We start from the raw sequence: 56,148 nt of genomic DNA on the forward strand, positions 1-56,148 counted from the left end.
GCGAAGGCCGCCGCGCCGATGATCGTGACGAAGGTGACCGCCGCGACGAACCAGGCGCGGTGGAAGCGGGGCGTACGGGATGCGCGAGGGGTGCGGGGGGCCGGGCCGTCGGGTGTGCGGGCGGGCGTCTCGGTTGTCTGGGCCATGCCACCGAGCATCCCGGTCCGCCCGCCGCCCGACCATTGGCCCGAACGACAGCTTTCGAACGGATCGGGACACGGAACGGATCGGGACACGGAGGGGTCTGTCCGCGCCCGCCCAGCCGCTACATCCTCGGCAGCGTCCTGATCGGGCGCACCGTCAGCAGCGCGGCCACCACGAGCACCGCGATGCCCGCCCCCGTGAGCAGCACCTCCTCCGTGCCGACCACCGCCGCCACCGGCCCCGACAGGGTGCGGCCGACGCCCATCATCAGGAGCGAGCCGGCCACGTCGTACGCGTGCATCCGGTTCAGGGCCTCCTGCGGCACATGGGTCTGGACGGCCGTGGACCACATCACCAGCCAGAAGGCGAAGGCCGCGCCGCCGATGAACTGGCCCGCGCCGAGCAGTGCCACGGGTGCGCCCAGGCCGAGGAGGGTGAGGTTGACCGGGAGACCGAGGAGCGCGACCGCGCCCGCGGCGAGGGGCATGCGGGGGCGGAGCCGGAGGGCGAGCAGGCCACCGACGGCGCTGCCCGCGCCGTTGACGGCCATGAGCACGCCGTACGTGGCCGAGCCGTGGTCCCCGGTGACCAGGCTCGCGGTGAGCGGCACCATGGGCCCGGCGACGGTCAGCCCGTACACCGTCCAGATGGAGATGACCCCCCAGAGCCAGGTGCGGGACCTGAACTCGCGCCATCCGCCCGCCAGTTCGGCACCGAGGGAGTCGCGCCGCAGGGAGTCGGAGGGAAGCGGGGCGATCCGCATCAGGGCGAGGCAGAGGGCGCTGACGGCGAAGGTCGTGCCGTTGACCGCGAAGGCCGCGCCGGCGTTCCAGAGGGCGACGAGCACACCCGCCACGGCCGGGCCCGCCATGATCATGAGGGCTTCGACGACGCGCAGGACGGCGTTGGCGCGCTGTACGTCGGGGGCGATGCGGGGGATGGTGGAGGCGACGCCCGGCTGGAAGAGGGCCGCGCCGACACCGCTGAGGACGGAGAGGGAGTAGACCGCCCACAGCGGCGGGCTGCCGAGCGTGAAGGAGACGGCGAGGACGGCCGCTCCGGGCAGCCGCAGCAGATCGGCGAGGATCATCATGCGGCGGGCGGTGAACCGGTCGGCGAGGACGCCGCCGAAGAGCACGAAGAGCGCGAAGGCGGCCGTCCAGCCGCCGAGCGCGTAGCCGACGGTCGCGCCGGAGTGGCCGGCGCCGAGGAGTCCGGCGGCGAAGGCGACCGGCATCATGCCCTCGCCGAAGACGGCGACGCCCCGGGCGACGAAGAAGAGCCGGAAGTTACGGTTCCACAGTGCGGGCGGCTCGGCCGGGGCGGGAATCCGCTCGGCGGCCTCAGACTTGTACGTGTTGTCCGTCACGGACAGCTGACCTATCACCCGTGTGGTCTGGACCACCAGTGATTTTCCGACCACCCCCGCAGTTCAGGAGGGAGCACCGCCCGTGCCGTCGCGACCCCACCCGCCCGTGCCGTCCCCGTCCGCGCCCCCCGCGCCGACCGTGCGGTCGCCGCACCGCGTCGCCGTCCTCGCACTGCCCGGCCTGCTCCCCTTCGAACTGGGCATCCCGCACCGCATCTTCGGCCGCGCCCGCGACGCCGAGGGCCGACTGCTGTACGAGATCGTCACCTGCGCCCCGGTCGCCGGCCCCGTCCCCACCGACGCCGACTTCTCCGTGCACGTCGAGCACGGCCCGGAGGCCCTCGCCACCGCCGACACCGTCGTCGTCCCCGCCTCGTACGAGCTCGGCCCGGTCTACGACGAGGGCCGGCTCACCGAGGAGCTGGCCGCCGCCCTCGCCCACATCCGGCCCGGCACCCGGCTCGTCTCCATCTGCACCGGCGGGTACGTGCTCGCCGCCGCCGGATTCCTCGACGGGCGCCCGGCCACCACCCACTGGTCCTCGGCGGAGCACTTCCAGCGGCTCTTCCCGCGGATCCGGGTCGACGCGGACGTCCTGTTCGTCGACGACGGCGACGTCCTCACGTCGGCGGGCGTGGCCGCGGGGATCGATCTGTGCCTGCACATCGTGCGCCGCGACCACGGCACGGCCGTCGCGAACGACGTCGCCCGCAGGACCGTCGTACCGCCGCACCGGGACGGCGGCCAGGCCCAGTACATCGAGCGGCCCCTGCCGGAGGCCGGCACCCACACCACGACGACCGCGCGGGCCTGGGCGCTCGCCCGCCTCCACGAGCCGATCCAGCTGCGGGACCTGGCCGGGAAGGAGGCGATGAGCGTACGGACGTTCACCCGCCGCTTCCGTGACGAGGTCGGCATCAGCCCCGGCCAGTGGCTCACCCGGCAGCGCGTCGAACGCGCCCGCCACCTCCTCGAGTCCACCGACCTGCCCGTCGACCGGATCGCGCAGGAAGCGGGCTTCGGCACGGCCCAGTCGCTGCGGGTGCACCTGATGAGCGCGATCGGGGTGACGCCGACGTCCTACCGGCGCACCTTCCGCACGGCCGCGTCGGGGGCGTCGGCCGTGTCGGCCGCGTCGGGGGCCCCGGAGACCTCGGGGGACGCTTCCTGAGACTTCGGCCGCTCCCCCAGGAGCCGCCACTCCCCCACCGCGCCGACCGCCGTGAGCAGTACGGTCAGACCCACCCCGCAGAGGATCGCCGTCGACGGCGCCACGACCTCGAGCAGGCCGCCCGCCAGGGTGCCGCTCGCCGCGTAACCGGCGCCGACCGCCGCGTACATCACCGAGTACCCGGCGGCGAGCGCGGACGGCGGCAGCAGCTCCCTGAGGGCCAGGTTCCGGGTGAGCATGGCGGGGGCCTGGAGGAGCCCCGCGGCGACCAGGGCCACGGCGATCGCCGCCGTCCACGGCAGGACGGCGACCAGGGCGACGCCCGAGGCCACCGCGAGGACCAGGACGAGCGACTGGACGGCCAGCGGGCCCGGCCAGTTCCCCCGCAGGCCGTACACGAACGCGCCGACGGCCGAGCCGATCGAGAACCCCGCGAGCAGGGGGCCTGCCCAGCCGATGCCGATCCCGCGCTGTTCGAGGAGCGCGGGCAGGATCAGCTCGGCGAGCGCCAGCAGGGTCAGGCTCGCCGCACCCAGGACGTACACCGGCCAGGCCCGCAGCAGCGACCGCCGCAGCGATGTGCCGTCCTCCTTCGCCGTCTGCTGCCAGCCGGACGGCAGCCCCCACAGGCCGGGGACGGACACGGCCATCAGCACCCCCATGAGCAGCAGGGGTACGGCGGGGTCGACGCCGAGCGCGAGACCGGTGGCGAGGGCCGGCGCGGCGGCCCAGATGCCGAAGGTCAGCACGGACTCCATGCTCATCGCCTGGGTGACCGCACGCTCCGGGACGAGGCTGGTGAGCAGGGCCCGCAGCCCGCCGGGCACGGCCGCGGGCCCGGCGCCCGCGAGCAGGGCGAGGACGGCGAGGACGACCGGATGCGCGCCCGGCAGGAGGCCGAGCCCGGTGAACCCGGCCGCCCCCACCGCGAGTCCGGCCACGAGCTGCGGCCGGGCCCGCTCGGCGTTCATCCGCAGGCCGAGGACGGGTGCGGCGACGATCTCCCCGATCACGTACGCGGCGGCGAGCACGGCCCCGAACGAGTACCCGCCGGGCCGCTCCCGCACCAGGAACACGAGCGCGAGCGGCGCCATGGCGACGGGCAGTCGCCCGGCGACGGTGACGGCCGACCAGACGAGGACGGGGCGGGTGGCGAGCTCGCGGTAGGACATGCGCAGGACCGTAACGGCCGTACGCCCCTGATGCCCAGCCCGTTTCGCCCCGCGGTCAGAAGGTGAGCACCCCCCGCGCGACCTTGCCCGCCTCCGCGTCCTCCACCGCCCGCGCGAACTCCTCCACCGGGTAGGTGGTGGTGACGAGTTCGTCGAGGAGGAGGCGGCCCGAGCGGTACAGCTCGGCGTAGAGCGGGATGTCCCGCTGCGGCCGGGAGGAGCCGTACCGGCAGCCCAGGATCGACTTGTCCAGGAACATCGCGGCGGGCAGGAAACCCGCCTCCGCCTTCGGGGCCGTCATGCCGAGGAGGATCGCCTGACCGTGCCGGTCGAGGAGGTCGATGGCGGTCCGGACGAGCCCGGTGTGGCCGACGCACTCGAAGACGTGGTCGGCGCCGGTGGGGAGGATCTCCCGCACCCCGTCGGTGGAGGTCAGGAAGTGGCTCGCGCCGAACTGCCGGGCCACCGTCTCCTTCTCCGGGTTCGTGTCCACGGCCACGATCGTCAGCGCACCCGCGATCCGGGCTCCCTGGAGGACGTTGAGCCCGATGCCGCCGGTGCCGATGACGACGACGGTCTCGCCCCGGCCGACCTTCGCCCGGTTCAGGACGGCGCCGACGCCGGTGAGGACGCCGCAGCCCATGAGGGCGGCGGAGGTGAGCGGGATGTCCTCGGGGATCTTCACCGCCTGGACGGCCTTGACGACGGTCCGCTCGGCGAACGAGGAGTTCGAGGCGAACTGGTAGAGGGGCCGGCCGTCCCGGGAGAACGGCTGCCCGGGCATGCCGATCGCCTTCCGGCACATGGTGGGCCGGCCGCGGTCGCAGTCGGGGCAGGCCCCGCAGTTGGCGAGCGTGGACAGGGCGACGTGGTCGCCGGGGGCGACATGGGTGACGCCGGGCCCGACGGCCTCGACGACGCCGGCGCCCTCGTGGCCGAGGACGACCGGCACGGGGAACGGGATCGTCCCGTCGACGACGGACAGATCGCTGTGGCACAGCCCGGCGGCAGCGATCCCCACCAGCACCTCGCCGGCGCCGGGCGCCCGCACCTCCAGGTCGTCGACGACCCGGACCTGCTTCCCGTCGAACACCACACCTCTCATGAGCGGTTCCCCCTGCTCGCGTCGGAAGCGGCACCCGCGTCGGGACGTGCGTCCGCGCCGGAACCGGCACCCGGATCGGGACGGGCGCTCGCGTCGGAAGCGGCCCCCGCGTTGGGGCGGTCTCCCGCCGCCGCGGCCCGGGCCATCTCCTCCAGGCGGGCCAGCATCGGCATCGGGTCGACCCCCACCGTCCCCGGCAGGAAGTCGGCGATGCGCTCCGGTGTCCACGCGCCGCCCTCCGCGTACCCGGCGCGGAGTTCGCGGGGCTGGGCCCAGACCGCGATCTTGGGTCCGGCGATCGTGTAGACCTGGCCCGTGATCCGCTCCTCCCGGGCCCGCTCGGAGAGCAGGTAGACGACGAGCGCCGCCACGTCCTCGGGTTCGCCGATCTCCTTCAGTTCCATCGGGACGTTCGCCGACATCCGGGTCCGCGCCACCGGCGCCACCGCGTTGGCCGTCACCCCGTACTTGTGGAGGCCGAGCGCCGCCGACCGCACGAGGGAGATGATGCCGCCCTTGGCCGCCGAGTAGTTGGCCTGCGCCACGGAGCCCTGGTGGTTGCCGCTGGTGAAGCCGATCAGCGTGCCGGTGCCCTGCCGCCGCATGACGGCCGACGCCGCCCGGAAGACGGTGAACGTGCCCTTGAGGTGGGTCGCGACGACCGGGTCCCACTCCTCCTCGGACATGTTGAAGAGCATCCGCTCGCGCAGGATGCCCGCCACGCACACGACCCCGTCCAGGCGCCCGTACTCCGCGAGGGCGATGTCGACGACCCGCTGCCCGCCCGCCATCGTCGAGATGTCGTCGGCGACGGCGACCGCCGTACCGCCGCCCGCCTCGATCTCCTTCACGACGGAGAGGGCGATCTCGGAGGTCGGTTCGCCTCCCTCGATCGAGACTCCGTAGTCGTTGACGACGACCTTCGCGCCCTCCGCCGCGCACGCGAGGGCGACGGCGCGGCCGATGCCCCGTCCCGCGCCCGTGACGGCGACGACCTTGCCAGCCAAGAAGTTCCCCACGCCCAGCCCCTTCCCGCAGTTTCTGACGGTCCGTTAGATTCGTTCGTCGTCAGGATTCTACGGTCCGTCAGATACCGGTTCACAAGACCCCGGAGGCCCCCGATGTCTCTGCCCGCCGCATTTCACGAGATCGCCAAGCGCGTCAACAACTGGGGCCGCTGGGGCCAGGACGACGAGATCGGCACGCTCAACCTCGTCACCGACGAGGTCGTACGGGACGCCGTCGCCACCGTCCGCACCGGCCACCGCGTCCCGCTCGCCGTCGACCTCAAGCAGGACGGCGTCCAGACCGGCATGATCCCCGGCCGGGTCAACCCGCTCCACGTCATGGTGCAGATCAACCAGGAGCTCTTCGGCCCCGGCACCGTCGCCACCAGCGACGACGCCGTGACCTTCGGCCTCCAGGCCGGCACCCACTGGGACGCCCTGACGCACGTCTCGCACTCGGGCCGCATCTACAACGGCCGCCCCGCCACCACCATCACCCCGCACGGCCGCTCCGAGTTCAGCGGCATCCACACCGCCCGGCACCTCGTGAGCCGCGGGGTCCTGCTCGACGTCGCGGCGGCCAAGGGCCTCGACCGGCTGCCGGGCGACCACGCCGTCACCCCCGAGGATCTCGACGAGGCGGCCGACTTCGGCGGGGTGACCGTACGGCCGGGGGACATCGTGCTCGTACGGACGGGTCAGATGCAGCTGTACGCGGCCGGGGACCGGCACGGGTACGCGTTCCCGTCGCCGGGGCTTTCGGTCCGTACGCCGGAGTGGTTCCACGCCCGGGACGTCGCGGCCGTCGCCAACGACACCCTCACCTTCGAGATCTTCCCCCCGGAGATCGAGGACCTGTGGCTGCCCGTGCACGCCCTCGACCTGGTCGAGATGGGGATGCTCCAGGGGCAGAACTGGAATCTGGAATCACTGTCCACAGCCTGTGCACAAGAACGGCGCTACGCCTTCCTGCTCTCGGCGATGCCCGAACCCTTCGTGGGCGCCACGGGCACACCGGTGGCACCGGTCGCCGTCCTCTGAGCCGGACCCCCGGACGTTCGACGGGCGGCGGCGCGCTCGCGCGCGCCCCGAGCACGGCACGGCCGCCGCCACCCGGCCACGACCCGCTCACGCCGAGGACCCGCGCCCGGGCACACCCCGTCCGCACGGTCCTCGGCTCCCCTCGCCACGAATCGCTCACACCAGGGTGGGCAAAACGCCACGAACCGTCAACAGTGCACCCGACCGGGCGACACCGGCGCCCCCGGATTCACCGCGCCGCCCCGAGCCTGCGAAGGCGCGACCGGAGCCGGGTCCACCTCGCACCAGATGCTCTTGCCGACGCCCTCGGGCTGCCAGCCCCATCGGTCGGCGAGGCCGTCCACCAGCTCCAGGCCGCGCCCGTTGGTGTCGTCGCCGTCCGCGTGCCGGGGTGCCGGCGGGCGGTCGCTCGCGTCGGCGACCTCGACCCGCACCCCGCCCTCCGCCGCGAACAGCATCCGCAGCACGGCCGGACAGCCGGTGTGCACCACGGCGTTGGTCACGAGCTCGGAGATGAGCAGCACCAGCGTCTCGGCCAGCGGCTCGTCGTCCCCTATGCCCGAGCCGGCGAGCCGTGACCGGGCCCACCTCCGGGCTCGCCCCACCTCCGCCGGGTCCGGCCCGACCTTCAACTGAACCTGAAGCACCTGCACCGCTCACACCATCCGAACCGGCGGACACATCGCCTCGCGCCTCACAGCCATCGACGCCCTTACGGAACGTGAATTCCTTGCGAGACAGCATGGTTGACGTACAGTCACCGCAACAAGCGCTTCGGGCATATTCCAGCGCGAAGGAGTACGCGTAGTCCATACTGTGCGACGCGCGCTGCGGGGAGTCGAACAGGAGCGCGCGGGGCGCCTCCCGGGGGCGCGAGCGGCGCGCATTCCCGGGCACGGAGTCACCTCAGGGGCGACACCGGGACGATCCGGGCCAACGAGCACTCGCACCCCACGGAGCGTACCGGAGCCGGAGGCCGACTCCGGGCCGTGACGGCCCCGGTGAAGGACACAACCCGATATCGACATTCCGTGACCCGGCGGGAGCGGAGAGCGACAGCGCGGGAGCGGCGACCCCGGAGAGCGACGGGGGCGCGGCGCGACCGGCCCGCGAGGCGGCGGCGGAGGCGGCCACGGAGACCCGCGGGCCGGGGCCGCCTCCACGTCACAGGCCGGCGGCCACCGCCTCCTCCGCCCGCGCGGCCGGCAGCCGCAGCTCGGCCCGCACCCAGGCCCGCTTCAGATGCAGATGGACGTCCGCCTCCCAGGTGAAGCCCATGCCGCCGTGCACCTGGAGACAGTCGCGGGCGTTGGCGGTCGCGGCCTCGTCGGCGAGGAGTTTGGCCCCGGCGATCTCGACGGGGTCGACGGTCAGGGAGGCCGCGCGGACGGCCGCGCGGGCGAGCTCGGTCCGTACCAGCATCCCGGCACAGAGATGCTTGATCGCCTGGAACCCTCCGATCGCCTGCCCGAACTGCTCCCGCCCCCGCGCGTGGGAGACGGCCATGTCGGTGGTCCGCCCGGCGCTCCCGACCTGCTCGGCGGCGGTGAGGAGCACGGCCTCGCCGAGCGCGTCCGCGGGCCCGGACGCGGGCCCGGCCGCGCCCCCGTCGCGACCGGTCGCGCCCCCGTCGCCCGGCACCCGGTGCAAGGGCGTCAAGGGGTCGACCGACCGCACGGGGACGGCGCCCGAGGCATCCCCCAGCACCACGTCCGCCTCGTCCAGCCACGGCACGAGACCCTCGGCCACGGCGGTGACGACGACGTCCCCCTCCGCGGCGCCCGGCACGGTCCCGGCCGCCAGATGCGTGGCCACCAACGGCCCCGGCAGCAGCACCCTCCCGGCCTCCTCGAACACGAGCACCGCCTCCGGGAGACCGAGGCCCACTCCGCCCTCCTCCTCCGGAACGCGCAGGGCAAAGAACCCGGCCGCGCCGAGCTCCCGCCACAGGTCCCGGTCCAGCGCGCCGCCGGAGTCGACCGCCGCCCGCAGCGCCTCCCGGTCGAAGCGGCCGTCGAGGAGGTCCCGCACCCCCCGGCGCAGGGCCCGCTGGTCCTCGGTGAGTCGGAAGTCCATGGCGGGGGTCACCGGCCCTTCGGCAGGCCGAGGATGCGCTCGGCGACGATGTTGCGCTGGATCTGGGAGGTGCCGGCGGCGATCGTGTACGAGAGGGAGGACAGCCGGTCGAGGTTCCAGTCGCGGCCGAGGTCGAGCGCGTCGGGTCCGAGGACGGCGGCGGCCGCCTCGTACAGCTCCTGACGGGCGTGCGAGTAGTGCAGTTTGAAGACGGAGCCGCCCGCGCCGGGCACTCCGCCCGTCGCCTGGGCCTCGCTGACGTTGGCCTGGACGATCCGCCAGAGGGCCCGGAACTCGGCGGAGAGCCTGCCGAGGCGGCGGCGGAGGACGGGGTCGTCCCAGGTGCCGTTCTTCCGGGCCGTGCGGGCGAGTTCGCCGAGGAGGCGGCGGCAGGCGACGACCTCGCCGACGAACGCGGTGCCGCGCTCGAAGGAGAGGGTGACCATGGTGACGCGCCAGCCGTCGTTCTCCTCGCCGACCCGGTTCTCCACGGGCACGCGCACCTCGTCGAGGAAGACCTCGGCGAACTCGGTGGAGCCCGCCAGGGTGCGCAGCGGCCGTACGGTGACGCCGGGCGTGTCCATGGGCATCGCGAGCCAGGTGATGCCCCGGTGCTTGGGGGCACCGGGGTCCGTCCGCACGAGCAGTTCGCACCAGTCGGCCACCTCGGCGTGCGAGGTCCAGATCTTCTGGCCGCTGACGACGTAGGCGTCCCCGTCCCGTTCCGCGCGGGTGCGGAGCGAGGCCAGGTCGGAGCCGGCGCCGGGTTCGCTGAAGCCCTGGCACCAGACCTCGTCGCCGCGCAGGACGGGCGGCAGCCAGCGGGCGCGCTGCCCGTCCGTGCCCTCGGCGGCGATGGTGGGGCCCGCGTGGAGGAGTCCGACGAAGTTGGCGCCGACGTAGGGGGCGCCGGCGAGTTCGGTCTCCTCCAGGAAGATCAGCCGCTGGGTCGGGGACGCGTCCCAGTGGACGTCGGCGTACCCGGCGTCGTACAGCCTGCGCTGCCAGCCGCAGTCGTACGCGCGGCGGGCCGGCCAGTCCAGCGGGTCGGGTCTCGGTGGGAGTCCCGGCAGTTCCCGGGTGAGCCAGGTCTTGAGCCGGGCCCGGAACTCCTCCTCCTCGTCGGTGCAGCCGAGGTCCATCAGGCGGTGCCCCGGTCGAGGTCGAGGCCGAGCATGCGGATGGCGTTGCCCCGCATCAGTTTGTAGATCGTCTCGTCGTCGAGGCCCTGGACGTGGTCGAGGGCGACCTCCTTGGTGTGCGGGAAGGTCGAGTCGACGTGCGGGTAGTCGGTCTCGAAGGTGGCGTTGTCCCTCCCCACCACGTCCAGGGACGCGATGCCGTGCTTGTCGCGGAAGAAGCAGCAGAAGATCTGCCGGTAGTAGTAGGTGGACGGGGGTTCGGGGATCAGGTCGCGGACGCCGCCCCAGGCGCGGTGCTCCTCCCAGACGTCGTCGGCGCGTTCGAGGGCGTACGGGATCCAGCCCATCTGGCCCTCGCTGTAGGCGAGCTTGAGGCGGGGGAACTTCACGAGGACCCCGCTGAAGAGGAAGTCCATCATCGAGGCCATCGCGTTGTTGAAGCTGAGGGAGGCCTGGACGGCGGGCGGGGCGTCGGGGGAGGCGGCGGGCATCTGGCTGCTGGAGCCGATGTGCATGTTGACCACCGTGCCGGTCTCCTGGCAGACGGCGAAGAAGGGGTCCCAGTAGCCGGAGTGGATGGAGGGGAGTCCGAGGTGGGTGGGGATCTCGGAGAAGGTGACGGCCCTGACCCCCCGGGCGGCGTTGCGCCGGATCTCGGCGACGGCCAGACCGATGTCCCAGAGCGGGATGATGCAGAGGGGGATCAGCCTGCCGCCGCTGTCGCCGCACCACTCCTCGACCATCCAGTCGTTGTAGGCGCGCACGCAGGCGAGGGCGACCTCCTTGTCGTGGGCCTCGGCGAAGGTCTGGCCGCAGAAGCGCGGGAAGGTGGGGAAGCAGAGGGAGGCCTCGACGTGGTTGAGGTCCATGTCCTTCAGCCGGGCGGCCGGGTCCCAGCAGCCGCGCCGCATCTCCTGCCGGGTGATGCCTTCGAGGGTCATGTCGTCGCGGTCGAAGCCGACGGCGGCGATGTTGCGCTTGTACGGGAACTTGAGGTCCTCGTAGATCCACCAGTCGGTCGGCGGGCCGTCCGGGTCCATCGTGATCTGGTACTTGCCGGCGACGTAGGCGAGCTCCCCGATGCCGGCCGTGAGGGGCTGGGGCCCGCGGTCGCGGTACTTCTTCGGGAGCCAGGTCTCGAAGAGGTGGGCGGGCTCGATCACGTGGTCGTCGACGCTGATGATGCGGGGCAGTTCCGTCATGACCCCTCCATGTTTCTGATGGACCGTCAGATCTGACGGAATCAGGCTAGCCCCGCACCCCTGGACCGACAAGCGCCCGGCCTCTACGCTCACCGCACTATCTGACGGAACGTCAGTCATGGGGAGTACGGCCGAGAGGAGTACGGTCATGGACCGGACCGCGCACGCCCTGGACGGGTCCCGCACACTCTGGGAACTCGTCGAACGCCGCGCCGCCCTCACCCCCGACCGGCCCGTCCTCCTCCAGGGCGACCGCGTCCTGACCTTCGAAGGCCTCCGCGCCCGCGCCGAACGCTGCGCCGCCGGCCTCCACGCCATGGGCGTGCGCCCCGGCACGGTCGTCGCCTGGCAGCTGCCCACCCGCATCGAGACCGCGGTGCTCTCCTTCGCGCTCGCCCGCATCGGAGCCGTACAGACACCCGTGATCCCCTTCTACCGGGACAAGGAGGTCGGCTTCGCGCTGCGCGAGTCCAAGGCCGAGTTCTTCGCCGTCCCCGGAGTCTGGCGCGGATTCGACCATACGGAGATGGCCCGGAGACTCGGCGCACACGGCGTCTTCGAGGCATACGACCCCGCGTCCCTCCCCGACGGCGACCCCGAACTGCTGCCCCCGCCGCCCGCCTCCGGGACCGACGTCCGCTGGATCTACTGGACCTCCGGCACGACCTCCGACCCCAAGGGCGTCCTGCACACAGACCGTTCGCTCCTCGCGGGCGGCTCCTGCCTCGCCCACGCGCTCCGGCTCGACGACACGGACGTCGGCTCGATGGCCTTCCCCTACGCGCACATCGCCGGACCCGACTACACGGTGATGCTGCTGCTGTACGGATTCCCCGCGGTGATGTTCGAACAGTTCGCGCTACCCGAAGCCCTGGACGAGTACCGGCGGCACGGGGTCACGGTGGCCGGCGGCTCCACCGCCTTCTACTCGATGTTCCTCGCCGAGCAGCGCAAACGGCCGGACGAGCCGATCATCCCCACCCTGCGGCTGCTCGCGGGCGGCGGGGCACCGAAACCACCGGAGATCTACCACGCCGTACGGAAGGAACTGGGCTGCCAGCTCACCCACGGATACGGCATGACGGAGGTCCCCATGATCACCATGGGCGACCCCGGCGACACCCCCGAGAACCTCGCGACCACCGAGGGCCGCCCGCCCGCCGGCATGGAGATCCGCATCACCGCCTCGGGAGAGGTCCGCCTGCGCGGCGAGGCCGTCTGCCGGGGCTATCTGGACCCGGCCCAGACCGCGTCCGCCTTCGACCAGGACGGCTTCCTCGTCACCGGGGACGTCGGTCACCTCACCCCGAGCGGGCACCTCGTCCTCACCGGCCGCGTCAAGGACATCATCATCCGGAAGGGAGAGAACATCTCCGCCAAGGAGATCGAGGAACTCCTCCACCGGCACCCGGACGTCGGCGACACCGCCGTCATAGGCCTCCCGGACGCCGAACGCGGCGAACGCGTCTGCGCCGTCGTCGAACAGCCCCCGGGCGCCGCCCCGCTGACCCTTCCGGCCGTGACGGCCTTCCTGCGGGAGGCGGGCCTCTCCGTCCACAAGCTGCCGGAGCAGCTGGAGGTGGTCGACGCCCTCCCCCGCAACGAGACGCTGCGGAAGGTGCTGAAGTACAAGCTCAGGGAACGATTCGGTCCGTCGCGGTGAGATCCGCCCTGGTGACCCCGGTGGCTTCGGCGTCCACGGCGACGGCGGCCGCCGCCTCGGAGAGCGCCGCCGGCACGTCCAGGTACACCTCGAAGAGGCGCTGGACGCCGAGCGCGTCGAGCACCCGGCCGACATGGCCGTCCCTGTCCTCGGGAAGGATCAGCCGCAGCCGGCCCCCGCAGGACCGGAGCAGTCGCCGGGCCGCGATCAGCACCCCCACCCCGCTGGAGTCGCAGAAGCGGACGGAGGACAGATCGATCACCACGTCGTGGCGGCCGCCCGCCACGGCGTCGTGGACCCGGCGCCGTATCCGGGGGGAGGTGACCAAGTCCATTTCCCCCCGCACGCGGAACACCGTCCAGGAGCCGTACTCGTTCTCGTCGACCTCGATCGTCGTCACGCTCGCCGCCTGCCCCACCGGGGCGGACCGAAACCCCCGGCTCCAGGGATGACGCGTTCCTTACCATCCGAGTCCGCGTCAAGGGCGCACTTGCGGCAAACAGTCGTGCGTTGTCGGGGCGGCGCACTACTTTGGAGTAGAACCGGGGAGCCGGGAAGGCGGAGGGGTCGGATGGCGATGGACACACCACCGCGCTGGGACCGCAGGATGCAGCAGCGGCTGGCGCGCGGCGAGGCCGCCGCGCTCGGCGAGCTGTACGACCGGTTCGCCTCGCTGGTGCACAGCCTCGCCCACCGGGTCCTCGACGACGACGACGCGGCCGACCAGATCACCCGCGAGGTCTTCGGCTACATCTGGGAGAACCCCGACGCGTACGACCCCAAGCAGGGGAACATGCGCTCCTGGGTCGCCAAACTGACCCAGCGGCAGGCCGTGCACCGACTGCGGCAGGCCGAGGCGACGGCGTACGCGGAGACGGGCCGCGGCTCCGCCGAGGAGCTGGAGCAGAAGGTGCGCCGGGCGTCCGTCGCGGCCCGCGCGGACTACATCGTGACGTCCATGCCGACCCCGCTCCGGGCCGCGCTCGAACTGGCGTACTTCCAGCGGCGGGACTACCGCCAGACCGCCGCCGACCTCGGCGTCACCGAGGACGAGGCGCGGCGGCGCCTCCGGCTCGGACTCCAACTGCTCTCCTCGGCGAACCGGCCCTCCGACGGCGGCGGCCCGCCCGGCTACGGACGGGCACTGTGACCGGGGCGAACGGCGACGACGGCGACGACGTCGCACGCGCCCCGTGGATACCGGGGCCCCGCCGGGCGGCCGACGACCACGCGGACCTGACGGCGGACCGGGCGGTGGACCGCGCGGCGGAGGCGTACGGGGACAGGGACGAGCACAGGGCGGGGCACGGGACCGAGACGGAGGAGACATCCGGGGTGGAACCCGAACCGGACGTACCGGTCCTCACCCACGGCGTGCTCAAGTCCCTCCTCGGGGCGTGGGCGCTGTCGGCGTGTTCGGTCGGGGAGACGAAGGCCGTCGAGGACCACCTCACGGCCTGCGCGCCGTGCGCGGACGAGGCACTGCGGCTGCGGGACGCGGTGACGCTGCTGCACGAGGAGCGCGATCTGGACCTCGACCCGCTGCTGCGGTCCCGGGTCCTGGAGAACTGCCTCGGCCGGCGCCCGGCCCGCATCCCGGTCCCCGACTGGGTCACTCCGTACGACGCGGAGACCGCGCGGCTCGACGCGCTGCTGCGGGACATCGGCGAGTCGGAGTGGCACGCGCCGGTACGGCTCAAGTGGTACGACGGCGACCGTATCGTCCGCCGCAAGTCCACGGTCGCGGGCGTCATCGGCCATCTGCTCGCCGTCGACGGCCTGGTGTCGGCGGCGCTCGGCCTCGACGACCCGCTCGGCCCGCACGCCCCGGAGCTGTCGCCGTCCGAACGGACCGAGGCGTTCTGGTCGGGCCTGGACCGGCCGCCGAACCGGATGCTCCGGGGCCCCTGGCGTGAGCAGAGCCACACCCTGATCCGCACGGTGTCGTTCGCGGGCCGGGGCGTGGCGGACCTCACGGTCACCTACAAGGACTTCGCGCTCCCGCTCCGGGACTCGCTCCTGGAGCGGGCCTTCGAGTGCTGGGTGCACGCGGACGACATCGCGAACGCGGTGGCGTACCCGTACGCCCCGCCCAGCGGCGCGCACCTGCACGGCATGATCGACCTGGCGGCCCGGCTGCTCCCGGCGGCCCTCGCGCACCGCCGCCGAGCGGGCCTCGCGGCCCCGGCCCGCGACCTGGTCGCGGCGGGCGCGCCGGGCCGGTCGCTCCATCTGGAGGTGGAGGGCGCGGGCGGCGGCCACTGGTACATCGCCCTGGACTCGCCGGCGGCGATCGGCTCGCCGGAGCGCGCGGTGGCGCAGGTCGCGATGGACGGCGTCGAGTTCTGCCAGTTGGTGGCGGGCCACATCTCCCCGGAGGAAGCGGCGGCGGGCCAGGACGGCGACCGGGAGGCCATCAGGGACGTCCTGTCGGCAGCGGCGTCCCTGAGCCGCCTGTAGAACGCCGCCCGCCGTGCCCGGGCTCCCGGGGTGCGGGAACGGGCAGGGGGCGGAGACGGCCCGCGGGACTACGCGAAGACCACCGTGCGGCGGCCGTTCAGGAGGATGCGGTGCTCCGCGTGCCACTTCACCGCGCGCGCCAGCGCCTGGCACTCCACGTCCCGGCCGATCGCCACCAGCTGGTCGGGGGTCACCTCGTGGCCCACCCGCTCGACCTCCTGCTCGATGATCGGCCCCTCGTCGAGGTCTGCCGTCACGTAGTGCGCGGTCGCGCCGATGAGCTTGACGCCGCGGGTGTGCGCCTGGTGGTAGGGCTTGGCGCCCTTGAAGCTGGGGAGGAAGGAGTGGTGGATGTTGATGATCCGCCCGGAGAGCTGCTTGCAGAGGTCGTCGGAGAGGACCTGCATGTAGCGGGCGAGGACGACGAGCTCGACGTTCTCCTCGCGGACGAGGTCGAGGAGCTCCGCCTCGGCTTCGGCCTTGGTGTCCTTGGTGACGGGGATGTGCCGGAAGGGCAGCCCGTAGGAACCGACCAGTTCCTGGAAGTCCGTGTGGTTGGAGACGACGGCCACGATCTCCACGGGCAGCGCGCCGATCCTGGAGCGGAACAGCAGGTCGTTCAGGCAGTGGCCGAATTTGGACACCATGAGGACGATCCGCATGCGCTCGTCGGCGCGGTTGATCTGCCAGTCCATCTCGAAGGAGTCACCGACCGCGGTGAAGCTGGCCCGCAGCTTGTCGACGTTCACGGGGGCCTCTGCCGAGAAGTGGACCCGCATGAAGAAGAGCCCGCTGTCACGGTCTCCGAACTGCTGGCTGTCCTCGATGTTGCACCCGGTGATGAAGAGGTAGCTCGACACGGCGTGCACGATGCCCTGCTTGTCGGGGCAGGAGAGGGTGAGGACGTACTGGTCGGTCATCCCGCCAGCCTGCCACACCCGGGCTCGCCGGGTGACCCACTGTCCGGCAGGCGGAACGACGGGGGACCGCTTCAGGACAGTGCTTCAGGACGGGGCTTCGGGGCGGGGCTTCGGGGCGGGGCTTCGGGGCGGCGCGTCAGGACACCGCTTCAGGACAGCGCTTCAGGACCTCGTCATGATCTGGAGCACGTCGAGGGAGCGCGGAGGCAGGTCGGGGTCCTCCCCGTCGGCGTGGGCGAGGCGGACGTGGGCCTCGCGGGCGGCGTGGACGGCCTCGGGCCAGCCGGGGTGCTGGAGGTACGCGGAGACGTGGGCGTCGGGTCCGACCTGGTGCATGATGCGGAGCACCCGGAGGACGGCGGCGTCGACCAGGACGGCCTCGCCGGTGTCCCGGAAGATCGAGCCGACGTACTTCTCGGCGGACCAGTTGTCGAGCCAGGTGTCCTCGACCAGGCGGTAGACGGCGTCGGTGATGTCGCCGTATCCCTCCAGACCGGCCAGCCAGGTCGTCTCGTGGAACTCGGGATCGGAAAGCATGTGCAGCGCCGAGCGCACGTTGCTGCGCCAGCGCCACCAGGGCATGTCGTTGAGCGGCATGCCGCCCATGGTGGAGGAGCGACGGCCGCGACGGGAAGAGTTAACCGAACCGGAGACTGGACTGGACACGTTTCGATCGTACGTTCCCTTGTCCGGTAACCGGAGCCACCCCCTCGCCGCCCCCGTAATTCACCTTCACGTCACCCAGCGTTGAACCGTGCTCACTCCCGCGTTACCCATGAGGCGGAAATGTGCATGCCCATGACCGGTAGGCGACTGACCTCACTCCTCGCGTACATCACGACCTCGGCGGCCGGAGCCTCGTTGCTCACCGGTTGTGGTGTGCTCCCTGGGGCCACGGGGGGCTCCAGGGAACCCGTCACGGTGATGACCTGGGCCCCCGACCAGACGCGGGCGACCAATATGCCCGGAATGCCCGCCATGGCGCAGGCTTTTGCCCGGTGGGTCAACTCCCAGGGCGGCATCGACGGCCACGAACTGCGCGTCCTCACCTGCAACGAGCACAACAGCACCGCCGGCGCCGCCGCCTGCGCCCGCCGGGCCGTTCGCGAGAACGCGGTCGCGGTCGTCGGCTCGTACAGCCAGAACGGCCGCGCCTTCATGGCCCCCCTGGAGGCCGCCGGCATCCCGTACATCGGCGGCTACGGCATCTCGGAGGACGAGTTCACCAGCCCGCTCTCCTACCCCGTGAACGGCGGCCAGGCGTCCCTCATCGCCGGCCACGGCATCCAGCTCGCCGGCTCCTGCCGCACGGTCTCCCTCGTCCGGCCCGACACCCTCGCCGGCGACCGGCTTCCCGAGCTCCTCAACTCCGGCCTGCGCAAGGCGAGCCACCGCGGCGCCGTCGACATCCCCGCCGTCGAGGACGCGGCCGAGTACACCGCGCAGGCCAGCCGGGCCCGGGAGAAGGCCGGTGAGAAGCAGGGCTGTGTCACCGCGGTCCTCGGCGAGCGCACCCAGACCTTCTTCGACTCGTTCCGGCGGCTCCCGGAGCAGGAGGAGGGCGAGGGGGGCCGGGGCGGCGGAGACGTCCAGGGCGGCGACTCCGGCGAGGAGAACGGCGCCGTGCGGATCTCCTCCGTCCTCGGCAGCGTCGGACAGCCCGTGATCGACCGCACCGGCGGAGCCCACAGCCCCTTCGAGGGCGCGTTCGTCACCGGCTGGTACCCGGAGGCGGGGGACAAGAGCTGGGCGCCGATGCGCAAGGTCATCCAGGAGCACGCCTTCGCCGACAACCGGGTCGACCCGGCGGACGCGGGCGTCCAGACCACCTGGATCGCCTACACGGTCCTCAAGGACGTCATCGAGGCCCTCGACGACGACACGATCTCGGCGAGCCGGATCGCCCACGCCCTCGACCGGGGCGAGCGGATCGACACCGGCGGTCTGACCCCGACCCTGCGCTGGAAGTACGAGGACCTGCTCGGCGCCCCCGGCTACCCCCGGATCGTCAACCACGAGGTGACATTCCAGGTGGTCCGCAAGGGGCGGCTGGTGGCGCAGAAGCCGGGCTTCGTCGATGTCGGCGAGACCGTCCTCAGCGCCCCCTGATCCGGCCGGACCCCGGAGCCTCCGGGTTGTCCGGCCCCCGGGCGTCCGGCCCCGGGCTTTCGGGCCCCCGGGCCCCTACAGCTGCGTGGGGCTGCGCTTCTCCAGTCCGTACTTCTCGGCGGTCGGGTTCCACAGCCCGGCCGCCTCGCGCTTGGCGTTGGTGGCCTCGCCGCTCTTGGCGTCCGCCGCGGCCTTCTGGTTGGTCGAGCGGGACTTGCCGCCCTTGCAGGCCTTCTTGTCCTTCATCTGGTCCGCCCAGGCCGCGTAGTGGTCGTCCGCGGAGGCCGAGGCCTGCCAGGCCTTGGTGAGGGCGGCCGTCAGCGCCGCGCTCTTCGGGAGCTTGTCGACCGACAGCGTCTGGAGCTTGGTGACGAGGCCGCGGCGCTGCTCGGCGGCGCCCCGCAGGTCGTTCGCCGCCTTGTCGAGGTTCTTGCACTGCGAGATCGCCGCGACCGAGCTGATCACCGTGTTGCGGCTGTCGCTGCTGGTCGCGAGCAGCTTGCTCAGCTCCTGCGCCTGCGGCTCCGCCGGATCGGCCGGCTTCTCCGCGGGCGCCGTGGCCTCGCCGGACGGCGTGGCGGAACCGGCCGCCACGTTCTCGCTGCCCTTCTGGGGCTCCTTGCCCTCGTCGCCACCGCTGAGGAGCGCCCCGGCGCCGAGACCGACGACGGCGCAGCCGACGACGACGGCGGCGATCAGGGCGACCGGCGACTTGCGGCGCGCGGGCTCGGGATCGGCTCCGTCGTCGTAGTAGGCGTCCTGGTAGGCGTACTGCTGCGGAGGCTGCTGGTGCTGCGGAGGCTGGTGCTGCTGGTACGGGGCGGGGGCGGGCTGCTGATACGCCTGCGGCTGCTGGGGAGCACGCGGCGCCTGCGGGGCCCGCGGGGCCTCTGTACGGAAGAGGTTGTCGAACTCGGCGGGCGGCTGGCGCTCACCGGGCTCCTGCCCCGTCACGGGGGCGATGTACTGGGTCGCGTCCGAGGCGCCCGCGGGCCCCGGGCCCTGCTGCTGGAGCGGTCCGGTGCCCAGGAACTGGGTCTGCGGGCCCCCGCCCTGCTGCGGCGGCACCGGGGCGATGTGCTGGGTGGCCTGCATGTCGCCGGCGGCCGGCGGCGGGTATCCGTAGCCGGGCTGCGGACCGGGCGCCTGCGGCATGCCGCCCGCGGGCGGCGGCGGGTACCCGTATCCCGGCTGCGGACCGGCGACCGGCGGCATCCCGCCCGGGACCGGGGCGATGTGCTGGGTCGCCTGCATGTCCGCGGCGCCCGGGGCGCCCGGACCCGGGTAGCCGTAGCCGGGCTGCGGCGGCGGGCCCTGGGCCGGTATCGGCGCCAGGTACTGGGTGGACTGCATGTCGGAGGCGCCGCCCGGCGCCGCCTCCGGAGGCAGCGGCTGCGCGGGCGGCAGCGGCTGCCCGCCCGGCTGACCACCGGCGGGACCCCGGGCGCCACCCCACGACTGTGCTCCCCCTTGGGCATCCTGCGCGGGGGGCACCGCCGGGTACTGCGGCTCCGGACCCTGTCCGTTCTGCGTCACCGGGACTCCTACTGATGGACCTACGGAATCGTCGGCTCACGCTACCGGGTGCGTACGGGGCTCCGCACACACGTGTGAGCCCGGTTACACAACCTTCTCGAACGGCCCGGGCCCACCGGGGACTACGCGGCGTACAGCTCCATCCGCGCACCGAACTCCCGCACCACCGCCTCCCCCGCGTACGGCTCCAGGCGCTCCCTCAGGTCGTCCAGGTACTCCGCGCCCCGCGACGACCGCAGCGTGCCGAGCAGTTCGAGCGCGCGGGTCCCCGTCCGGCAGGCCTGCTCGACCTCCCGCTGCTGGACCTGCGCCGAGGCGAGCAGCGCGAGCCCGATCGCCCGGCGCCGGGCCCGGGTCACCGGATGTCCGGCGATCGACTCCTCGGCCGCCCGCGCCGCCGCCTCCGCCTGCCCCAGGTCCCGGTAGCAGTGGGCCAGTTCGTCCGCCAGATAGGCGTGGTCGAAGTGGGCGATCCACGCCGGGTCGTCGCCCGCCTCGGGGTCGGCCCGCTCCAGGGCCCGTACGGCACGGCCGGCGGCCGTCTCGAAGGCGCTGAGGTCCCCGAGGAGCGCGTGCCCGCGCGCCTCGGCCGCGAGGAACATGGCCTCCGCCCGCGGCGGCACCTTCCCCCGCGCCCCCTCCTGCGCGGCCCGCGCCAACTGGGAGATCTCCCGCGGATTTCCGAGCTGTCCGGCGAGGTGACTCATCGACGCGGCGAGGACGTACCCGCCGTAGCCCCGGTCGCCGGCCGCCTGCGCGAGCCGCAGCGCCTGGATGTAGTACCGCTGGGCGAGGCCCGGTTCGCCGGTGTCCACCGCCATGTATCCGGCGAGTTCGGTCAGTCGGGCGACCGCGGCGAAGAGCTGCCGGCCGACCGCCTCCCGGTAGGAGCCGGACAGCATCCCCGACACCACGCTGTTGAGGTAGTGGACGACCACCGGGCGCACATGTCCGCTGCCGAACCGCCGGTCGAGGTCGACGAGCGCGCTCGTCATCTCCCGTACGGCCGCCACGTCCGCGACCCCGACGCGGGCCCCGGCCATCCGGGCCACGTGCGGGTCGGGACCCGTGATCAGCCAGTCCCTGCTGGGCTCGACGAGGGCGGAGGCCGCCACCGCGGAGCCGGAGAGGAAGTCGCGGCGGCCCACGTCGCTGCGCCACAGCTCGCAGACCTGCTCGATCGCCCCGGGGACGGTCGGCGCGAACTGGAGCCCGACGCCGGCCGCGAGGTTCCGGCCGTTGGCCATGCCGACCTCGTCGATCGTGACCGTGCGCCCGAGCTTGCGGCCCAGTGCCTCGGCGATGATTCCCGGCGCGCGTCCGCGCGGCTGCTGCCCGCGCAGCCAGCGCGCCACCGACGTCTTGTCGTACCGCAGGTCGAGGCCGCGCTCCGCGCCGACCATGTTGACCCTGCGGGCGAGGCCGGCGTTGGAACAGCCGGCCTCCTGAATGAGCGCCTGGAGCCGTTCGTTGAGCTGACGCGGAACGAGTGGCCTGGCTGCCATGAGTACCCCCTGAGGCCGTGCGGTGATCACCGAAGAAGTGATCACTGCCCGGTGGATATCCGGTCAATGCCGATGTGAACACGCGAAACCGGACACGTCGGTTGCGACTTCGCCGCCGGCGCCCCCACCTGTGCGTACCCACCCCCGCTCCCCGGCCCCCCGCGCGCCCCCGCCCGTGCTCCGATGCGCCCCGCGTGCAGGATCGATGCGTCACACCGCTGTACGCCGTGGCCGTAACCCCAGGTCGCGGGGGAAGTTGTGTTCACCGTGGAAGAGACCATGGGAGTCACGGAAGCCGCGCAGATCCCCAAGCAGCGGGGCGAGCAGCTGCTGGACAGCGCCGTGCGGTACGCGGAAGAGCGGCACTGGGACGTGTTTCCCGGGACCTGGCTGGAGGCCGTCGAGGGCAGGGAGCGCTGCTCCTGCGGCGCGGACGCGTGCGCCGTGCCCGGCGCCCACGCGGTCAGGCCCGACTGGTCGACCCTGGCGACCGGCAGCGGGGTCGGGGCCAGGCGGATGTGGTCGAAGCAGCCGAAGTCGTCGATCCTGCTGCCGACGGGCCGCACGTTCGACGCGATCGAGGTGCCCGAGTCGGCCGGCTTCCTGGCGCTCGCCCGGATGGAGCGGATGGAGCTGACGCTCGGCCCGGTGACCTGCACCCCGGACCGGCGCATGTACTTCTTCGTACTGCCGGGCGCCGCCGCCAAGGTGCCCGACCTCGTCCGCAAGCTGGGCTGGGTCCCGGCGTCCATCGATCTCACCACGCGCGGCGAGGGCCACTACGTGGCGGCCCCGCCCACCCGGATCGGCGGCTGCGGGGCGGTGCAGTGGGCCCGCCGTCCCACCCCGGCGAACCGCTGGCTGCCCGACGCGGAGGAGCTCATCAGCGCCCTCGCGTACGCGTGTGGCCGGGAAGCCGCGGAGGCGAGGAGCCGCACGTCGTGACCCTGGGCCCCCGAGAACCTCACCCTTAGGGTGGGGCTCGTACACACGGGGACGAACGAGGGGTTGACGGAGCATGCCTGACCAGGCATTTGACGGAGCGTTCGACAAGGCGGGCGCCGCACCGGAGGACGGTGCGGTGCCCGCTGTGCATGTCGAGGGTCTGTGGAAACGATTCGGCCAGCAGATCGCGGTGAACGGGATCGATCTGGTCCTGCCCGCGGGCCGGTTCATCGGCCTCGTGGGGCCCAACGGCGCCGGCAAGACCACCACCCTCTCGATGATCACGGGCCTGCTCCGGCCCGACCAGGGCCGCATCCGGGTCGCCGGGCACGACGTGTGGGCCGACCCCGAGTCGGTCGCCCAGGTCAAGGCCAGGATCGGCATCCTGCCGGAGGGCCTGCGGCTCTTCGAGCGGCTCTCCGGCCGCGAACTGCTCGCGTACAGCGGACGGCTGCGGGGGCTGCCGGGCGCCGAGGTCGACAAGCGGGCCGCGCAGCTCCTCGACGTCCTCGACCTGACCGGCTCGCAGAACAAGCTGGTCGTGGACTACTCGACCGGCATGCGGAAGAAGATCGGGCTCGCGGCGGCGCTGCTGCACAACCCCGAGGTGCTCTTCCTCGACGAGCCCTTCGAGGGCGTCGACCCGGTCTCCGCGCAGACCATCCGCGGAGTCCTGGAGCGGTACACCGCCTCCGGCGCCACCGTCGTCTTCTCCAGCCACGTCATGGAGCTGGTCGAGTCGCTCTGCGACTGGGTCGCCGTGATGGCCGCGGGCCGGATCCGGGCACAGGGTCCGCTCGCCGAGGTACGGGGCGACGCGCCCTCGCTCCAGGCCGCGTTCCTGGAGCTGGTCGGCGCGAACGGGCGCGAGGCGGCGGGGGACTCGCTGGACTGGCTGGGCGGCGGGGCGCAGCGATGAGTGCCTTCCCGACCACGACCGGCTCCGGCACCGGCAGCGACGCCGCGGGCACGACCGCCCCCGCGGCCTCCCTCACCTCCGTCTTCGTGCGGCTCAAGCTGAGCCTGCTGCGCAACGGGCTGCGGCAGTCGGGCGGCCGGACGGCCGCGTACATCCTGTCCATCGTCTTCGGCGCGGTCCTCGCCGCCGCCCTGGTGCTGGCCTTCGTTCTCATGCGGGGCAGCGCGGACGCCGACAGCGTCGCGATCCTCCTCGTGGGGGCGCTCGCGCTCTCCTGGGCGGTGATGCCGCTGTTCATCCCGAGCGGTGACGAGACCCTCGACCCGTCGCGGCTCGTCATGCTGCCGCTGCGGCCGCGGCCCCTGGTCCGGGCGCTGCTCGTGGCCTCCCTCGTGGGTGTCGGCCCCGTCCTGACCTTCGTCCTGGCCCTGGGTGCGGCGCTGTCCGTCGCGCACGGCGCGGCCGGTACGGTCCTCGCCGTCCTCGCCGTGCCGCTGACGGCCGTGACGTGCGTGGCCCTGTCCCGGGCCGTGGCCGCCGCCAACATCCGGCTGCTCACCTCCCGCAAGGGCCGGGACCTGGCGCTGCTCAGCGGTCTGATCATCGCCGTCGGCATGCAGCTCGTGAACTTCGGCGCCCAGCGCCTGGGGCAGGCGGGCGGTCTGGAGTCGCTCGAACCGGTGACGGCCGTCGTCGGCTGGCTGCCGCCGGCCGCCGCGATCGCCGCGGTCGACTCCGCCGCTCAGGGCGACTACGCGGTGGCGGCGGTCCGGCTGCTGCTCACGGCGGCCGCGCTCGTGGCGCTCCTGTACTGGTGGCAGCGGAGCCTGGTGCGGCTGATGGTCGAGCCCGACGGCTCCACGATCGGCGCGGCCTCCGACGCGGGCGTCCGGGACAGGTCCGACGGCACGGGGCTGCTCGGCCGGTTCCTGCCGGACGGGCGCACCGGCGCGGTCATGGAGCGCAGCCTGCGCTATCTGTGGCGCGACCCGAAGACGAAGGCCGGAGCGGTGACCTCGCTCGCCCTCGGCCTGATCGTCCCGCTCGTCAACGCGCTCCAGGGCACGGGCTCGATCTACTGGGCGTGCTTCGCCTCCGGCATGCTCGGCATGCTGATGTACAACCAGTTCGGACAGGACACCTCGGCGTTCTGGATCGTCGCCCAGACCATCTCGACCACCGCCGACGCGTACGCCGAACTCCGGGCGCGGGCCATGGCCCTGCTCGTCATCACCCTCCCGTATTCGGTCTTCGTCACGGCCCTCACGGTCGGCATCCTCGGCGAGTGGCAGCAGCTCCCCGAGGCCGTCGGGCTGGCGCTCGGCCTGCTCGGCGCGATGCTGGCGACGGGCTCGGTGGCCTCGGGCGCCTTCCCGTACTCGATCCCGCAGGACAGCGGCTACAAGAACGTGGCTCCGGGGCAGGGCGCCCTGGCATGGATCTCGATCTTCGGCGGCATGCTCACGGCCGCGCTGCTGTGCGCCCCGCTGATCGGCGCGACGATCTACTTCCACGTCTCCGACCAGGAGTCCCTGCTCTGGCTCCTGTTCCCGGCGGGCAGCCTCTACGGCGCGCTGCTCGTCTGGGCGGGTCTGAAGGTGGCGGCGCCGCGGACGGCGAGGCGGCTGCCGGAGATCCTGGCGGCGGTCAGCAAGGGATAGCTCCCGCCGGTGGTGCGCGTACGCCGATGGCCCGCTCGGATCGTCCGAGCGGGCCATCGGCCTGTGTCCAGCGGGTCAGGCGGTGCGGGCGGGTGCGGCGGTCACGCGTGCCGTGCCGCGCTCACCCGTGCTGGCCGGGCCGGTAGGAGCCGGCGGGCTGCCGGATGATCGCGTTGCCGCGGTTGAAGGCGTTGATGAGCGCGATCACGGACACCAGGTCGGCGAGCTGGTCGTCGTCGTAGTGCTTGGCGGCGTTGTCCCAGACCTCGTCGGTGACCCCGCCGGCCGAATCGGCGAGCCGGGTGCCCTGCTCGGCGAGTTCGAGGGCCGCGCGTTCGGCGTCGGTGAAGACCGTGGCCTCCCGCCAGACGGCGACCAGGTGGAGCCGTATCGGCGTCTCCCCGGCGACGGTGGCGTCCTTGGTGTGCATGTCGACGCAGTAGCCGCAGCCGTTGATCTGGCTGGCTCGGATCTTCACCAGCTCCAGCGTGGCGGCCGGCACCGACGAACCCTCCTCGATCACCTTGCCGGCCGCGATGACGTGCTTCCAGGCCTTGAGGGCGGTCGGGTTGGCGAACATGTCGAGGCGAGCGTTCATGGTGGTTCCCTCCGTGGTGGTGTCGACTACACCCCTACGACGGGACGGCCCCGGCCGTATGTGACACGACCCGGTGTGACCTGCGTCTCCCGGTCGTGGCCACGCCCAATTCCCTTGCTGCGGCCGGGCTCTCCGTACGATCCTCCCCGCATGGAACTTCCCTCGCCCGCGCCCCTGATCACCCTCGACGACGGCCTCACGCTGCGCGCGTTCGACGCCGGGAAGGACCTGCCGGAGCTCTTCCGGGTCATCGAGGAGTCGCTGGAGCACCTGCGCCCCTGGATGCCCTGGGTCGCCGAGCACAGCCTCGCCCGCACCACGGACTTCCTGGCCGGCCGCGCGGAGCAATGGGCGAGCGGCGAGCAGTGCAGCTACGCGATCGTGCTGGACGGCGCGATCGTCGGCTCCTGCACTCTGCTCCGGTTCGAGGACTCCCCCGAGGGCACCCGCGAGATCGGCTACTGGCTGCACCCGGCCGTCACCGGCCGCGGCGTCGCCACCCGGGCCGCCGCGGCCCTCGTCGACCAGGCCTTCCGGCTGCCCGGCGTCGATCGTGTCGAGATCCTCCACGCCCGGGCCAACACCGCCAGTGGAGCCGTCCCCGCGCGCCTCGGCTTCACCGAGGAGGGGTACCGGCCGGCCGAGGCCCTCGCCCCGGCCGAGACCGGGGAGAACCGGGTGTGGGGCCTGCCGCGGAGCCGGTGGGAACGGTAACTCCCGTCCGGCCGGGGGCTTCTGCCCTCGGAGCGGCCTGGGTACGTTGAGCTGGTTCGCGATCTGCGGATCCGCCGCTCCGCACCACCCGGGCCCGCCACCCGGGCCCGCCGCCCGGGCTCGCCCCCGGCGCCCCGCCATGCGGCCGCCGTCGTTCCCCACTCCTCCGCCCCTCCCGTCGGGCCGAACCCCAGGAATCCCGTGAGACACACCGTCACCGAAGTTCTGCGCGCCGTCCCGCTCGGATGCGCCGCCGTCGCCGTCGTCCTCTGCTTCGTCCACGAACGGCCCGACGGCGCCCGTTGGGACGTTCTGGCCGCGCTCCTCGTGGGCGCGATATGCATCGGCACGTGGGCCCTGCTCACCCGGGGGGAAGCGCCGCTCGGCCCACCGTCACCCCGGCCCGCGCCGATGGACGACCTGCCGTCCGTCCTGCCGCGCAACCCGGTGGACTGGTATCTGACGACCGGGATGCTGCTGGTCGCTTTCGCGCCCTGGGCCGTGTTCCGGTACGCCGCCCACCTCGAGATCATGCTCCCCGTGGTCGTCCTGGGCCATCTGGCGCTGATCCCCTGGAGCGCGATCGTCCTCTTCATGACGGTCAAGCACCTCCTCGTCCGCCGCCTGCCCGAGCCGCAGCGGCTCCTCGCCCAGGACGCCCTGGCCGGCACCGTCGTCGCCGTGCGCTTCAGGTCCACGGGCGCCGAATGGATCCGGCTCGTCCCCGAGGACAGCACCAAGCTCATCGATCCCCCGCTGGAGCACGCCCAGCACCTCAAGCTCCAGGACGCCAAGGGCGACTGGTACGGCACCCACGGGCTGCTCCCCACGATGTTCGGGCCCGACCACGCCCGCAAGCAGCTCGCCGTGTTCGGTCCCCGGTTCAAGGACGAGCACGTCTGGGTCTACTGGCCCCAGCGCTGGGAGCCCGTCCTCGCGGTGGCGCGGCGGCGCGGCCATCCGGCCTACCCGGTGGCGATCATCGCCGACAACGGCGAGATGGTGTGGGGCTACGCGGCGCTCGACTACACCGACCGCTATCTGACCGACCCCGGGAACCTGCGGGTCACCACCCCCGGTGTGAAGGCCCGCCCGGTCCGTCCCCGCCCGTACTTCCGGGCCGCCGTCCACGGCCGGATGCTGCTGTGGCTGGGGATCGCGCTGGCCGCACTGGTCCCGGTCCTCCTGGACCTCGTGTCGGGCGGCGTGAGCGCCCTGCTCGGCGCGGTCGCCGGAATCGCGGTCGTCGTCGCGCCGATGGCCGCGATGCGGGGAAACATCACCCGGCCCGACCCGAACCGGTACAACATTCCGCCGGTGGTGGACTTCCGCACCCAGCAGGACTCCTAGGCCACTCTGTCGCCGCCGGTGTCAGCCGCGGCTGTGGCCGGCTTCCTCGGCCTGCTCCCGGGCGGCCATCACGTCGTCGCCGTGCTCGAAGGCCCAGACGCCGAAGGCCTCGATCGGCTCCAGCAGGGTCCGCCCCAGCTCGGTGAGGGTGTACTCCACGCGCGGCGGCGACCCGGCGTACGCCCGGCGCTCCACCAGTCCGTCGAACCGGAGCCGACGCAGCGTCTCGGTGAGGACCTTGGGGCTGATCCCGCCGATCCGCTCACGCAGTTCGCCGGGGCGCGCGGGTCCCCCGCGCAGCGTCCACAGCACCACGGCGTTCCAGGTGTGGGCGAGCAGGTCGAAAGCGAGCCGGGCACGGCAGTCGGCGACGAAACCCTGGTCAGTGGTCACTTACCAGATGGTGCCCGAGCGGCCTCCTAGTGTCGTGCCGAATCCGACGGACGGGATCACCACGAGGGGGCTGGGCCGATGAGGATCGGGATCGCGGGTACGGGAAACATGGCGCGGGCACTGGGTGCGCAGTGGTCGCGGGCCGGCCACGACGTGCTGGTCGGCGGGCGGGACGCCGGACGCGCCGCGGCGCTGGCCGAGGAGATCGGCGCACGGGCGGGGACACCGCGGGAGGCGGCCCGGCACGGCGGGGACGCGGTCCTGCTGGCCGTGCCGTACGGGGCGGCGGTCGGTGTGGTGTCCGCCCTCGCCGACGCCGTACGGGGCCGGACGCTGATCGACTGCACCAACCCGGTGGCGCCCGGCTTCGTCCTGGAGACGCGGGGCGGACCGTCGGCGGCCGAACGCATCGCGGCCGCGGCGCCTGGCGCTTCCGTGGTCAAGGCGTTCAATCTCTGTCACGAGAGCGTGTGGCGCCTGACCCCGCCGGTCTTCGACGGGCGCCCGCTCGCGGTGCCGCTCTGCGGTGACGACGTGCCGGCGCTCGACACGGTGCGGCTCCTGGTCCGCGACCTCGGCTGCGTACCGGTCGACGGCGGGGGCCTCGACCGGGCGGCCCTCCTGGAGGCGACGGCCGCGCTCCTGATCGGCCTGTGGGTGGGGGAGGGTGTGGACGCCCAGGCGATCGCACCGCCGCTGGAGTACGCGGGCGGCGGCATCGCCCCGGCGGGGTCGGGAGACACGGCCCCGGTCTAAATGGATTGCCGCCCGCGAGGCCGGTCGGATAGGAACCATGCATGCTGACGGGTAGCAAGGTCGGGCTCAGGGCCCGCCACGACGAAGACGTCCCGATCCTGCGGACCGAGCTCTACGACGACGTGGCCGGCTCCTCACGGGCCGAAGGCAGGGCGTGGCGGCCCATCACGCCCGGGTCGAAGGACTCACGTCTCGTGGTGGACGACGAGGCGGAGGGGCACGTCCAGTTCTCCGTGATCGAGCTGGAGGGCGGCGCTCTGGTCGGCACCGCGAACCTCTGGGGCATCGACGCCCACAACCGGAGCGCGCACATCGGCCTCGGACTGCTGCCGGTCTCCCGAGGCAAGGGCTACGGCACCGACGTGGTCGCGACGCTGTGCCACTACGGCTTCGTCGTGCGCGGCCTGCACCGGCTGCAGATCGAGACGCTGGCGGACAACCACGCGATGCTGCGCTCCGCCGAGCGCAACGGCTTCGTCCGCGAGGGCGTCCTGCGTTCCTCGGCCTGGGTGATGGGCGAGTTCCTGGACGACGTCGTTCTCGGTCTCCTCGCCCGGGAGTGGAAGCCGGACCGGGGGGCCTGAGGCCACGGCCGAGGAGGCTCGGAGGAGGTCGCCCCCGGGTCACACCAGTGCTGTCGCACCACCATGACGAAGGTCTCCGCCCCGGGACACGGGACGGAGACCTTCACTCACCGGGCGGCCTCGTTCGTCAGAAGGCGCCGTTCAGGCCGGACCAGTTGAACATCTCCGGCATGCCCGGCTTGAGCGTGCCCGTGCCGGTGCCGCTGTAGAGCACCAGGCACCCCACACCCCGGCAGCCCTCGCCGACGTAACCGCTGGTGGTGACCGCGGCGATGTCGTTGATGCCGTCGGCGCCGAAATCGCCGACCGCCAGGAACGACGCCATGACGTTCCAGCCGCCGCTGCCGATCAGGACCCGCGACCCGACGGCGGCCGTGCCGCCCGGGTAGAGCCACAGCTTGCCCGTGGAGGCCTCGCGGGCGATCAGGTCGGCCCGGCCGTCGCCGTTGGTGTCACCCGGCGCGACCAGGGCGTTCATCGTGTTCCAGCCGCCGCTGCCGATCAGCTTCCGCGCGCCGAGGGTGCCGGTCGACGTGCCCGGGTACAGCCACAGCTTGCCCGTGGTCTTCTCGACGGCGATCAGGTCCGCGCGGCCGTCGCCGGACAGGTCGCCGAAGGCGGTGATCCGGTCCATGCTGTTCCAGCCGCCGCTGCCGATGAGCGTGCGGGTGCCGAGGGATCCGGTGCCGGTGCCCGGGTAGAGCCACAGCTTGCCGGTGGACGCCTCGCGGGCGATGACGTCCTCGCGGCCGTCGCGGCTGAAGTCGCCGTGGCGGGTGAGGGCGTTCATGGCGTTCCAGCCGCCGGTGCCGATCATCCGGCCCGTCAGGTCGCCGGGCAGGTACCAGAGACGGCCCGCCTTGTCCCTGACGAGGACGTCCGACTTCCGGTCGGCGTTCAGGTCGCCGAAGCCGGCGGCCTTGGGCGCGGTGTAGGCGTGCCACTCCGGGTAGGCCGGCCCGTCGCACTCGCGCGCGGTGGGCACGAGCTTCAGCGAGCTGACGGAGTTGCTGCCCGGGCCGCCCCAGGTCCTGAGCTCCGGGTCCGGCTCGCGGACACTGGCCCCGACCGGGTCCGTGTAGTTCGCTCCGTCGTAGGTGCAGAGGAACTTGTCCGTGCGGTTGGCCACCGTGCGGAACGCGTTGTCCCAGGCGCCCAGCGTCGGCGTGTTCACCTTCGTCTTGAACATGGTGCCGGTGGCGTTGTCCGTCTTCCAGGCACAGAAGTAGCCCCGTGGGCAGTCCTGGACGACGGCCTGCGCCGGCACCGCGCCCACGCCGAGGAGTCCGGCGGAGCCGAGCCCCAGCGCCGTGGCCACCGTGACCAGGCGCCGCAGCATTGAAGTGCGCATGCATTTCCTCCCTGAGGCGGCGCGGAGTAGACCTCGGACGCGCCGCGAGGGGGACGGTATCTCGCCACACGTTCCGCGCCAACACGCGGGGGCACCCCCGCCCGTGGGCAGGGGCGCCCCCGCGTGCCCGGGTCGCCGCCCGGTCGCCTCCTAGGAGGTCAGGACGCCGTTCAGGAAGGGGCCGACCGCCTCGCGCCAGGCGTCCGGGTACTCGTAGTGGAGGAGGTGGCCCGCGTCGGGGATCTCCGCGTACACCCCGTGGGGCAGCACCCGGACCATCTCCTGCGCCTCGGCCCGGCCCAGCTCGCCGTCCAGGCCCCGGAGGACCAGGGTGGGGCAGCGGACCTGGGCGAGCGACTCCCAGTGGGCGTCGTGCACCCAGGTCTCCCGGGAGGTCAGCATCTGCTCCGGGTCGAAGACCGGACGCCAGCCGTCGGGGTGCTCGGCCATCACCTCGGCGAAGAAGGCGCCCCGGGCGGGGTTCGGCCGCTCGACCCAGGGGTCCTCCTCGCCGAACCAGCGGCGGGCGGCGTCGAGCGAGGGGAACGGGACGGGCCAGCGACGGAACCAGTCCCGCCACTCGCGCTGCGAGGCGGCCCCGAGCGCCGAGGCGCGCATGTCGCAGATGACGAGGGCGTGGACGAGGTCGGGGCGCTCGGCGGCGAGCTGCCAGGCGGTGAGGGCGCCCATCGAATGACCGATCAGGGTGACCGGGCCGAGGCCGAGCTGCTCGACGACGGCCGCCGCGTCCGCCACGTAGGCCTCGCGGGTGAAGAGTCCGGCGGCGGGCTTCTCACTGTGTCCGTGGCCGCGCTGGTCGAGGGCGACGGTGCGGGGGTGGGGCCGGCGGGCGGAGGGGGCTTCGGGGGCGGGAAGGGTGAGGCCGGGGATGCCGGGACCGGGTCGGGGCACGCCGGTGTCGAGGGCTCCGGGGCCGAGGGCTGCCGGGCCGGAGAGCGCGATGCCGGGGGCTTCCGCGCCGGGTCGGGTGCCCGCGGCCACGAGCCGGTCGATCGCCGGGGCCCAGTGGGCCGCGTGGCCCATCAGGCCGTGAAGGAGTAAGACCCCGGGGCCGGTCCGCGGGGCGGACCCGGGCGTGAAGTCCCAGGCCGCCAGCCGTACGCCGTCGGCCCCGGTGACGTCGAGTCGTCGCGCCATCCCTGGCACCCCCTCTTCTTGCCGTCGAACCACGCCAGACTATCGAACTCGCATTCGAAAATGCGCTCCTGCCGCGCAACACCCCTCGTTCGAGTGACGGGACTCAAGGATTGACCGCCGCTGCCGAGGGGAGATCTTGAACGGGAGGCGGACCGCTCGGGGATGACGGTCCGTAGGGATTGACCTTGAGAGCTCGGGGCTCCAGGTCAGCTCAGGGGAGGACAGGCCCCGGCGCCTCAGGGCGCCGGGGTCCTCTGTCGTCCGGGACGTGCGGGGCGACGGGACGGACGGAAGCCTCCGTACGGCCCCGGGGACGGATGCCTCCGGGCCCGGCGGCAGCGCCCCCACCGGCTCCGGGACGGGCACTGTCAGGCGTACCGCACGCGCTCGCCGCACAGCCCCACCCCTCCCCGGAATCGCACCACTCGACCCAGCGTGGCACGCCGAGGGCGCGGGCGGGGCCATTCCGGCGTAAACCGGGGCGCACGACGGTCGTTGCCCCTCGGGGCCGCCCCCGCCCGCCGCCGTCACCCCCGACCGGGAAACGCCGAGGGGCGCCCCGCCGGCCGGTGACCGGCGGGGCGCCCCTCGCACGAGAAACGCGCGTCAGCGCTTCGCAACGAACACGTGCGCCGCGACCTCCGCGTCCAGCTCGGCGGCCTCGCCGCTGCTGCCCACCAGGATGCCGCCCGCGGACTCCGTCACCGACACCACGGAACCGGGCTGCACGCCCGCGCGCCGCAGCGTGTACATCAGCTGGGCGTCCGTCTGGATCGGCTCGCCGATCCGGCGGACGACCACCGTCTTGCCCTCGCTCGCGTCCAGCTCGGCGAGCGACACCATCGAGTCGTCGAGGAAGGCCTCGGCCTCCGCCTTCTCGCCCAGCTCCTCCAGCCCCGGGATCGGGTTTCCGTACGGCGACTCCGTCGGGTGACGCAGCAGCTCCAGGACCCGCCGCTCCACGGCCTCGCTCATCACGTGCTCCCAGCGGCAGGCCTCGGCATGCACCTGCTCCCACTCCAGGCCGATCACGTCGACGAGCAGACACTCCGCGAGGCGGTGCTTGCGCATGACGCGGGTGGCCAGGCGGCGGCCCTCGTCGGTGAGCTCCAGGTGCCGGTCGCTGGCGACGGCCACCAGGCCGTCGCGCTCCATCCGGGCCACCGTCTGGCTCACCGTCGGCCCGCTCTGGTCGAGCCGCTCGGCGATCCGGGCGCGCATGGGGACCACACCTTCCTCCTCAAGCTCGAGGATGGTGCGGAGATACATCTCCGTTGTGTCGATCAGTCCGGACATACGTGCCCCTCGATGAGTCGTGCGCTGGCCCTGCACCAATTCTGACGCATCGGGCCGACAACCGGGCCGCACCGACCGAAGGCGGTATTGACAGAGCAATGGTCCAGACCGCACCGTGATCGGCGACCAGGGCACGACCATGACACGACGGCGAACACGACGGCGACGAGAAGGAGCTTCTGGAATGGGCGACAGCGCGGGCGAGAGCAAGCTGGCCGGACAGTTCTTCGACGCCGCGATCGGCCTGCTCCAGCAGGTCCGCGACGGCGACTCGGCCGAGATCGCCCGGGCCGGCGCCGCGATCGCCGAGGCCGTCGCCAACGGCAACCGGCTCTTCGCCTTCGGCGCGGGCCACTCCTCCCTCGCCGCCCAGGACGTCGTCTACCGGGCCGGCGGCCTCGCCCTGATGAACCTGCTGGTCGTCCCCGGCGTCGTCGGCGTCGACGTCATGCCCGCGACCCTCGGCTCCGCCCTCGAACGGGTCGACGGCCTCGCCGGCGCGGTCCTGGACTCCTCCCCCGCCAAGGCCGGGGACGTCCTGATCATCATCTCCCTCTCCGGGCGCAACGCCCTGCCCGTGGAGATGGCCATGAACGCCCGCGCGCTCGGCCTCACCGTCATCGGCGTCACCTCGGTGGCGTACGCCACCGAGACGAAGTCCCGGCACGTCTCGGGGACCTACCTCAAGGACCACTGCGACATCGTCCTCGACTCGCGGATCGCCGTCGGCGACGCCGAACTCACCCACGAGGGCATCGAGGCCCCCTTCGCGCCCGCCTCCACCGTCGTGACCAGCGCCCTCATGCAGGCCACGCTGGCCGCCGCCGCCGAGGATCTCGTCCGCCGCGGCATCGAGCCGCCGCTGCTGCGCTCCGGGAACGTCGACGGCGGGCACGAGTGGAACGGCCGCGTGATGACCGAGTACGGCGACCGGATCTTCTACCGCCACTAGGCCGTAGGGGGTGCCCGGAGCCTGAAGGACGGCGGTCGGAGCCGGAAGGACGGCGGTCGGAGCGGGAAGGGCAGCGGTCGGAGCCGGAAGGACGGCTGTCCTAGACCGCGTCCGTCCGGTGACCCAGGTCCAGCGCCGACGCCACCCGCGACGCCACCGCCTCCGCGAAGACCATGTCCTCGCGCTCGAACGGGTTGCGGCAGGCGGCCCGCAGAAACGTCAGGACGCCCAGCGTGCGGCCCCGGGAGCGCAGCACCACGCACACCGCGTGCGCCGCGTCCCCCGGCCACTGGTGGGCCTCCGCCCACACCTCGGCCGTCCGGCCCGCGCTCGCCCGTACCGTGCCCACCCGGTCCCAGGCCTGCAGCGCCGGATGCCTCGGGCCGTACCGCAGCGGGATCCCGCCGCCCACGACCGGCGAGGCGGGGCCCGGGGCGCCCGCCGGGGTGGCCAGCTCCCTGGTCAGCCGCCGCTCGCCCGCGACCCGGTCGACCAGGGCGTGGTCCGCGAAGCCCGCCAGCGCGAAGTCGAGCAGCACCGCGGCGGCCTCCGCCGGGTCCTCGCACTCCGCCGCCGCCATGCCCGCCCGGTGCAGCTGACTCCACCGGAACCGCAGCCGGTCCGCGTCCCGCGCGGCCAGCCGCTCCTCCGTGACGTCCTGGAACAGCCAGGCGACCCCCAGCGGCACCGGCTCCTCCGCCATCGGCGAGGACAGCCTCAGAAAGCCGCTGCGCCAGCACCGGCGGCGCTCCCCCGCCGAGGTCCGCAGCGTCACCCACACCTCCGCGGGCGCGGGCGGCGTGCCCTCCGCGAGGACGTGCTGGAGCGCGGCCTCCAGCTCCTCCGCGCCGTGGACGACGACATCCCCGAGCGGACGCCCGAGCAGGGCCGTACGACCGGTCCCGAAGGCGCGGGCGGCGTGGCCGTTGACCATGGCGGGGCGCAGATCGGCGTCGACGAGGACGACACCCCAGGAGGCGTCCTCGAAGAGGGCCTCGCTGAGGGCCACCGACCGTTCCAGGTCGAGCTGGACGTGGACCTCGCTGAAGGCGCAGTACACCCCGGCCGGCGCCCCGTCCGCCCCGCGCACCCCGGCGGCCTGGCTCCGTACCAGCACCCGGCCGCCGTCCTTGCGGAGCAGCGCCAGTTCGTGGACCTGGCGCCCGGGGCCCTTCATGGCCCCCATCAGGCGTTGCAGGGTGTCCTCGGCGTCCGCGCTGCGCGCGGCCCAGCCCTCGAACCCGCGTCTCCCGACGGCCTCGGCCGCGGACCAGCCGAGGATCCGCTCGGCCTCGCGGTTCCAGTGCGTGATCGTCCCGTCGGCGTCGAAGGCGCAGAGCGCCGCGTCCATCCCGTCGAGCAGCGCGGCCAGCAGATCGGCCCCCGCTCCGGGAACGGAAGCGGTCTCGCTCGCGGACCCCGTGAAAGCACTCATCCCGGCACCCCCCCATGCTGTCGCCATTCAACTGGAACGTGACGCAGCGCACACCACCTTCACCGAAATCGTTGCGTCGCGGAAACGAATTCGGTGGTGGCGGTGGGGGAACGGTGCGGGCGCTCAGGGCGCCAGGCGCTCCACCCGCCACGTCTCGCCGTCCGTGCCCTCAGCGCCCCCGGGGCCGCCCTCGCGGACGTAGCGGAGACGGTCGTGGAGGCGGTTCTCGTGGCCCTGCCAGAACTCGACCGCCTCCGGGACGACCCGGATGCCGCCCCACTCCGGCGGGACCGGGACCTGGGTGTCCTCGGGATAGCGGGCGGCCAGCTCCTCGTAGCGGGCGAGCAGCTCCGCGCGGGAGGCGATCACCGAGGACTGGGGGCTGGCCCAGGCGCCGAGCTGGGAGCCGTGCGGGCGGGTGCGGAAGTAGGCGACGGTCTCCTCGCGGCCGACGCGCTCGGCGCGGCCGGTGACGATGACCTGACGGGCGAGCGGGTGCCAGGGGAAGAGCAGCGAGGCGTACGGGTTGGCCGCCAGGTCCGCGCCCTTGCGGGAGTCGTAGTTGGTGAAGAAGACGAAGCCGGCCCGGTCGTAGTGCTTCAGGAGCACCGTGCGGGAGGACGGACGGCCGTCGGCGCCGGCGGTGGAGACGATCATCGCGTTCGGCTCGTGGATCGCCGGATTCTCGGCGGTCTCCTTGAACCAGCGGGTGAACTGCGCGATCGGTTCGGGCGCGAGGTCGGCCGCCGACAGCTCCGTGGTGCGGTACTGCTCGCGCATGTCGGCGGGATCCAGGGTGTCGTTCACAGGATCGGTCACGGGGCGATTCTGCCGCAGCGGCTCAGTTTGCCCGGCACCGCGTGGCGCCAACCCTTACTCGCCGAATCGGCGCACTGTGCCGGATGTCACGCTTCCCCGCATCATCGGAACCGTACAGACTCTGGGGCTGGACGACTGTTGAATCCCCACCATCGACCAGCACTCGGTTGATCGATCATCGATAGAGGAGCCGCCTGATGTCCGACTTCGTACCCGGGCTCGAGGGAGTCGTCGCGTTCGAGACGGAGATCGCCGAACCCGACAAGGAAGGCGGCGCCCTCCGGTACCGCGGCGTCGACATCGAGGACCTGGTCGGTCACGTCTCGTTCGGCAACGTCTGGGGGCTGCTGGTCGACGGCGCCTTCAACCCGGGCCTGCCGGCCGCCGAGCCGTTCCCCATCCCGGTGCACTCCGGCGACATCCGCGTCGACGTGCAGTCCGCGCTCGCGATGCTCGCGCCCGTGTGGGGCCTCAAGCCGCTCCTCGACATCTCCGCCGAGCAGGCCCGCGACGACCTCGCGCGCGCCGCCGTCATGGCGCTCTCCTACGTCGCCCAGTCCGCGCGCGGCCAGGGCCTCCCCATGGTCCCGCAGAGCGAGATCGACAAGGCCGAGTCCGTCGTCGAACGCTTCATGATCCGCTGGCGCGGCGAGCCCGACCCGAAGCACGTCAAGGCCGTCGACGCCTACTGGACCTCCGCCGCGGAGCACGGCATGAACGCCTCCACGTTCACCGCGCGTGTCATCGCCTCCACCGGCGCCGACGTCGCCGCGTCGCTCTCCGGCGCGGTCGGCGCCATGTCCGGCCCGCTGCACGGCGGCGCGCCCTCCCGCGTCCTCGGCATGATCGAGGAGATCGAGCGGACCGGCGACGCCACCGCGTACGTGAAGCAGGCCCTCGACAAGGGCGAGCGCCTCATGGGCTTCGGCCACCGCGTCTACCGCGCCGAGGACCCCCGCGCCCGCGTGCTGCGCCGCACCGCCCGCGAGCTGGCCGCGCCGCGCTTCGAGGTGGCCGAGGCCCTGGAGAAGGCCGCTCTGGAGGAGCTGCACAACCGGCGTCCCGACCGTGTCCTGGCGACCAACGTCGAGTTCTGGGCGGCCATCGTCCTGGACTTCGCCGAGGTCCCGGCGCACATGTTCACCTCGATGTTCACCTGCGCCCGGACGGCCGGCTGGTCGGCCCACATCCTGGAGCAGAAGCGCACCGGCCGACTGGTCCGCCCGTCCGCCCGCTACACGGGCCCCGGCCAGCGGAACCCGCGCGAGATCGAGGGTTACGAGGACATCGCGGGCTGATCCGCCCGACGCCACCCCTGCCACCCACCCGGCAGCCGGCGCCCGCCCTCTGCCGTCCGTCCCACCCGGCAGCCGGCGTCCGCGCTCTGCCACCCGTCACGGCGACGGCCCGACCCGCACAGTCAGGGCCGTCGCCGTACGCGTGTCGCGGCGGCCGGCCGTACCGGCTACGCCGACATCGCGGGCTGCGCCTCCGGGTGCAGCAGCAGGTCCGCGTGGTGGCGGGCCGTCGTCAGCGGGTGCGCCCGCAGCTTGCCCTTCAGCTCATTGCGTCCGTACTCGGCGAACAACGGGTTCGCGGGGTCGGCCGTGACGCCGGGCGCGGTCTGCGCGTACGGGAAGACCAGCGGGCTGATCCGGGCGTCGAGCCGCGGGTTGTAGAAGAACGGCACGGAGTACCGCTCCGTCGCCCCGGGCGGCGACACGACCCGGTGGTTGGTCGCGATCAGATAGCCGTTGGTCGCCACCTCGAGGAGCTCGCCGAGGTTGACGACGAAGGCGCCAGGCAGCGGCGGCACGTCGTGGAAGTCCCCGTCCTCGCGCTGCACCTGCAGCCCGCCCACCTGGTCCTGGAGCAGCAGCGTCAGGAAGCCGTAGTCCTTGTGCGCGCCGACGCCCTGGTCGTCGCCCTCACCGCTGCTCCCCGGGTAGCGCACCAGCTTGAGGTGCGGGTGGGCGCGCGGGCCGAAGATGTCGTCGTAGAAGTCCACGGGCGCGCCGATCGAGGTGAGCAGCTCGTGCAGCAGGCGCTCGGCGACCCCGCTGAGCCGCTCGATCCAGTGCAGGGCCGCGGTCCGCAGCTCGGGGAGTGCGGCCGGCCACTGGTTGGGGCCTTCCAGCCACCAGTACGGGGCCTCCCAGGGCGCGGGGGTCCGCGCGGGGCGCTCGGCGCCGATGTCGAGCTGGTCGCGCCAGTCGCGGGCGCCGGCGGTGCGCTCGTCGCCGATGCGGGTGTAGCCGCGGAAGTGCGGCGAGTTGATGTTGTCGAGGGCGAGCCGGTCGGCCTCGGGCAGTGCGAAGAAGGCGTGCATCGCGGACGTCAGGGCCCGGGTCTCGGCCTCGGTCACACCGTGTCCGACGAGCTGGAAGAAGCCGACGTCGTGGGCGGCCGAGTGGAGCTGGGCGTGGAGCAGACGACGGGCCTGGGGGCCCCGGTCGGCGGCGGCGAGGTCGACGATGGGGAGCTGCGAGGAGTACGAGCTGCGATTCATGGATGCGTCCGCGGGATCTACGGGTGCCCGGGGCGGCCGCCAGGGGTGGGGCGGGGGCCACGGGTGCCGGTCGGCTTGGGCTCTGAACGAGGGACCCGAGGGGGCGGTGGTGGTGCCCGGGAGGGTCAGGCGGAGCGGCGACAGCTCATGCTCGTGACGCGGACGAAGTCCACGTGGCGACGGCGTACGAGCAGGGGCATGCGACCACAGTACTGCGGCGGCGCCGGTTGGACTGTGGCCCGGGTCACGTCCTGACGTCCGGGGCTCGGGGGTGTTCAAAGGGGCGGCGGTACGCGAAGATCGCCGCCACATGTGTCGAGCGCATGCCAATCATCTCGTCACGGCACCCCTTCGCAGGAGGACGTCCATGAGTCGCCGCCGCACACCCCGTGGGCTGATCGCCACGGCCACCGCCACCGTCGCGGTCGCCACCGCCGCCCTGCTCCCCTCGGCCGGCGCCTCCGCGGCCCCGGTGCCCGCCGCCGCGCTTCCCCAGGCCCGTGTGTTCATGGTGAACCCGGTCCAGGCCACCGGCGACCAGTCCCTCGCCGACCACAAGGACGCGGCGGGCGACGTACCGGCCTCCGCCTACGCCACCGTCACCCTGCGGAACCTCGACGCGAGCGGCGCCCTGTCGGGGAGGTGGGTCGACGTCCGGTCCGAGACCGGCAAGCCCGCCACCCTCGCGGGCGCCGCCGCGTACAACCGCTCCGACGACCAGTTCGAGCAGGTCATGGCGTACTTCTGGGTCAACGAGTCACAGGAGTACCTGCAAGGGCTCGGCTTCGGCACCGAACTGCCCGGGGCCAACGACCGGGTGCAGCCGGTCCGGCTCAACCAGTGGGGCGCAGACAACTCCTTCTTCACCGACAAGAAGGCCGAGATCCGGTTCGGCAAGGGCGGAGTGGACGACGCCGAGGACGCCGAGGTGATCGTGCACGAGTACGGTCACGCCGTGCACCACGCGCAGGTGCCCGGCTTCGGCACCTCGCCCGAGGCCGGATCCATCGGCGAGGCCTTCGGCGACTACCTGGCCGTGGCCGTCGGCACCCACGCCGTCGAGAAATACGAATGGGCGATGAAGGCGGACGCCGCCTGCGTCGCCGACTGGGACGCCACGGGCTACAGCGAGGCACCGCACTGCCTCCGCCGGATCGACGGCACCAAGACGTACGCGGACCGCGAGGGCGAGGTCCACGCCGACGGCGAGATCTGGTCCCGGGCGCTCCTCGACATCCGCAAGGCCCTCGGAGCCAGGACGGCCGACCGGATCATCGTGAACGCCCAGTTCGGCTTCGCGCCCGACACGAGCTTCCGGGACGCTGCCCTGACGACGGTCGCGACGGCGCAGAAGATGTACGGCACGTCGGCGGCGAACGCCGTACGAGCGGCGTTCCGGGCCCGGGAGATCCCGGGGCTGTAGCCCACGCCGGGCAGGGCCCTCGCCGGCGCAGCCCGCGCCGGGCGGGGTCCTCCGGAGTGCGCCCCTGCCGGGTCGTCCCTTCCGGATCTCGCCCGACCCGCGCCGCCGGCGAGATCCGGAGGAGACGACCTAGGTCAGCGCCTCGTCCAGCAGCAGCGCCCACTGGGAGACCACGCGGTCCCGGCGGGCGCGGTCGTCCGTCAGGAGGGTGGCGAGGCCCAGGCCGCGGGCCATGTCCAGGAGGCCCTGGACGGTCTCGCGGACGCCGGGGCGGGACTCGTCGGCGCCGAGGACCTCGACGGCGATGCGGTGGGACTCGCGGCCGACGCGGGCCTCCAGCTCGGTCACGCGCGCACGGAGCTGGTCCTCGCCGGAGGCGGCGACCCACAGATGGAGGGCGGCCCGGAAGAGGGGGCCGGTGAAGAGGTCGACGAGCGCGGCGACGGCCTCGTGGCGGTCGCGTGACGGGAGGGTCCGCAGCGCCTGGGAGCGCTCCTCGGCGACGTACTCGACGGCGGCCGTGAACAGGTCCTCGCGGGTGGGGAAGTGGTGCTGGGCGGCACCCCGGGAGACGCCCGCCCGTTCCGCGACGACGGCGACCGTGGAACCCGCCCAGCCGTGTTCGGCCAGGCAGGACACGGCCGCCTCCAGGAGCCGCTGCCGGGTGGCGCGGCTCCTGTCCTGCTTGGGCGCGGTCACAGCCGCCATGCGGGGTCCCGTCGTTCGAGGAAGGCCGTCATCCCCTCGCGCGCCTCGGTGGAGGCGAAGAGCGTGGCCGACCTCTGTACCAGGTCCTCCGCGTCACGTTCGAAGGTCTCCAGGACTCTAGCGGTGACCAGCCGCTTCGCCTCCCGCAGGCCCTGCGGGGAGCTCGCGCGGAGGGAGTCGAGGATGCCGGGGAGGGCTTCGTCGCCGGCCGTCACCAGACCCATGGCGACGGCCTCCGGCACCCCGAACCGCTCGCCCGTCAGGTAGTGGCGGGCCGCCGCCCGGGGTTCCAGCCTCGGCAGCAGGGTGAGGGAGATGACGGCCGGCGCCACCCCGATCCGTACCTCGGTGAGGGCGAAGTCCGACGCCTCCGAGGCCACGACGATGTCGCAGGCGCCGAGCAGTCCGAGACCACCGGCCCGTACCTTTCCGGTGACGTGGGCGACGACCGGCTTCGGCAGTTCGACGAGCTGCCGGAGCAGGTCGACGAAGGCGTACGGGCTGGGCGGGGCCTTCAGGTCGGCGCCCGCGCTGAACGTGCCGCCGGCGTGGGCGAGGACCACCGCGCGGACGGCCGGGTCCTTGCCGCAGGCGGTGAGGGCGTCGGCGAGCTCGGTGACGAGCTGCGCGGAGAGCGCGTTGCGGGTGGCCGGGGAGTTCAGGGTGAGGGTGGTGATGCCCCGTTCCCCGGCCGATGTCACGAGTGTCATGCGCGGTCCCTCAGTTCCCTTCGGAGGATCTTCCCGGAGGCCGCCCGGGGCACGGTGTCGACGAACTCGACGCTGCGAACCTTCTTGTACGGGGCGACCCGGGCGGCGACGTGCGCCATGACGTCCTCGGCGGTGAGGCCGGGCGCGGCGGCCTGGCGTACGACGAAGGCCTTGGGGATCTCGGTGCCCTCCGCGTCGGTGACACCGATGACGGCGGCGTCGGCGACGCCCTCGTGGGTGAGGAGGAGCGCCTCCAGTTCGGCGGGGGCGACCTGGAAGCCCTTGTACTTGATGAGCTCCTTGACGCGGTCGACGACGTACAGCCAGCCGTCGGCGTCGACCCGGCCGATGTCGCCGGTGTGGACCCAGCCGTCGGCGTCGATCATCGCGGCGGTGGCGTCGGGGCGGCCCAGGTATCCCTTCATGACCTGCGGTCCCCGGATGGCGACCTCGCCCTCCTCGCCCGGCGCCGCGTCCTTCGCCGGGTCGTCGAGGGACAGGATCCGCATCTCGGTGGAGGGCAGCAGCTTGCCGACGGTGCCGGGCGGCGGGTTCTCGGCGGAGAGCGGGACGACATGGGTGCCCGGGGAGAGCTCCGTCATGCCGTACGCCTGGAGGACCGGCGGGAGTCCGAGCCGGGCCGAACAGGCTTCGGCGAGCGCCGCGTCGAGCGGGGCGGCGGCGCTGACGATGTACTCCAGGGAGGACAGGTCGTAGTCGGCGACGGCCGGGTGCTTGGCGAGGGCGAGGACGATCGGCGGGGCCACGTACAGGCCGTTGATGCGATGCCGCTGGATGGCGCCGAGGAAGGTGTCGAGCTCGAAGCGGGGCAGGACGACGACGGTGGCGCCCTGGCGGAGGGGCGCGTTCATGAGGGCGGTCAGCCCGTAGATGTGGAAGAAGGGCAGGATCGCCAGGATGCGGTCGCCGGGTCCCATCGGGATGACCGGGTCCAGCTGGGCGAGGTTGGTGGCGATGGAGGCGTGGGTGAGCATCACGCCCTTGGGCACGCCCGTGGTGCCGGAGGAGTACGGGAGGGCGGCGACGTCCTCGTCGGGGTCGACCTCGATCTCGGGCACGGGCCCGGTCGAGCCGAGGAAGGTCTGCAGCGACCGGACGCCCTGCCCCTCGGGGCCTTCGGGTGCCTGGTCGCAGACGAATATCTCCGTGATCCCGCCCGCGAGTTCGGCCGCGGCGCGGGCGGCGGGGAGCAGCGGCGAGACGGTGACGATCCAGCGCGCGGAGGAGTCGCGGAGCTGTTTGGCGAACTCCTCGGGGGTGGCCAGCGGGTGCACGGTGGTGACGGCGGCCCCGGCCCGGGTGGCTGCGTAGAAGGCGATGGGGAAGAGGACCGTGTTGGGGCTGTGCAGGGCGAGTACGTCCCCCTTGCGTACTCCGGCCTCGGCGAGGCCGGCGGCCACCCGCCGGTGGAAGGCGTCGACCTGCCCGTAGGTGAGGGTGAACTCCCCGGTCCCGTCGACGAGGGCGGGGGTGTCGCCGCGTTCGGCGGCGCGGCCGAGGACCACGTCGTGGATCGGCAGGGAAACGGTGGAGACGGCCTCGTACTCGCTGTGGAACACCATGCAAGCCCCCTGGAGCGGTGGAAGGTGGTCGCCAGGATCGCGTGTGTCGGTACGCCTTGGGGAGACCTTGTCAGCACTCCGGGGAAACAATCAAGCACGCATGCATGATTCTTGGAATCCTCGGTCTCCGCCTCAGGAGGGGTCCGCGTAGCGGGCGGCCATCGCGGCGGCGCGGTCGCGCAGGGCGGTCCGCAGCGTCGGCGGGGCCAGCACCTCCGCGTCCGTGCCGAGCTGCCACAGGGCCCATTCGGCGTGCCACGCGTCCTGGTAGGTCAGTTCGAGACGCAGCCGGCCGTCCGTGTCGGGCGCTTCCGCGCGGACGGCCACCGCGGTGTCCAGCAGGTCCTCCCGCCGCGCGGGATCCACCCTCACCAGCACGGTGATGTGGCCGTCGACGAGAAACCGCGCGGAGCGTTCCCGCCAGATCCGGTCCAGATCGACCCGGCCCGGCCGCTCCGCCGGCTCGGGCAGGGCCTCGGCGGCCACCATCCGCGACAGCCGGTAGGTGCGGTCCTCGCCGGAGCGCGTGGCCAGCAGATAGCCCCGGTCCCGCACGGTGACCAGGCCGATCGGGTCCACCGTGCGCCACTCCGGCGACCGGCCCGCGGCCGCGTAGTGGATGCGCAGCTTGTGTCCGGCGAGGACCGCCCGCCGCACCTCGATCAGGGTGGGGCCCGACACCTCGTCCGTGACCGTGCGGCGCGAGAGGAGGTCGGCCTCCGGGTCGACGAGGAAGCGCCGGGCCGCGTCGCTCGCGGTGGCCCGATGCCCCTCGGGCAGCGCGTCGACCACCTTGCGCAACGCCGAGGCGAACGCCGGGCCGAGGCCGAGCACCTGCTCACCGCGCCCCGGTCCGGCGGCCAGCAGGGCGAGGGCCTCCTCGTGGTTCAGCCCCGTGAGCTCGGTCCTGAAACCGGGCAGCAGCCCGAACCCGCCGTGCCGGCCGCGCTCGGCATACACCGGGACGCCCGCCGAGGACAGCGCCTCGATGTCGCGCAGCACGGTGCGGGTGGACACCTCCAGCTCACGGGCGAGCGCGTCCGCGGTCATCCTGCCGCGTTGGCGCAGCAGGAGAACCAGGGAGACCAGCCGGTCGGCGCGCATGCGGGAACGCTAACCGAATACATGACGAAGGGTGTCGTGATTCGTTGGGAGGCTCGTCACCACGACGTCGAGGCCGGCATCCGCCGGGCCGACGGACGTCCGACTCCCCCGATCCCGCACGTCGGACCGGGTCGGATCGAATCGCAGACAACGGAACGGAGCTGATGCGGCGATGCAGCGAACGGCGGTCAACCCGGTGACATGGTCGGTGGACCTGGGGTTCAACCAGGGCGAGCTCGTCTCCGGGCACACCCGGACCCTGTACCTCTCGGGGCAGACCGCGATGAGCGGCGACGGCAAGCCCCTGCACGAAGGAGACATGGCGGCGCAGTTGGCGCTGAGCATCGACAACGTGGAGGCCGTACTCGGTGAGGCCGGCATGACCCTCGCCAACCTCGTACGGCTCAACGTCCACACCACCGACGTCGACCTGCTCTTCCGGCACTACGGCGAGCTGGCCGGACGACTGGGCGCCGCCGGAGCGGCGCCCGCCACCACGATGCTCGGGGTGACCCGACTGGCGATCCCCGGCCAGCTCGTCGAACTCGAGGGGACCGCCGTCGGCTGAGCCGAGGGGAGAACGGGCGACCCCGTCGACACCGCCCCAGGGGCCGCCCGGACTCCCCGACTTCCCCTCCCCGCACCGCCGTTCGCCGGTTAGCCTGCGCTTATGGTCTTCAAGCGTCTTCTCGGCATGGGCGGCATACCGCTCGAAATCGACACCGTCCTGCAGTCCGAACCGGCACTGCCGGGTGGCATCCTGCGCGGAGAGCTCGTCCTGCGCGCGCCCGACCGCCGCGTCGAGGTGAAGTCGACCCGGCTGAGGCTCGTGACCGACGCTCCGGTGGCCCACAAGGGCGACGGCGACGGATCCAGCGGCGACGCCTTCGACTACCCTTCGGTGAGCGGCTACTTCACCCTGGAGAAGGGCGAGGAGAAGCGCCTTCCCATCCGCCACCGGCTCAAGTGGGAGACCCCGCTGACCGAGGTGAAGGGGCAGAAGCTCGGGGTCCACCTGGGCATGCACACCGAGGTCGAGGCCGAGGGCGTCAAGGCCCAGACGGACGACGACCTCGTGCACATCACCGCCCTGCCGCTCCACGAGGCCGTCCTCGACGCCTTCGCCTCCGAGGGATACGCCCTCCGGGGCTCACGCATCCACAACGAGTCCATCCCCCGCACCGAGTACCACGTCTACCGGACCCAGGGGCTCCTGCTCGTCGACGAGCGGTCCGGGCAGAACCGCCCCGAAGAACTGGAACTGCACTTCCACACCAACGCCGTCGGCAGCGAGATCTTCCTCCGCGAGGCGAAGCTCGACGAGCGCTACTGGAGGAACAAGCCGCCGGCCCGGCGCTTCGTGGCCGCCCACCACGAGGCCGGCCGGGTGGACTTCGGCGCGGAGGTCCTCCGCTGGATCGGCGAGGTCGGCGCCTCCGCCGGCAGCCACCCGGCCGACGACTACGAGGACTGAGCGGCCGGTCCCGTCGGCCGGTGGCGAGCCGCCACCGGCCGGCGCGACCCCCACCCCCGGTCAGTACGACTTGGGCAGCCCCAGCGTCTGGTGCGACACGTAGTTGAGGATCATCTCCCGGCTGACCGGGGCGATCCGGGCCACCCGTGCCGCCGTCACCAGCCGCGCCAGCCCGAACTCCTTGGTCAGGCCGTTGCCTCCGAGGGTGTGGACCGCCTGGTCGACGGCCTTCACACAGGCCTCCGCCGCCGCGTACTTGGCCATGTTGGCCGCCTCGCCCGCGCCGATGTCGTCACCCGCGTCGTAGAGGTGCGCGGCCTTCGCCATCATCAGCCGGGCCAGTTCGATTTCGATGTGCGCCTGGGCCAGCGGGTGCGCGACGGCCTGGTGGGCACCGATCGGCGTCTTCCAGACCTGCCGCTCCTTCGCGTACCTCACCGCCTGCGCGAGGGCGTACCGTCCCATGCCGATCGCGAACGCGGCCGTCATGATGCGCTCCGGGTTGAGCCCCGCGAAGAGCTGGAGCAGCCCCGCGTCCTCGTCGCCCACGAGCGCGTCCACCGGCAGGTGCACATCGTCGAGGGTCAGCTCGAACTGCTTCTCGTTCGCGTCGAGTTCCATCTCGATGTGCCGCCGCTGGAAGCCGGGGGTGTCACGCGGGACGACGAAGAGACAGGGCTTGAGGTTCCCCGTGCGGGAGTCCGACGTGCGGCCGACGATCAGGGTCGCGTCGGCGATGTCCACGCCCGACACGAACACCTTCCGGCCGTTGAGGACCCAGCCCTCCTCCGTACGGGTCGCGGTGGTCGTGATGCGGTGCGAGTTCGAACCCGCGTCCGGCTCGGTGATCCCGAACGCCATCGTCCGCGAACCGTCCGCGAGCCCCGGCAGCCAGGCCCGCTTCTGCTCCTCCGTACCGAACCGGGCGATCACCGTGCCGCAGATCGCGGGCGACACCACCATCATCAGAAGCGGCGCACCGGCCGCGCCCGCCTCCTCCAGGACGACCGACAGCTCGGCCATGCCGCCGCCCCCGCCGCCGTACTCCTCGGGCAGGTTCACGCCCAGATAGCCGAGCTTGCCCGCCTCCGCCCACAGGCTCGCCCGGTCGAAGCCGGGGCCGTGGCGGTGGCCGAGCGCGGAGACGGCGGCGCGGAGCGCGGAGAGCTCTTCGCTTTCGATCATGATGCTCATACGGTCTGGTCCTCCTGTGCTGCTTCGGTCGTGGCGTCGTCCGAGACGACGGCGAGCAGAGCGCCTACCTCGACCTGGCGGCCGGGGGCGGCGTGGAGCGCGGTGAGCGTGCCGGAGGCGGGAGCGACGACGCGGTGCTCCATCTTCATGGCCTCCAGCCAGAGGAGCGGCTGCCCGGCGACGACCGCGTCGCCGACGGCGAGACCGTCCGCGACCCGTACGACGGTGCCGGGCATGGGCGCGAGCAGGGAGCCGGGGGCGGTCTGCTCGCGGGGGTCGGTGAAGCGGGGACGGACGGTGAGCCGGTGCCGGCCGGCGTGGACGACGCCGTCCTCGTACACCGCGACGTCGAGGTGCCGTACGACTCCGGCGACTTCCAGGCCCACCCGGTCCGGGGCCGCCGACACGACCCTGATCCCCTCCGGGACGGAGACCTCGTAGCCGCCCGCCCTCGTCGGGCGGTAGCGGACCTCGTGATCGCCGTACGTCCGCGTCTCGTCCTGGGAGCGGAGGTTGCGCCAGCCTCCGCCGAACCGGCCCCGGCCGGCCGCCGCCCCGGCGAGCGCCGCCGCGACCGCCGCGTACTCCTCGCCGGGCACGGCCCCCGTCAGGGCGGGCAGGTTCCGGTCGTAGAAGCCGGTGTCGAGCGTCTCCGGCGAACCGAACTCCGGGTGCCGGAGCGAGGCCACGAGCAGCTCCCGGTTGGTGACCGGGCCGTGGATCCGGGCCCGCTCCAGGGCGCGGGCGAGCGCCCGGACCGCCTCCGCCCGGGTGGGGGCGTGGACGATCACCTTCGCGAGCATCGGGTCGTAGTGGACGCCGATCGTGTCCCCGGAGACATACCCCGTGTCGACGCGGAGCCGGGCGTCCCGGGGCGGTTCGAAGCGGTGCAGGACGCCCGTCTGGGGCGCCCACTCCCGCGCCGGGTCCTCCGCGTACAGCCGTGCCTCGATCGCGTGGCCGCGCGCGGCCGGGGGCTCCGGCGGCAGGGCGCGGCCCTCGGCGACGGCGAGCTGGAGGGCGACGAGGTCGACCCCGAACACCTCCTCCGTCACGGGGTGTTCGACCTGGAGGCGGGTGTTCATCTCCAGGAAGTGCGCGCGGCCGTTGGCCACCAGGAACTCGACCGTGCCCGCGCCGACGTACCCGACGGCCTTCGCCGCCCGGACGGCCGTGTCCAGGAGGGACGCCTCGAGCGCGGCGGGCAGCCCGGGCGCCGGGGCCTCCTCGACGACCTTCTGGTGCCGGCGCTGGAGCGAGCAGTCGCGGGTGCCGAGCGCCCAGGCCGTGCCGTGGGCGTCGCAGAGCAGCTGCACCTCGACGTGCCGGCCGTTCTCGACGTACGGCTCGACGAACACCTCGCCGTCGCCGAAGGCACTCGCCGCCTCCGCGGCCGCCGACTCCCGCGCACCCGCCAGATCGCCGAGTTCCCGGACGATCCGCATGCCGCGGCCGCCGCCGCCCGCCGCCGCCTTCACCAGGACGGGCAGGTCCGCCTCGGTGACCTCGGTCAGCGGCGCGATGCCGAGGAGTTCCTTCGCGCGGGTCTTCGAGGCCATCGCCTCGATCGCCTCGGGCGGCGGACCGATCCAGACCAGACCGGAGTCGATCACCTCCCGGGCGAAGCCGGCGTTCTCGGAGAGGAAGCCGTAGCCGGGGTGGACGGCGTCCGCGCCCGCCGCGAGCGCCGCCTTCACCACCAGGTCGCCGCGGAGGTACGTCTCCGAGGGCGCGGCGCCCGGCAGCCGTACCGCCGCGTCGGCCTCCCGGACGTGCAGCGCGTCGGCGTCCGCGTCGGAGTACACGGCGACGGTGGAGATGCCCAGCTCACGGCAGGTGCGGAAGACCCGGCAGGCGATCTCGCCCCGGTTCGCCACGAGGACGGTGGAAATCACGAGGGGCCTCACATTCGGAAGACGCCGAAGCCGCCGCGGGCGCCCTCGACCGGTGCCGTATGGATCGCGGAGAGGCACAGTCCGAGGACCGTGCGGGTGTCGCGGGGGTCGATGACCCCGTCGTCGTAGAGCCGGCCGGAGAGGAACATCGGCAGGGACTCGGACTCGATCTGCGCCTCGACCAGGGCCCGCAGGCCGGCGTCGGCCTCCTCGTCGTACGGCTGCCCCTTCGCGACGGCGCTCGCCCGCGCCACGATCGAGAGGACACCGGCGAGCTGCTGCGGTCCCATGACGGCGGACTTGGCGCTGGGCCAGGCGAAGAGGAAGCGGGGGTCGTAGGCCCGGCCGCACATGCCGTAGTGCCCGGCGCCGTAGCTCGCCCCCATGAGGACGGAGAGGTGCGGGACCTTCGAGTTCGACACCGCGTTGATCATCATCGCGCCGTGCTTGATGATGCCGCCCTGCTCGTACTCCTTGCCCACCATGTAGCCGGTGGTGTTGTGGAGGAAGACGAGCGGGATGTCGCGCTGGTTCGCGAGCTGGATGAACTGCGCGGCCTTCTGCGACTCCGGGCCGAAGAGGACGCCCTGCGCGTTGGCGAGGACACCGACCGGGTAGCCGTGCAGGGTCGCCCATCCCGTGACCAGACTCGGCCCGTACAGCGGCTTGAACTCGTCGAAGTCCGAGCCGTCGACGACCCGGGCGATCACCTCGCGCGGATCGAAGGGCGTCTTGAGGTCCCCCGGCACGATCCCGAGCAGCTCGTCCTCGTCGTACTTCGGCGGCTCGGCGAGGGCGACGGGGTCCGGGAGCGCCTTGCGGTGGTTCAGGCGGGCCACGATCCGGCGGGCCTGGCGCAGCGCGTCGGCCTCGTCGACGGCGTAGTGGTCGGCGAGCCCGGACGTGCGGGCGTGCATCTCGGCACCGCCCAGGGACTCGTCGTCGCTCTCCTCCCCCGTCGCCATCTTCACCAGCGGCGGCCCGCCGAGGAAGACCTTCGACCGCTCCTTGATCATCACGGCGTGGTCGGACATGCCGGGGACGTACGCGCCACCGGCGGTCGAGTTGCCGAAGACCACCGCGATCGTGGGGATACCGGCGGCGGAGAGCCTCGTGAGGTCACGGAAGAGCGCCCCGCCCGGGATGAAGATCTCCTTCTGGGAGGGGAGGTCTGCGCCACCGGACTCGACGAGGGAGACGACGGGCAGCCGGTTGGCGAAGGCGATCTCGTTGGCGCGCAGGGCCTTCTTCAGCGTCCACGGGTTGGAGGCCCCACCGCGCACGGTCGGGTCGTTGGCGGTGATCAGGCACTCCACGCCCTCGACGACCCCGATACCGGTGATCAGGGAGGCGCCCACCGCGTAGTCGCTGCCCCAGGCGGCGAGCGGTGACAGTTCCAGGAAGGGGGTGTCCGGGTCGACGAGCAGCTCGATGCGTTCGCGGGCGAGCAGCTTGCCGCGCTCGCGGTGCCGCGCGACGTACTTCTCGCCGCCGCCCGCGAGGGCCTTGGCGTGCTCGGTGTCGAGGGCGGCAAGCTTGTCGAGCATGGCGGCCCGGGCGGCGGCGTAGTCGGGCCCACCGGTGTCGAGGGCGGAGTCGAGGACGGTCACAGGAGCTCCTCCCGGACCGCGCTCGGGGCGGCCTTCGGTGCGACGGTCACAGCAGTTCCTCCGGTACGTCGATGTGGCGCGAGCGGAGCCACTCGCCGAGGGCCTTGGCCTGGGGGTCGAACCGGGCCTGGGAGGCCACGCCCTCGCCGAGGATCCCGGCGACGGTGAAGTTCAGCGCGCGCAGCCGCGGAAGGACATGCCGGGTGACGGCCAGACCGGCGGTCTCCGGCAGGAGTTCACGGAGCCTGGCGACGGTGAGGGTGTGGGCGAGCCAGCGCCACTCCTCCTCCGTGCGGACCCAGACGCCGATGTTGGCGTCGCCACCCTTGTCGCCGCTGCGGGCCCCGGCGACCCGGCCGAGCGGGACCCGCCGCACGGGCCCCGCCGGAAGCGGCTCGGGAAGCGGCGGCTCCGGGACCGGCTCCAGCACCCGGGTCCGCGACGGTACGGGGACGGGGACGCGGGTCCCGTCCGGGAGGACGGCCGTGTGCGGGACGTCGGCGGCCGGCACGTACGCGGTCCCGAAGACACCGTAGGGAGCGCCCCTGCCGGGTGGGGCCGTGACGTGGAAGCCGGGGTAGCTGGCGAGGGCGAGTTCGACGGCTGCGCCGGTGAGGGCGCGGCCGACCGGCTCCGGTGCCGGGTCCCGGACGACGAGCCGCAGCAGGGCGCTCGCCGTCTCCTCGGTGTCGGCATCGGGACGGTCGGTCCGGACCAGCTCCCAACGGACCTCCGCGGGAGGGGACTTCACGAGCGCGTCGGTCACCTGGGCCCGCAGGAGCGCGGCCTTCTCCTCGATGTCGAGGCCGGTCAGGACGAACACCACCTCGTTGCGGAAGCCGCCCAGCCTGCTGAGGCCCACCTTGAGCGTCGGAGGCGGCGCCTCACCCCGTACACCGTCGATCCGGACCCGGTCGGGGCCCTCCCGGGTGAGCCGGGCGGTGTCGAGCCGGGCGGTCACGTCGGGGCCGGGGTAGCGGGCGCCGGCCGTCTCGTAGAGGAGCTGGGCCGTGACCGTGCCGATGTCGACGAGACCACCGGTACCGGGGTGCTTGGTGACGACCGCGCTGCCGTCCGCGTGGAGCTCGGCGACCGGGAAGCCGGGACGGCGGAAGAGCTCCGGGTCGTGCTCGCGGAAGAAGGCGTAGTTGCCGCCGGTGGCCTGGGTGCCGCACTCCAGGACGTGCCCGGCGACGACCGCCCCCGCCAGCTTGTCGTACTCCTCCGGGCCCCAGCCGAAGTGCCACTGCGCGGGCCCGGTGACGAGGGCGGCGTCCGTGACCCGCCCGGTGACGACGACATCGGCACCGGCGTCGAGACAGGCGGCGATCCCGGCCCCGCCGAGATAGGCGTTGGCGGCCGGCGCGCCGTCGGCGGCCGGGAGCCGGTCACCCTCCACGTGCGCGACACGCGTGGGCAGACCGAGCTTCGCGGCGAGGGCGCGCAGGGCGTCGGCGAGGCCCGCGGGGTTGAGGCCGCCCGCGTTGGTGACGATCCGGATCCCCCGGTCGTGGGCGAGGCCGAGGCCCTCCTCCATCTGCCGCAGAAAGGTCCTGGCGTACCCGGCGGCCGGGTCCTTGAGCTGGTCGCGGCCGAGGATGAGCATGGTCAGCTCGGCGAGGTAGTCACCGGTGAGGACGTCGATCGCGCCCCCGGGCCCGCCGCCGGTGAGCATCTCGCGGACGGCGTCGAAGCGGTCGCCGTAGAAGCCGGAGGCGTTGCCGATACGGAGCACCATCACCGGGCCCCTTCGGCGGGCCGGCCGGGACCCGCCGGGCCCGCGAAGGCCTGGGCGACGCTCAGCCAGTGCTCGGCGTCGGGGCCCTCCGCGACCAGGGCGGTGTCGTCGCGGTGGACGCGCTGGGTCACGAGCAGGCAGAAGTCGAGGGCGGACCCGGTGACCCGCTGGCCGGCGTCCTCGGGGCCGTACGCCCACACCTCCCCGTCCGGTGCGAGGAGTTCGACGCGGAACGGTTCGGCGGGCACCGGGAGACCCCGTACCAGGAAGGCGTAGTCACGGGCCCGGTGGCCGATCCAGGCCACATGCCGGAGCCGGGCCGTCGGCGGGCGGACGACCCCGAGCGCGTCGGCGACGTCCTGGCCGTGCGCCCAGGTCTCCATCAGCCGCGCGGTCGCCATGGCGGGGGCGCTCATCGGCGGCCCGTACCAGGGGAAACGGGCACCGGCCGGGACCGCGCGCAAGGCCTCCTGGAGCCGTTCGCGGCCCTCCCGCCAGCGGGCGAGGAGTGCGGCGGGCGGCAGCTTCGCCCCCTCCTCGGCGCCCTCGTCGACGAAGCGGTCCGGCGCGGCCAGCGCCTTCTCGGTCTCGGCGGCGAAGGCCTCGGCGTCGGTGGCGGCGAGGAGCGCGGCCCGGTCGGTCCAGGCGAGGTGCGCGATCTGATGGGCGATGGTCCAGCCGGGCGCGGGGGTGGGCGTACCCCACCGGTCCTCCCCCAGCTCGCGGACGAGCAGATCGAGTGCTTCGCTCTCCTCGCGCAGATCATCGAGGACGACGGCGGGCTCGGACACGGTGCGCTCCCCTCGGGACACGGCGGCGTGCCCCGGAGCATGACAGCGAACCCGAAAACAATCAAGCATGCTTGCTTTGATTGAGGTCGCGGGGCGGGCCCCCACACGACCGAGCGCGCCCGGACGGCCCGCACGCAGCCCGGCGACCACCCAACACCTGCCCGGCGGCCGCCGCACCTGCCCGGCCACCGGCCGACCACTGCCCGAACTCCCCTGCTTTCTGCCACACTTGATCCGATCGATTCGCATCACCACGGGGGTCGCATGGACATCGAGCTCGCCGACCTGCTCGCCTCGCTCCGCTCGGAGATCAGCCGCGCCCGGCTGGAATCCGCGCACGAGGACGTGAAGTTCCGCATCGACTCCATCGACCTGGAGCTCCAGGTCTCCGTCGAGAAGTCCGCCGGGGCCGACGCCGGTGTGAAGTTCTGGGTGGTCTCCCTCGGCGGCAAGGCGAGCGCGAAGAACGGCCAGACCCACACCGTGCGGATGACCCTCGCCGCGGAGGACGCGACCACCCGCGAGAAGGTCCGCACCGGCGACGACGTGACGGACCTCCTCGGCGCCGGCTGAACCGCACGTGGAAGCTCTCGACACGGCCCGGGTGGCCGAGATCGTCGTCACGGGAAACGACAAGGCCGCGTACGGCTCCGGCTACCGCATCGCCACCGCACTCGTCCTCACCGTCGACCACGTACTCGGCGACACCCCCGGCACCTGCACCGTCCGCCTCGGCGGCGGCGACACCCCACTGACCGCGACACCCGTGTGGCGCGGCACCGACGGCCGGGACCTCGCCCTCCTGCGGCTCGACCACCCCCCGGACACCGTCCTGCCCGTGTCCTTCGGCGCCCTGCCCCAAGGCATGGGCAGCGTCCCCTTCATCGGAGTCGGCTTCCCCGCCTTCCGGACCCGCCCCGAGGAACCCGGCGTCCAGGGCCTGCGACGGCGCAGCAGCCAACAGGTCGACGGCTTCGTCCGACTGGGCTCCAGCATGAAGACCCGGCTGCTGGACCTCGCCTACCTCACCACCGCACCCCTGTTACCCGGGCCGAGGGACCCCGACCCCTGGCTGGGCCTCTCGGGCACCGCGCTCTTCACCCGCGACAGCGGACTCCTCGTCGGAGTGCAGGCCCACCGGCTGCCCGCCGCCGGAATCAGCAGCGCCGAGGCCGAACCCCTCGCCGACGCCCTCGGCGACCCCGCCTTCTGCCGACAACTCGCCCTCGGAGGCGTACGGAACGAGACCCGGCCCGTCGCCCTCGGCGACGAACCGCCCGAGCCGGAACCACTCCTGAGCGCCGTCGTCCCCCAACACGAACTCATCAGCGGATTCGGCGACTTCAAGAAGAACCTCACCTCGGAACAGCTCTCCTTCGTCTCCCCCGGCCCCGACCACCCCGCCGAACCCGGAAACCTCTTCGTACGGCTCGTCAGCGCGGGCGACCGCGGCGTCCTGCTCGTCGGCGCCGCCGGCACCGGAAAGACCCGCGCCGGCATCGAAGTGGGCCGGCTCGCCCTCGACGCCGGCTGGCGCGTCCTGCACGTCCTGCCCGGCGAGGACAACTCCGTCACCGAGGAGATCGCCGAACAGGTCTGCGCGGACCCCGCACCCGTCCTCGTCGTCGTCGACTACCTCAACGAATCACAACTCGACCTGCCGACCCTGCGCCACCGGGTCATCCCCCAGGCCCGCCGCCACAACATCTCCGTGGCCCTCCTCGCATCCGTCCGCCCCGGCTGGCTGCGGAAGGCCAACCGGGCCCAACTCCACGAACTCTTCGACGAGGTGGAACTCCGGCAGGACGACGACTTCCAGAAACAGGTCGTCGACAACGCCCTGCTCTCGCTCGCCCCCGCCGCCACCGAGCGGCTCGGCATCGCCCACATGCGCGAGATCTGCGGACACCGCCCCATCGTCGCGCTGCTCGTCGCACGCGAGGTGGAACGCCGCTTCACCTCCGGACTCTCCCTCCCCGAACCCACCGGGCTGCGCGAGGGCGGGGAGATCCCCCGCTGGCTCAAGAGCCGCCTCGGCGAGGACGACCTCTCCGTACCGGGCCGCGCACACGCCTTCGTCCCCGTCCACGCCTCGCCGTCCCTCGTGGCCGCCGCCGCTGCCACGGCCGCCTGCCCCCAGGCGCGCGAGGACGTGACGGCGGCGGCGCGGGCGGCACTGGCGGGGATGACAGGGACGGCGGGGACGTCGGGGACGTCGGGGACGGAGAGTGGAACCGGGGCTCAGCACGCCGTACCGCGCGCCGGGGACGTCGTCCCGCGCGCCGAGGACGTCGTCAGCACCCTCCTCTCACTCGGCTGGCTGGAAACCGGGGACGACGGCACCCTGTCCGTCGCCCACGACCTCGTCACCGACCAACTCGTCGAGTCCGTACTGCTCCCCGAACGGGACGAGGCACCCGACACCGCCGGCGCCCACGCACTGCTCGCCGGCTGCCTGGTGAGCCCCCGCGCGGTCGGCCGCGCCGCGCTCAACATCGGACGCCTCGTCAACGACCTTGCCCTCTTCGACCGCTCGGGACCCGTCTCCGCCGTACTCAACTCCTGGTTCACCCAGAACGCCGCCGCCCTCGGCGCCGTCCTACGGCTCGACGTCAATGTCGGCAGCTACGCGCTCGGCGCGGTCTGCACCGGCGCGCCCTGGTCCGCCTCCGCCGTCCAGTGCTGGTCGCAGGTCGTCGGACCCTGGCTCGCCGACTTCGGCAGCCGGGTCGCCGCCCGGCACCTCCTCTACCGGGGCCTGCACCACCTCCCCGAGGACGGCGCACGCCTGCTGCTGCCCACGGTGTGGTCCTGGCTGACCCGGCACGGAGACGTCGGACAGGCGAGCTTCGTCCT

Annotated in this window: 51 protein-coding genes (2 of these 51 cut by a window edge); 20 read left to right on the forward strand and 31 right to left on the reverse strand. The window is 73.0% G+C overall.

The window, feature by feature from the left end; genetic code table 11:
- Together IE311_RS12825 and IE311_RS12830 are read right to left on the reverse strand one after the other, a co-directional pair.
- A protein-coding gene (locus tag IE311_RS12825; RefSeq protein ID WP_229901878.1) for an MFS transporter crosses the window boundary here: on the reverse strand, nucleotides 1-146 show its start. Its footprint begins 1,180 nt before the window's first position; only the first 146 of its 1,326 coding nucleotides appear in the window; the start codon lies at nucleotides 144-146; its stop codon lies off the left edge, out of view.
- 119 nt (nucleotides 147-265) lie between these two features.
- Nucleotides 266-1,519 (reverse strand): MFS transporter, encoded by a 1,254-nt coding sequence (locus tag IE311_RS12830; protein ID WP_189831805.1) that lies wholly within the window; start codon nucleotides 1,517-1,519, stop codon nucleotides 266-268.
- A 100-nt stretch (nucleotides 1,520-1,619) separates the two neighbouring features.
- On the opposite strand from IE311_RS12830, the gene IE311_RS12835 reads away from it, so the two are divergent.
- On the forward strand, nucleotides 1,620-2,684 hold the full coding sequence (locus IE311_RS12835) for a GlxA family transcriptional regulator (protein ID WP_229901888.1): 1,065 nt from the start codon (nucleotides 1,620-1,622) through the stop codon (nucleotides 2,682-2,684).
- Here IE311_RS12835 and IE311_RS12840 read toward each other — a convergent pair.
- Genes IE311_RS12840 through IE311_RS12850 form a run of 3 tightly spaced genes read right to left on the reverse strand, consistent with a single transcriptional unit; the run spans nucleotide 2,594 to nucleotide 5,980 of the window.
- Nucleotides 2,594-3,856: an MFS transporter gene (locus IE311_RS12840; protein ID WP_229901879.1), complete on the reverse strand. Its 1,263-nt coding sequence runs from the start codon at nucleotides 3,854-3,856 to the stop codon at nucleotides 2,594-2,596. The two genes, IE311_RS12835 and IE311_RS12840, sit on opposite strands and share 91 nt — an antisense overlap.
- Nucleotides 3,857-3,911: 55 nt before the next feature.
- Nucleotides 3,912-4,961: a Zn-dependent alcohol dehydrogenase gene (locus IE311_RS12845; protein ID WP_189831742.1), complete on the reverse strand. Its 1,050-nt coding sequence runs from the start codon at nucleotides 4,959-4,961 to the stop codon at nucleotides 3,912-3,914.
- Entirely contained in the window at nucleotides 4,958-5,980 is a 1,023-nt protein-coding gene (locus IE311_RS12850; RefSeq protein WP_229901880.1) for an SDR family oxidoreductase, read from the reverse strand. Before IE311_RS12850 ends, IE311_RS12845 begins: the two co-directional genes overlap by 4 nt.
- A 102-nt stretch (nucleotides 5,981-6,082) precedes the next feature.
- On the opposite strand from IE311_RS12850, the gene IE311_RS12855 reads away from it, so the two are divergent.
- Entirely contained in the window at nucleotides 6,083-7,009 is a 927-nt protein-coding gene (locus tag IE311_RS12855; RefSeq protein ID WP_189831743.1) for a cyclase family protein, read from the forward strand.
- Between the two features lie 188 nt (nucleotides 7,010-7,197).
- Here the strand turns inward: IE311_RS12855 and IE311_RS12860 are convergent, their stop codons facing one another.
- From IE311_RS12860 to IE311_RS12875, 4 genes are all read right to left on the reverse strand, one after another.
- Nucleotides 7,198-7,662, reverse strand: coding sequence for an ATP-binding protein (locus IE311_RS12860; RefSeq protein ID WP_189831744.1), 465 nt, complete (start codon nucleotides 7,660-7,662; stop codon nucleotides 7,198-7,200).
- Between the two features lie 511 nt (nucleotides 7,663-8,173).
- Complete coding sequence (locus IE311_RS12865) at nucleotides 8,174-9,085, reverse strand: acyl-CoA dehydrogenase family protein (RefSeq protein ID WP_189831745.1); 912 nt, start codon at nucleotides 9,083-9,085, stop codon at nucleotides 8,174-8,176.
- A gap of 8 nt (nucleotides 9,086-9,093) precedes the next feature.
- A complete protein-coding gene (locus tag IE311_RS12870) occupies nucleotides 9,094-10,227 on the reverse strand; it encodes an acyl-CoA dehydrogenase (RefSeq protein WP_189831746.1) in 1,134 nt (377 codons plus the stop codon).
- On the reverse strand, nucleotides 10,227-11,429 hold the full coding sequence (locus IE311_RS12875; RefSeq protein ID WP_189831747.1) for an amidohydrolase family protein: 1,203 nt from the start codon (nucleotides 11,427-11,429) through the stop codon (nucleotides 10,227-10,229). Before IE311_RS12875 ends, IE311_RS12870 begins: the two co-directional genes overlap by 1 nt.
- 148 nt (nucleotides 11,430-11,577) lie before the next feature.
- Here IE311_RS12875 and IE311_RS12880 point away from each other — a divergent pair, with 148 nt between their 5' ends.
- Nucleotides 11,578-13,092: a class I adenylate-forming enzyme family protein gene (locus tag IE311_RS12880; protein WP_189831748.1), complete on the forward strand. Its 1,515-nt coding sequence runs from the start codon at nucleotides 11,578-11,580 to the stop codon at nucleotides 13,090-13,092.
- On the opposite strand, the gene IE311_RS12885 is transcribed toward IE311_RS12880, so the two are convergent.
- Nucleotides 13,064-13,492: an STAS domain-containing protein gene (locus IE311_RS12885; RefSeq protein WP_229901881.1), complete on the reverse strand. Its 429-nt coding sequence runs from the start codon at nucleotides 13,490-13,492 to the stop codon at nucleotides 13,064-13,066. The genes IE311_RS12880 and IE311_RS12885 overlap by 29 nt on opposite strands.
- 171 nt (nucleotides 13,493-13,663) lie before the next feature.
- Here IE311_RS12885 and IE311_RS12890 point away from each other — a divergent pair, with 171 nt between their 5' ends.
- Together IE311_RS12890 and IE311_RS12895 are read left to right on the forward strand one after the other, a co-directional pair.
- Nucleotides 13,664-14,242: a sigma-70 family RNA polymerase sigma factor gene (locus IE311_RS12890; RefSeq protein ID WP_189831749.1), complete on the forward strand. Its 579-nt coding sequence runs from the start codon at nucleotides 13,664-13,666 to the stop codon at nucleotides 14,240-14,242.
- On the forward strand, nucleotides 14,239-15,552 hold the full coding sequence (locus IE311_RS12895) for a maleylpyruvate isomerase N-terminal domain-containing protein (RefSeq protein ID WP_189831750.1): 1,314 nt from the start codon (nucleotides 14,239-14,241) through the stop codon (nucleotides 15,550-15,552). The genes IE311_RS12890 and IE311_RS12895 overlap by 4 nt, the downstream gene beginning before the upstream one ends.
- 68 nt (nucleotides 15,553-15,620) lie before the next feature.
- Here the strand turns inward: IE311_RS12895 and purU are convergent, their stop codons facing one another.
- Together purU and IE311_RS12905 are read right to left on the reverse strand one after the other, a co-directional pair.
- A complete protein-coding gene (purU, locus tag IE311_RS12900; RefSeq protein WP_189831751.1) occupies nucleotides 15,621-16,472 on the reverse strand; it encodes a formyltetrahydrofolate deformylase in 852 nt (283 codons plus the stop codon).
- 162 nt (nucleotides 16,473-16,634) lie between these two features.
- Nucleotides 16,635-17,078 (reverse strand): SCO4402 family protein, encoded by a 444-nt coding sequence (locus IE311_RS12905; RefSeq protein WP_189831752.1) that lies wholly within the window; start codon nucleotides 17,076-17,078, stop codon nucleotides 16,635-16,637.
- A gap of 192 nt (nucleotides 17,079-17,270) precedes the next feature.
- On the opposite strand from IE311_RS12905, the gene IE311_RS12910 reads away from it, so the two are divergent.
- Nucleotides 17,271-18,581, forward strand: coding sequence for an ABC transporter substrate-binding protein (locus IE311_RS12910; protein WP_189831753.1), 1,311 nt, complete (start codon nucleotides 17,271-17,273; stop codon nucleotides 18,579-18,581).
- Nucleotides 18,582-18,656: 75 nt separating this feature from the next.
- Here the strand turns inward: IE311_RS12910 and IE311_RS12915 are convergent, their stop codons facing one another.
- Nucleotides 18,657-20,117, reverse strand: a complete 1,461-nt coding sequence (locus tag IE311_RS12915) for a hypothetical protein (RefSeq protein WP_189831754.1) — start codon at nucleotides 20,115-20,117, stop codon at nucleotides 18,657-18,659.
- 122 nt (nucleotides 20,118-20,239) lie between these two features.
- Complete coding sequence (locus IE311_RS12920) at nucleotides 20,240-21,622, reverse strand: transcriptional regulator (protein WP_189831755.1); 1,383 nt, start codon at nucleotides 21,620-21,622, stop codon at nucleotides 20,240-20,242.
- Nucleotides 21,623-21,901: 279 nt separating this feature from the next.
- Between IE311_RS12920 and IE311_RS12925 the strand changes: the two genes are divergently transcribed.
- The 3 genes from IE311_RS12925 (at nucleotide 21,902) to IE311_RS12935 (ending at nucleotide 25,147) form a co-directional block, all read left to right on the forward strand.
- Nucleotides 21,902-22,567: a bifunctional DNA primase/polymerase gene (locus IE311_RS12925; RefSeq protein ID WP_189831756.1), complete on the forward strand. Its 666-nt coding sequence runs from the start codon at nucleotides 21,902-21,904 to the stop codon at nucleotides 22,565-22,567.
- Nucleotides 22,568-22,640: 73 nt separating this feature from the next.
- Complete coding sequence (locus IE311_RS12930) at nucleotides 22,641-23,486, forward strand: ABC transporter ATP-binding protein (RefSeq protein WP_189831757.1); 846 nt, start codon at nucleotides 22,641-22,643, stop codon at nucleotides 23,484-23,486.
- A complete protein-coding gene (locus tag IE311_RS12935) occupies nucleotides 23,483-25,147 on the forward strand; it encodes a transporter (protein ID WP_189831758.1) in 1,665 nt (554 codons plus the stop codon). Before IE311_RS12930 ends, IE311_RS12935 begins: the two co-directional genes overlap by 4 nt.
- A 121-nt stretch (nucleotides 25,148-25,268) precedes the next feature.
- On the opposite strand, the gene IE311_RS12940 is transcribed toward IE311_RS12935, so the two are convergent.
- Entirely contained in the window at nucleotides 25,269-25,745 is a 477-nt protein-coding gene (locus IE311_RS12940; protein ID WP_189831759.1) for a carboxymuconolactone decarboxylase family protein, read from the reverse strand.
- Between the two features lie 150 nt (nucleotides 25,746-25,895).
- On the opposite strand from IE311_RS12940, the gene IE311_RS12945 reads away from it, so the two are divergent.
- Both IE311_RS12945 and IE311_RS12950 read left to right on the forward strand, forming a co-directional pair.
- Nucleotides 25,896-26,459, forward strand: a complete 564-nt coding sequence (locus tag IE311_RS12945) for a GNAT family N-acetyltransferase (RefSeq protein WP_189831760.1) — start codon at nucleotides 25,896-25,898, stop codon at nucleotides 26,457-26,459.
- A 201-nt stretch (nucleotides 26,460-26,660) separates the two neighbouring features.
- Complete coding sequence (locus IE311_RS12950) at nucleotides 26,661-27,809, forward strand: hypothetical protein (RefSeq protein WP_189831761.1); 1,149 nt, start codon at nucleotides 26,661-26,663, stop codon at nucleotides 27,807-27,809.
- Between the two features lie 21 nt (nucleotides 27,810-27,830).
- Here IE311_RS12950 and IE311_RS12955 read toward each other — a convergent pair whose 3' ends face one another.
- Complete coding sequence (locus IE311_RS12955; protein WP_189831762.1) at nucleotides 27,831-28,202, reverse strand: winged helix-turn-helix transcriptional regulator; 372 nt, start codon at nucleotides 28,200-28,202, stop codon at nucleotides 27,831-27,833.
- Nucleotides 28,203-28,280: 78 nt separating this feature from the next.
- On the opposite strand from IE311_RS12955, the gene IE311_RS12960 reads away from it, so the two are divergent.
- Both IE311_RS12960 and IE311_RS12965 read left to right on the forward strand, forming a co-directional pair.
- Entirely contained in the window at nucleotides 28,281-28,958 is a 678-nt protein-coding gene (locus tag IE311_RS12960) for an NADPH-dependent F420 reductase (protein ID WP_189831763.1), read from the forward strand.
- A 41-nt stretch (nucleotides 28,959-28,999) separates the two neighbouring features.
- Nucleotides 29,000-29,542 carry a GNAT family N-acetyltransferase gene (locus IE311_RS12965; protein WP_189831764.1) on the forward strand — a complete coding sequence of 181 codons (543 nt, stop codon included), beginning with the start codon at nucleotides 29,000-29,002 and terminating at the stop codon, nucleotides 29,540-29,542.
- A gap of 127 nt (nucleotides 29,543-29,669) precedes the next feature.
- On the opposite strand, the gene IE311_RS12970 is transcribed toward IE311_RS12965, so the two are convergent.
- From IE311_RS12970 to IE311_RS12985, 3 genes are all read right to left on the reverse strand, one after another.
- Nucleotides 29,670-30,893: an FG-GAP-like repeat-containing protein gene (locus tag IE311_RS12970; RefSeq protein WP_189831765.1), complete on the reverse strand. Its 1,224-nt coding sequence runs from the start codon at nucleotides 30,891-30,893 to the stop codon at nucleotides 29,670-29,672.
- A gap of 150 nt (nucleotides 30,894-31,043) precedes the next feature.
- Nucleotides 31,044-32,051: an alpha/beta fold hydrolase gene (locus IE311_RS12975; RefSeq protein ID WP_229901883.1), complete on the reverse strand. Its 1,008-nt coding sequence runs from the start codon at nucleotides 32,049-32,051 to the stop codon at nucleotides 31,044-31,046.
- A 606-nt stretch (nucleotides 32,052-32,657) separates the two neighbouring features.
- Nucleotides 32,658-33,347, reverse strand: coding sequence for a metal-dependent transcriptional regulator (locus IE311_RS12985; RefSeq protein ID WP_055602726.1), 690 nt, complete (start codon nucleotides 33,345-33,347; stop codon nucleotides 32,658-32,660).
- 184 nt (nucleotides 33,348-33,531) lie between these two features.
- Here IE311_RS12985 and IE311_RS12990 point away from each other — a divergent pair, with 184 nt between their 5' ends.
- Nucleotides 33,532-34,299 (forward strand): SIS domain-containing protein, encoded by a 768-nt coding sequence (locus tag IE311_RS12990; protein ID WP_189831766.1) that lies wholly within the window; start codon nucleotides 33,532-33,534, stop codon nucleotides 34,297-34,299.
- 100 nt (nucleotides 34,300-34,399) lie between these two features.
- Here IE311_RS12990 and IE311_RS12995 read toward each other — a convergent pair whose 3' ends face one another.
- Nucleotides 34,400-35,734: a PAS domain-containing protein gene (locus IE311_RS12995; RefSeq protein WP_189831767.1), complete on the reverse strand. Its 1,335-nt coding sequence runs from the start codon at nucleotides 35,732-35,734 to the stop codon at nucleotides 34,400-34,402.
- Between the two features lie 123 nt (nucleotides 35,735-35,857).
- On the reverse strand, nucleotides 35,858-36,514 hold the full coding sequence (gene pdxH / locus IE311_RS13000; RefSeq protein WP_189831808.1) for a pyridoxamine 5'-phosphate oxidase: 657 nt from the start codon (nucleotides 36,512-36,514) through the stop codon (nucleotides 35,858-35,860).
- A 236-nt stretch (nucleotides 36,515-36,750) separates the two neighbouring features.
- Between pdxH and IE311_RS13005 the strand changes: the two genes are divergently transcribed.
- Nucleotides 36,751-37,851: a citrate synthase 2 gene (locus IE311_RS13005; RefSeq protein WP_189831768.1), complete on the forward strand. Its 1,101-nt coding sequence runs from the start codon at nucleotides 36,751-36,753 to the stop codon at nucleotides 37,849-37,851.
- Nucleotides 37,852-38,018: 167 nt separating this feature from the next.
- Here IE311_RS13005 and IE311_RS13010 read toward each other — a convergent pair whose 3' ends face one another.
- Complete coding sequence (locus IE311_RS13010) at nucleotides 38,019-39,062, reverse strand: isopenicillin N synthase family dioxygenase (protein WP_189831769.1); 1,044 nt, start codon at nucleotides 39,060-39,062, stop codon at nucleotides 38,019-38,021.
- 367 nt (nucleotides 39,063-39,429) lie between these two features.
- On the opposite strand from IE311_RS13010, the gene IE311_RS13015 reads away from it, so the two are divergent.
- Entirely contained in the window at nucleotides 39,430-40,485 is a 1,056-nt protein-coding gene (locus IE311_RS13015) for a M4 family metallopeptidase (protein WP_189831770.1), read from the forward strand.
- A gap of 129 nt (nucleotides 40,486-40,614) precedes the next feature.
- Here IE311_RS13015 and IE311_RS13020 read toward each other — a convergent pair whose 3' ends face one another.
- From IE311_RS13020 to IE311_RS13035, 4 genes are all read right to left on the reverse strand, one after another.
- Nucleotides 40,615-41,193, reverse strand: a complete 579-nt coding sequence (locus tag IE311_RS13020) for a TetR/AcrR family transcriptional regulator (RefSeq protein ID WP_189831771.1) — start codon at nucleotides 41,191-41,193, stop codon at nucleotides 40,615-40,617.
- A complete protein-coding gene (locus IE311_RS13025; protein WP_189831772.1) occupies nucleotides 41,181-41,903 on the reverse strand; it encodes an enoyl-CoA hydratase family protein in 723 nt (240 codons plus the stop codon). Before IE311_RS13025 ends, IE311_RS13020 begins: the two co-directional genes overlap by 13 nt.
- Entirely contained in the window at nucleotides 41,900-43,486 is a 1,587-nt protein-coding gene (locus IE311_RS13030) for an AMP-binding protein (RefSeq protein ID WP_189831773.1), read from the reverse strand. The genes IE311_RS13025 and IE311_RS13030 overlap by 4 nt, the downstream gene beginning before the upstream one ends.
- A gap of 132 nt (nucleotides 43,487-43,618) precedes the next feature.
- On the reverse strand, nucleotides 43,619-44,590 hold the full coding sequence (locus IE311_RS13035) for a helix-turn-helix transcriptional regulator (protein WP_189831774.1): 972 nt from the start codon (nucleotides 44,588-44,590) through the stop codon (nucleotides 43,619-43,621).
- Between the two features lie 172 nt (nucleotides 44,591-44,762).
- Between IE311_RS13035 and IE311_RS13040 the strand changes: the two genes are divergently transcribed.
- Complete coding sequence (locus IE311_RS13040; protein WP_189831775.1) at nucleotides 44,763-45,158, forward strand: RidA family protein; 396 nt, start codon at nucleotides 44,763-44,765, stop codon at nucleotides 45,156-45,158.
- Nucleotides 45,159-45,260: 102 nt separating this feature from the next.
- Entirely contained in the window at nucleotides 45,261-46,064 is an 804-nt protein-coding gene (locus IE311_RS13045; protein ID WP_189831776.1) for a sporulation protein, read from the forward strand.
- Nucleotides 46,065-46,124: 60 nt separating this feature from the next.
- On the opposite strand, the gene IE311_RS13050 is transcribed toward IE311_RS13045, so the two are convergent.
- Genes IE311_RS13050 through IE311_RS13070 form a run of 5 tightly spaced genes read right to left on the reverse strand, consistent with a single transcriptional unit; the run spans nucleotide 46,125 to nucleotide 53,292 of the window.
- Nucleotides 46,125-47,258: an acyl-CoA dehydrogenase family protein gene (locus IE311_RS13050; protein ID WP_189831777.1), complete on the reverse strand. Its 1,134-nt coding sequence runs from the start codon at nucleotides 47,256-47,258 to the stop codon at nucleotides 46,125-46,127.
- Nucleotides 47,255-49,153 (reverse strand): acetyl/propionyl/methylcrotonyl-CoA carboxylase subunit alpha, encoded by a 1,899-nt coding sequence (locus IE311_RS13055; RefSeq protein WP_189831778.1) that lies wholly within the window; start codon nucleotides 49,151-49,153, stop codon nucleotides 47,255-47,257. Before IE311_RS13055 ends, IE311_RS13050 begins: the two co-directional genes overlap by 4 nt.
- Before the next feature lie 8 nt (nucleotides 49,154-49,161).
- Nucleotides 49,162-50,763: an acyl-CoA carboxylase subunit beta gene (locus tag IE311_RS13060; RefSeq protein ID WP_189831779.1), complete on the reverse strand. Its 1,602-nt coding sequence runs from the start codon at nucleotides 50,761-50,763 to the stop codon at nucleotides 49,162-49,164.
- A 46-nt stretch (nucleotides 50,764-50,809) separates the two neighbouring features.
- The gene (locus IE311_RS13065; protein WP_189831780.1) at nucleotides 50,810-52,501 is read right to left on the reverse strand and encodes an acyclic terpene utilization AtuA family protein; all 1,692 of its coding nucleotides are present in this window, start codon (nucleotides 52,499-52,501) and stop codon (nucleotides 50,810-50,812) included.
- The gene (locus IE311_RS13070; protein WP_189831781.1) at nucleotides 52,501-53,292 is read right to left on the reverse strand and encodes a TIGR03084 family metal-binding protein; all 792 of its coding nucleotides are present in this window, start codon (nucleotides 53,290-53,292) and stop codon (nucleotides 52,501-52,503) included. Before IE311_RS13070 ends, IE311_RS13065 begins: the two co-directional genes overlap by 1 nt.
- 264 nt (nucleotides 53,293-53,556) lie before the next feature.
- Here IE311_RS13070 and IE311_RS13075 point away from each other — a divergent pair, with 264 nt between their 5' ends.
- Entirely contained in the window at nucleotides 53,557-53,865 is a 309-nt protein-coding gene (locus tag IE311_RS13075; RefSeq protein WP_189831782.1) for a trypco2 family protein, read from the forward strand.
- Nucleotides 53,866-53,872: 7 nt separating this feature from the next.
- A protein-coding gene (locus tag IE311_RS13080; RefSeq protein WP_189831783.1) for a hypothetical protein crosses the window boundary here: on the forward strand, nucleotides 53,873-56,148 show its 5' portion. It continues 1,450 nt past the right edge of the window; 2,276 of the gene's 3,726 nt are visible here — the first part of the coding sequence; it begins with the start codon at nucleotides 53,873-53,875; the stop codon falls past the right edge of the window.

The sequence above is a fragment of the Streptomyces zaomyceticus genome (assembly GCF_014656215.1).
GTDB classification, from domain to species: domain Bacteria; phylum Actinomycetota; class Actinomycetes; order Streptomycetales; family Streptomycetaceae; genus Streptomyces; species Streptomyces zaomyceticus.

Bases quoted from the DNA above. Each gene is read 5' to 3' on its own strand.
- IE311_RS12840 (WP_229901879.1), bottom strand. From the start codon at position 3,856: ATGTCCTACCGCGAGCTCGCCACCCGCCCCGTCCTCGTCTGGTCGGCC.
- IE311_RS12845 (WP_189831742.1), bottom strand. From the start codon at position 4,961: ATGAGAGGTGTGGTGTTCGACGGGAAGCAGGTCCGGGTCGTCGACGAC.
- IE311_RS12855 (WP_189831743.1), top strand. From the start codon at position 6,083: ATGTCTCTGCCCGCCGCATTTCACGAGATCGCCAAGCGCGTCAACAAC.
- IE311_RS12865 (WP_189831745.1), bottom strand. From the start codon at position 9,085: ATGGACTTCCGACTCACCGAGGACCAGCGGGCCCTGCGCCGGGGGGTG.
- IE311_RS12870 (WP_189831746.1), bottom strand. From the start codon at position 10,227: ATGGACCTCGGCTGCACCGACGAGGAGGAGGAGTTCCGGGCCCGGCTC.
- IE311_RS12875 (WP_189831747.1), bottom strand. From the start codon at position 11,429: ATGACGGAACTGCCCCGCATCATCAGCGTCGACGACCACGTGATCGAG.
- IE311_RS12880 (WP_189831748.1), top strand. From the start codon at position 11,578: ATGGACCGGACCGCGCACGCCCTGGACGGGTCCCGCACACTCTGGGAA.
- IE311_RS12890 (WP_189831749.1), top strand. From the start codon at position 13,664: ATGGCGATGGACACACCACCGCGCTGGGACCGCAGGATGCAGCAGCGG.
- purU (WP_189831751.1), bottom strand. From the start codon at position 16,472: ATGACCGACCAGTACGTCCTCACCCTCTCCTGCCCCGACAAGCAGGGC.
- IE311_RS12905 (WP_189831752.1), bottom strand. From the start codon at position 17,078: ATGGGCGGCATGCCGCTCAACGACATGCCCTGGTGGCGCTGGCGCAGC.
- IE311_RS12910 (WP_189831753.1), top strand. From the start codon at position 17,271: ATGACCGGTAGGCGACTGACCTCACTCCTCGCGTACATCACGACCTCG.
- IE311_RS12920 (WP_189831755.1), bottom strand. From the start codon at position 21,622: ATGGCAGCCAGGCCACTCGTTCCGCGTCAGCTCAACGAACGGCTCCAG.
- IE311_RS12925 (WP_189831756.1), top strand. From the start codon at position 21,902: ATGGGAGTCACGGAAGCCGCGCAGATCCCCAAGCAGCGGGGCGAGCAG.
- IE311_RS12930 (WP_189831757.1), top strand. From the start codon at position 22,641: ATGCCTGACCAGGCATTTGACGGAGCGTTCGACAAGGCGGGCGCCGCA.
- IE311_RS12935 (WP_189831758.1), top strand. From the start codon at position 23,483: ATGAGTGCCTTCCCGACCACGACCGGCTCCGGCACCGGCAGCGACGCC.
- IE311_RS12940 (WP_189831759.1), bottom strand. From the start codon at position 25,745: ATGAACGCTCGCCTCGACATGTTCGCCAACCCGACCGCCCTCAAGGCC.
- IE311_RS12945 (WP_189831760.1), top strand. From the start codon at position 25,896: ATGGAACTTCCCTCGCCCGCGCCCCTGATCACCCTCGACGACGGCCTC.
- IE311_RS12960 (WP_189831763.1), top strand. From the start codon at position 28,281: ATGAGGATCGGGATCGCGGGTACGGGAAACATGGCGCGGGCACTGGGT.
- IE311_RS12965 (WP_189831764.1), top strand. From the start codon at position 29,000: ATGCTGACGGGTAGCAAGGTCGGGCTCAGGGCCCGCCACGACGAAGAC.
- IE311_RS12970 (WP_189831765.1), bottom strand. From the start codon at position 30,893: ATGCGCACTTCAATGCTGCGGCGCCTGGTCACGGTGGCCACGGCGCTG.
- IE311_RS12975 (WP_229901883.1), bottom strand. From the start codon at position 32,051: ATGGCGCGACGACTCGACGTCACCGGGGCCGACGGCGTACGGCTGGCG.
- IE311_RS12985 (WP_055602726.1), bottom strand. From the start codon at position 33,347: ATGTCCGGACTGATCGACACAACGGAGATGTATCTCCGCACCATCCTC.
- IE311_RS12990 (WP_189831766.1), top strand. From the start codon at position 33,532: ATGGGCGACAGCGCGGGCGAGAGCAAGCTGGCCGGACAGTTCTTCGAC.
- IE311_RS12995 (WP_189831767.1), bottom strand. From the start codon at position 35,734: ATGAGTGCTTTCACGGGGTCCGCGAGCGAGACCGCTTCCGTTCCCGGA.
- pdxH (WP_189831808.1), bottom strand. From the start codon at position 36,514: ATGCGCGAGCAGTACCGCACCACGGAGCTGTCGGCGGCCGACCTCGCG.
- IE311_RS13005 (WP_189831768.1), top strand. From the start codon at position 36,751: ATGTCCGACTTCGTACCCGGGCTCGAGGGAGTCGTCGCGTTCGAGACG.
- IE311_RS13010 (WP_189831769.1), bottom strand. From the start codon at position 39,062: ATGAATCGCAGCTCGTACTCCTCGCAGCTCCCCATCGTCGACCTCGCC.
- IE311_RS13015 (WP_189831770.1), top strand. From the start codon at position 39,430: ATGAGTCGCCGCCGCACACCCCGTGGGCTGATCGCCACGGCCACCGCC.
- IE311_RS13020 (WP_189831771.1), bottom strand. From the start codon at position 41,193: ATGGCGGCTGTGACCGCGCCCAAGCAGGACAGGAGCCGCGCCACCCGG.
- IE311_RS13025 (WP_189831772.1), bottom strand. From the start codon at position 41,903: ATGACACTCGTGACATCGGCCGGGGAACGGGGCATCACCACCCTCACC.
- IE311_RS13030 (WP_189831773.1), bottom strand. From the start codon at position 43,486: ATGGTGTTCCACAGCGAGTACGAGGCCGTCTCCACCGTTTCCCTGCCG.
- IE311_RS13035 (WP_189831774.1), bottom strand. From the start codon at position 44,590: ATGCGCGCCGACCGGCTGGTCTCCCTGGTTCTCCTGCTGCGCCAACGC.
- IE311_RS13040 (WP_189831775.1), top strand. From the start codon at position 44,763: ATGCAGCGAACGGCGGTCAACCCGGTGACATGGTCGGTGGACCTGGGG.
- IE311_RS13045 (WP_189831776.1), top strand. From the start codon at position 45,261: ATGGTCTTCAAGCGTCTTCTCGGCATGGGCGGCATACCGCTCGAAATC.
- IE311_RS13050 (WP_189831777.1), bottom strand. From the start codon at position 47,258: ATGAGCATCATGATCGAAAGCGAAGAGCTCTCCGCGCTCCGCGCCGCC.
- IE311_RS13065 (WP_189831780.1), bottom strand. From the start codon at position 52,501: ATGGTGCTCCGTATCGGCAACGCCTCCGGCTTCTACGGCGACCGCTTC.
- IE311_RS13075 (WP_189831782.1), top strand. From the start codon at position 53,557: ATGGACATCGAGCTCGCCGACCTGCTCGCCTCGCTCCGCTCGGAGATC.